The organism is Pseudomonas tremae (assembly GCF_001401155.1).
GTDB classification, from domain to species: Bacteria; Pseudomonadota; Gammaproteobacteria; order Pseudomonadales; family Pseudomonadaceae; genus Aquipseudomonas; species Aquipseudomonas tremae.
Window position 1 is genome coordinate 110457 of record NZ_LJRO01000458.1, and the last position, 57671, is coordinate 168127.

Genomic DNA, 57671 nt, shown 5'->3' on the forward strand with positions numbered 1-57671 from the left:
ATTCATCACTGACCGCCCATTCCAGATGATGGATCAGTGCAGGGTCCGCTTTTTCCCTGTCACCCGGCCATACCCATATGAAACCGTAGCGCTCGACGGCTGCAAAAGTCTTGTTACAAGGAAAACCCCGAACCCGCTGGCTTGGCATCGACACCGTCTTGCCATCGCTGCCCATCACCAGGCCGTGGTAACCACACACCAGTTGACCGTTCTCGACATACCCCAGCGAGAGCGGAGCGCCACGGTGCGGGCAGAAATCTTCGACGGCAACGATCTGCTGATTCTGATCGCGGTAGAACGCCATCTTCTCGTTGCATATCTGCCGGCCCAGCGGCTTGTCGGTGACTTCATCGGCAGTACAGGCGACATACCAGGCATTTTTTGGGTGCATGACGGTTCTCCACGGTTTGCTTATAGGTCTTATGGATCCACAGAATTGCGCACTTGTTTTCCTCAGGATCATTAATGCCACAGGACAGGCATTAATCCAATGATTAATTTAGTTAACTATTATTTAATGGATCCACAGAGCGCCTGTCAGACGGTTTTGTCGATCGTCAATGCCGCTCGCAGTAAAGGCGCCAACGCCTCCAGCAGGGTCTGGACAGAGCGCAGTGCCCGACAGTCGGGACGTGTCAGCAGCCACAGGTCGGTGCTGCAGCCCGCCAGCGGTTCGCTGAGGCGCTCCACACCCGTCAGGCCTCTGACTGTGAAATCCGTCAAGGCTGCTACTCCCAGCCCCGCAGTGACCAACTGGGATACGGCCGACATGCTACTACAGCGGTAGCGCGGTATCACCGCAGGGAATGCCTGTTTACGCCAGATCACTGAGGTGTGGTCCGGCATTGAATCGTCCGGGCTGATCCAGGGCACCGAGGCCGGGTTCTGCTCCTGTGCCTCACGGTAGTCAGGACGACCGCAAACGACGTATTCGGCACGTCCCAGGCAGCGCCCGATCAGATGCTCGGGTGGCGTGTTGGTCAGGCGAAGCGCAATGTCGGCATCCCGGCGACTGAGGTTGGCGAAGGCATTGGACGTCGCCAGCTCCAGGGTGAGTGCAGGGTACTGCGGCATGAACGTCGCAAGCGCTGGCAGCAGCAGACTGTGCAGTACGGCATCGGTACAGGTCAGGCGCACGGTGCCGCTGACCACGTGTTCGCCTTGCTGTAAGGCCACCCGAGCTGCGCTGAGAGCCATCTCGGCCTGCTCTGCCTGCTCGGCCATGGCCTGAGCGGTGTCGGTCGGAATGTAGCCTCGCCGATTCTTTTCAAAAAGGGCTGCACCGAGAGCCGTCTCGAGACGGCGGATTGAGCGAAATACCGTGGAGATATCAACGTGCAGGAGCTCTGCAGCGCGTGCCAGCGTACGGCCACGAACCAGCGCCAGCACCAGTGAAAGGTCTGCATGATTAATTTCATATTGCATGGCTGCAATGTTTCCTTGCCAGAATGCCCATGTCTGTTGCACAAGTGACTATCCTAGACTGCTTCCATATTTTCCGGATAGCTGTATCGGTGCTGTCTGCTCCCTGCTTTTGCCAAGGATTCAACCATGTCACGACTTCCTTTGATCGGTGTCACCGCTTGCCGCCAGCAGTTGGGCAAGTACTCGTCTCATACCGCAGGCGATAAATATGTCGAGGCTGCCGCTTTCGCGGGTATCCCGGTCATCCTCCCTGCGCTGGACGAGCCCACGGAGCCTGCACAACTTCTGGCTTCGCTCGACGGATTGCTGTTTACCGGATCACCTTCAAATGTCGAACCTCACCATTATCAGGGCGCTCCGAGCCTGGAAGGCACTGCACACGATGTGTTTCGGGATCGGATGACGTTGCCGCTGCTCAGGGCTGCCATTGCTCGAGGCGTACCAGTGTTGTGCATCTGCCGGGGTTTTCAGGAGTTGAACGTCGCCCTGGGTGGCAGCCTGCATCAGCGAGTGCAGGACTTGCCTGACTATCTTGATCACCGCGAGCCGCAGAGCGAGTTGCTGTCAGTCCAGTACGCACCGCAGCACCCGGTGCAGGTGCAGAAGGGCGGCCTGCTGGAGTCGCTCGGTCTGGCACCGGGGTTCGAGGTCAACAGTCTGCACAGTCAGGGCATTGACCATCTCGCATCGGACTTGCGCGCGGAAGCGCTGGCACCTGACGGGCTGGTAGAAGCGGTTTCACTGCCCGATGCGCCGGGTTTTGTACTCGGTGTGCAGTGGCACCCGGAATGGGAGTTCAGGGAAAACCCAGTATCGATGAGGCTGTTCACCGCGTTTCGCGAGGCCTGTCAGGCTTATGCCCGGCGTCGTGATGACGCGATCAGCGGCTGAGTGTTGCCGGCAAACGTGATTTAATATCCGGCTTTGCCGCCTCGCGAAATGGAAGATCCGTTGCGTCGGGGCTTTGCTTTATTCATCGGATATCTTTCGCATAAGGCCACTATGGATACGGGAGCACGACTCAAGCTGGTGCGTGAAAGCTACAAGCTGTCGCAACGCGAACTCGCCAGACGCAGTGGTGTGACCAATGCGACGATTTCCCTGATTGAGCAAAACCGCGTCAGCCCCTCGATCAGCTCATTGAAGAAGCTGCTCGAAGGGATCCCTATGACTCTGGCGGATTTCTTCACCTTTGATCAGCCTCCGGGGCAGGATCAGTATGTCTTCCGGGCAGGTGATCAGCCTGATCTGGGCCGTAACGGTGTGCGGCTGCTGCTCGTCGGCGCAACGTTGCCGAGCCGTCAGATGCGTTTTCTGCGCGAGCAGTACGCGCCCGGTGCAGACTCCGGCGAAGAGCCCATCGTGCATAGCGAAGGCGAGGAGTGCGGGCTGGTCACGCGAGGCACTGTGGAGCTGACCATCAATGGTCAGGTCAACATCCTCGGTCCTGGAGACGGCTATTACTTCCCGACCACGCTCCCGCATCGCTTCCGCAACATCGGTCAGGACGAAGCCGAGATCGTCAGCGCCAATACGCCCGCCAATTTCTAGGCGTTCATCTGCATCAGGGCGCAACTCAGCCTCGGTAACTATCGCTGCGCTGAGCCGGTCAACCGACTAGTCGACACGTCAGCCAACGGCCGGTTTTGGCGTTTCTTACCAGTCAAATGACCATAATATGATTTTTATCAGTTGTTCGAGAACCCTTTTGAAGGGCGACCAGTCCTAGCTGTAGAGAATATATCTCTCCTCTTATCAATAGCCTTGGAGTTTCTGGCGTGTCGGAAAATAAAGCCCGTGTCGACAATGATGCAACGGGAGACATCCAGCATCAGGGAAGGGATATTTTTTTCGCAGCGGTTGAAACAACCCGCATGCCCATGATCGTGACGGACCCCAACCGTCCCGACAATCCCATCATTTTTTCCAATCGTGCGTTTTTGGACATGACCGGTTATTCGGCCAGCGAGATCATTGGCACCAACTGCCGGTTTCTGCAGGGGCCGGATACAGATCGGGCGGTGGTGCAATCCATTCGCAATGCGATTCAGGATCGCGTCGATATTTCTACCGAGATCCTTAACTACCGCAAAGACGGTTCTACGTTCTGGAATGCGCTGTTCATTTCACCTGTCTACAACGACGCCGGTGACTTGATCTATTTCTTTGCATCGCAATTGGATATCAGCCGTCGCAAGGACGCGGAAGAAGCCTTGCGCCAAGCGCAGAAAATGGAAGCACTGGGGCAACTCACCGGCGGTATTGCCCATGACTTCAATAACCTGTTGCAAGTCATGGGCGGCTATATCGATCTGATCGGCACGGCGGCGGAAAAATCCGAAATTGATTTGCAGCGTGTTCGACGCAGCGTCCACCATGCCAAGTCTGCTGTTGAGCGTGCCAGCACATTGACCAAACAACTGCTGGCGTTTGCCCGTAAACAAAAGTTGCAAGGCCGGGTGTTGAACCTGAACGGACTGGTTTCCACCACCGATTCGCTTCTGGAGCGTACGTTCGGGCCGGAAGTGATAATCGAAACCGATCTTGAACCAACCCTCAAGAACTGTCGTATCGATCCGACCCAGGCGGAAGTAGCGCTGCTCAACATCTTTATCAACGCGCGGGATGCGTTGATTGGCAGGCCCAACCCCAAAGTGTTCATCGAGACACGCAATCTGGTGGTCGACGAGTTGGCAAACGTTTCCTATGACGGCCTGCTGCCGGGACGCTATGTCAGTATCGCTGTCACCGATAACGGTATTGGCATGCCTGCCAGTATTCGTGACAGGGTGATGGACCCGTTCTTTACTACCAAGGAGGAGGGCAAGGGCTCCGGGCTGGGCCTTTCGATGGTTTATGGGTTTGCCAAACAGTCGGGTGGTGCGGCGCGTATTTATACCGAAGAAGGCATTGGTACAACACTAAGGCTATATTTCCCGGTGGACGAAGCCGGGCTGACGAAAATCGAATCGCCCCAGACAACAGAGAAACGTCTTGGCAGCAGCGAACGTATTCTGATTGTGGAAGATCGTCCGGACGTAGCCGAATTGGCGAAGATGGTGCTGGACGACTACGGCTATGTTTCCGACATTGTCCTGAATGCGCGCGAAGCGTTGAAAAAGTTTGAATCCGGGTGCATGTATGAGTTGCTGTTTACTGACCTCATCATGCCAGGTGGCATGAACGGGGTTATGTTGGCACGTGAGGTCAAACGTCGTTACCCGAACGTGAAGGTGTTGTTGACGACCGGCTATGCCGAAAGCTCTATCGAGCGAACGGATATCGGAGGCTCGGAGTTTGAGGTGGTTTCCAAACCCTGCATGCCTCATGACCTGGCGAGAAAGATCAGGCAGGTACTGGACGGTCCAAACGGAATAGCCTGAACCCATGAACAGTGAGCCGGACAGGATGTGCGGCTCATTCGAACTCCTCCAGTCTTCGCCCACTGCACTTTTAATTCTGCTACCGGCTGCTGCTGATTCTCGCCGTGCCCGCGTGACGTCTTTATCTAATATGCTGCTTGCTTAACTGACAACAGACAACGGGCTGTCCATGCCCACTGTTTATAAACGCAATGCCGAGTGCGCAACTGCAAAGTATTGACACGTCTGAAACAGGGCTGAGACATCTCGCTTCCTCGGTAGACAGTATTTTTAACTGCGCAAAAAAAGGGATGAAAAGTTTTAAACTTCTGCCGTGCCGATCAGGTCATTAAATTGGAACGCAGGTATTTCTGTGTTTTCTGCCAATGACATAAAGGACTACGACTATGATTCGCGACGATCGCATCGCCCCAGGCGCCCCTGTGTATCAGGAAACTCACGCAATGGCCCCGCTGCTTAAACGTATATCCTGGAGTGCGATTCTGGCCGGTGTTGTATTGGCCATGGTTGTATCGCTTTTGCTGAACCTGTTGGGTACTGCTATTGGCTCCGCCAGTATTGATCCCATGCAGGAAGCCGATCCGCTTTCCGGCATCGGTACTGGAGCAGGTATCTGGGTGGTCGTCAGTTCGGTGATCTCGCTGTTCGTGGGTGGCTGGGCCGCAGGGCGTCTGGCTCAGCGTGAAGGGGCTTTCCACGGCCTGCTGGTGTGGGCATCGGTGTCTTTGATCACTGTGTATCTGGTCTCCAGCGCTGTGACGGGCGTGGTTCGTGGCGGCCTCAATCTCGCAGGCAGCGGTATGTCTGCTCTGGGCAGCGGCATTGCTCAGGTAGCGCCGGCACTGGGCAGCAAGATCCAGGACCAATTGCGTGAGCAAGGCATCGACTTCAATCTGGACGATATCCAGGGCGAGATCGAAACGGCAATGCGCCAGACAGGCAAGCCTGAATTGAACCCGGACAATGTCAAGCAAGAGGCTCAGGCCACTCAGCAGGATGCGCAGAACACTGCCAGACAGAGCGCCCAGAATCCTCAGCAGGCCGACGAGCAGTTGGGTGGTTTGATGGACCGTATCAAAGCCAAGGGTGATCAGGCATGGGATGCTGCCGATCGTCAGGCGCTGGTCAACCTGATCAAGGCGCGTGGTAACAAGACCGACGCTGAGGCGAATCAGATCGTCGATCAGGCCCAGGCCAGCTATCGTCAGGCCTATGCCAAGTATCAGGAGCTGAAAGCTCAGGCAGAACAGAAAGCGCGCGAAGCGGCTGAAGTGACAGCCAAGCGGGTTTCGCAAGGTGCCTGGATTTTGCTGATCACGCTGGTGATCTCGGGCCTGGTTGCTGCAGGCGCAGGCGTACTGGGTCGTCGCACTCAGCCACCTGCCAAGGTTGTTGCTGCGATCTGATGCCAGGGTATCGCTCGTAAACTGAATTAAAAGAATGGGGAGCATTATGGCTCCCCATTCTTTTTGCGATCATCGGAATGATGACGCCGATATGCCTCGCGATTAACAATTCCTCAACAATCGCCCGCTTATACTCCCGACAGCTTGATCTCCCTCCTGATCTGACCTTTTTAAATTCGGTACGCGCCTTGATCACTTCCCGTGTTCTCTCGTTGATGCTGTTGAGTGCTGCACTGTTCTTCTTCGCGCTGGGCAATCACCAACTGCAAAACTCTACGGAGCCTCGAGTAGCGGGCATCGCCATGGAAATGCAGCTGAGCGGTAATTGGGTGACACCGACACTGAACCGCCAGCCTTTTCTGGAAAAGCCGCCGCTGAGTGTGTGGCTGGATGCGACGGCTATCCGCCTGTTTGGTGCGACTCCTTGGTCGGTGAGGCTTGCGTCTGCATTTGCGGGGCTGTTGGGCGTTTTGCTGCTTTACACGATGTTGCGTCGTTTTGGCCGCCCAGCCCCTGTCGCCTGGATGGCGGCATTTATTCTTGCGACCCAGGCCAGTTTCTGGAGCAATGCTCGGCAAGTGGGCGAAGACGCCTTGCTGGCATTGGGCGTGAGCACGGCGCTGCTGGCTTTTTTCCACGTCAGCCATCACTCGCGTAACCACCGCCGGGCACTGGGCATGTGGTTGCTGTTCGCTGTGGGCGTTGCTGTGGCGACTATGAGTAAAGGCGTACTGGGGCTTGCCATGCCCGGCGTGGTGATTTTCGCCTGGCTGGTGTGTGAATCCGTGCAGCGAAGACGTGTCGTGCCTGCGCGTTGGCTATTGCCAGCAACATTCACTGCGCTGGCTCTGGTGCCACTGTTGGTATGGTTGTATTTCCTGTACGGACAGGGCGGGGTGCCGTTGTTGAAAGAGGTGCTTTGGACCAACAGTGTGGGTCGCTTCAGCGGCTCGTTCGAAGAAGCCGGTCATTACGAGCCTTTCTATTACTACCTGACCAAGCTCCCCGAAGCATTTTTGCCCTGGAATATTCTTGTGTATCTGGGCCTGTGGCACTTTCGCAAGCAACTTCTGGCCAACCGTTATCTGCTGTTTTTCAGCCTGTGGCTGGCGGCGCAATTCCTGCTGCTGACGCTGGCGTCCAGTAAACGCATGGTCTACCTGATGTCACTGGCACCTGCAGCTGCCGTGATCGCCGCTGAATATGCCTTTGTGTTGGGCGAGAGGTTACAGAGACGGTCTGCGAATTCGGCGTTTGCAGCGTTCATCGTGAGCAACCGCAAGGCCATGACGACAGCGTGCGTGGCGCTGATTGTGGCGGGTTATTTGAGTGCAGCTATCTGGCTGGCGCCTCGGGCGGATCGACATTTGTCGTTCCTGCCGCTGACCGACAAGGTCCATGCGCTGCAGGTTCAGGGACATCACGTCGCATTGTTTCAACCCAGCGAACGGCTGGCAGGCGCCAGTGTGTTCTACAGCCAGAGTCTGCTGGGCACGCTCACGACTGATGCTCAGCTGAGTGCCTTTCTGAAAAGTCCCGGCGACAATATCGCTGTTATGGAAAGCCTGTCACCTCCGCAGCCACCGCTGCGGATCGTGGACAGTGTCAAAGTCGGAGAGCGGATTTACTATTTTGTCAGTCAGGCCCCCGTGGCGGCAGGCGAATGACAAGTCGCTATACGACCTGGCTGCTGACCTGCGGGCTGTAAGGCACCCACTGCTTCTGCGGGATCGGCAGCTCGCACGATTCGCCACGGCCGATGGGGAAATAATGAAAGCCGTGCTTTGCCAGTCGGTCGGTGTCGTACAGATTACGCCCATCGAAAATGACCGGTGCGGCCAGTCGCTGCTGGATCAACTCGAAATCCGGAGCCTTGAACTGCTGCCATTCGGTGCAGATGATCAGTGCATCGGCATCGTTCAGTGTGGATTCTGGCGTGCCCATCAAGACCAAGTCCTTGCGATGGCCGTAAATACGCTGGGTTTCCTGCATGGCTTCAGGGTCGAATGCCCGAACGCTGGCGCCAGCTGCCCACAACGCTTCCATCAGTACCCGGCTGGGCGCGTCGCGCATGTCGTCGGTGTTGGGTTTGAACGCCAGGCCCCACAGTGCGAAGGTCTTGCCGCGCAGGTCGCCTTGATAAAAGGCGTTGACCCGCTCGAACAGTTTGCTTTTCTGTCGCTCATTGATGGCCTCGACCACCGACAGCAGGTCATTGTTGCAGTGGGCCTCTTTGGCACTGTGGATCAGCGCGCGAATATCTTTGCCGAAGCATGAACCACCATAACCGCAGCCGGGGTAGATGAAGTCGTAGCCAATGCGTGAGTCGGCGCCGATGCCCAGACGCACGGATTCGATATCAGCGCCCAGGTGTTCTGCCAGCTCGGCGATCTGATTGATGAAGCTGATCTTGGTTGCCAGCATGCAGTTGGCTGCGTACTTGGTCAGTTCGGCGCTGCGCAGGTCCATGAACATTATCCGGTCGTGGTTGCGGTTGAACGGAGCGTACAGCTCGCGCATGACTTTGCGCACCGCGTCATTTTCGCAACCGATGACGATCCGGTCCGGACGGCGGCAGTCATTGACCGCAGAGCCTTCCTTGAGGAATTCAGGGTTGGACACCACGTCGAATTGCAGCAGCCGGCCGGCCTGGCGCAGGGCCTTGTCGATATGGGTGCGCAACGCGTCGCCGCTGCCGACCGGTACTGTCGATTTCTCGACGATGATCAACGGTTCGCGCCGATGCCGCGCAATCGCGTCGCCCACCGCGAAAAAACCGCTCAGGTCAGCGGAGCCGTCGTCTCGTGAAGGTGTGCCGACCGCGATGAACAAAACCTCTGCATGTTCGACCGCCAGTTGCTCGTCGGTGGTGAAGTGCAGACGCTTATGATCCAGGTTTTCGCGGACTAGATTGGCCAGCCCAGGCTCGAAGATATGCACCTGGCCCTGACGTAACTGATCTATTTTGGCCTGATCGATGTCCATGCAGACCACATCGTGGCCAACTTCGGCCAGCACGGTTGCCTGTACAAGGCCGACATATCCGCTACCGAAAACGCTTATTTTCATGGGGAATATCCTGAGGTTGTGGGCTGGGGATGCGCCGGAGGTTGATGGTCAAGACACCTGCAACGATCAGCGTGACACCCACAGTTTTCGATACTGTGAATGCCTCATGGAAAAATGGCAGAACGGCGGCCAGGGTATAAACCAGTGCGTAGCTGATGCTCAGCAGCGAATAGGCGCGGCTCAGGGGCAAACCCCGAAGTGCCACAAGCCAGAAAAGCATGGAGAGTGCGTAGGCGATGATCGACGCGATAATCACGCCGACGGCATAGAGCTGGATATGTGTATAGGCTTGCAGGTCTGGCAAGTGCAGAAGTGATGGCAAGCGGCTCATGCCCCAGCGCATACCCAGTTGGGCGCTGCTGACCAGCGCCACACTGGCTATGGCGCACAATGTCGCGCCGTGGCGGGTCATGCCTGACTTCCCAGCAAGACCACGCCGCACACAATCAATGCGACGCCCAGCCAGTGCTGCAGGTCTACCGGCTCCTTGAAAACGTAGCGACCCACCAGGGTGATCAAGACGAAGTTGACGCCGAGCATGGGGTAGGCGACGCCGACCTCCATGCGCTGCAACACCATCAACCAGGTCAGCAGGCCGAGGCCCAGGCAGGTGATCGCCAGCCAGAGCCATCCTGATCGCAACGCAAGCAGCAGGCCGGGTAATACGCCGCGCCAGCTTTCTACCGCTTTCTTTTGCGCAATCTGGCCCAGACACGTCAGCAGGCAGGCGGTCATAAGCATCAGCGCAGTCATGACGCAGACTGCCCGTAGATGAGAATGATCAGGTTACCCTCGTCGTAGCGCGTGGCGCCCTCTGGCAGCGACTCAAGCTCACGCAGCTCTTCGTCGCTCTTGCCGCGCATGATGACGCCGACCTGACCTTCACGGCGGGCCTTGGTCATCCAGGCATCTATATCATGCAGATGGACCTCGCGGCCCTGTGCATCCGGATACCCAAGACCGTATTCGAGTTCGCCCCAGGTATTGAACAGCGTGATGTCCGGCCTACCCAGTCGCCACGACAGGGCCGATGCGGCGCCCAGGTCGTTGCTCAATAACGACGTGCTGGCGGCCAGCTCCGTTTGGTGCCTGGAGACGAACTGGTCAGGTGTCTTGTTGTACACCACATCATCGGGCAAGCCTGCTGGCAGCATGGCCACGAGCAACCAGCTACCGACCGCCGGCATGATCCAGAAAGTCTGCGGGCGAATGCTGTGGAGCGCATTGCTCAACGTCCAGCCGACGAGCACGACGATCGCCAACAGCAAGTGTGAAGGTTCGTTCTCATACACCGGTTGTTTCAGTTGCAGGTACAGCAGCACCACAAGGCCAATGACGCCTGACGCTGTATTGAAAAGCCCGTTGGTACGCAGCGCCGTGCTGCGGTCTTGCCTGAGGCGATCAACCAAGGTATCAGCCATCAACAAGGCCAGAGGCAGCAGGCAAGGCAGCAGATAAGTCGGCAATTTGCCCTTGCTCAAGCTCAGAAACACCAACGGCACCCACAACCACAGAGACAGGAAGGCGATATTAGTCTGCTGCCGTCGTTGCCACGCCTGTTTCAACGTTACGGGCAGCAACAAGCTCCACGGCAGGCAGGCGACGATCAGCAGCGGCAGGTAGAACCACCACGGCTCTGCGTGCTGTGCATTGTTCCCGACAAAGCGCCGGATGTGCTCGTGCCAGAAAAAGTAGCGCCAGTAGTCGGGTTCTTGCTGATGCACTGCCAAAACCCAAGGCAGGCTTATCGTGACAGCGATCAGCACCGCAACGGGACCGAACCTGAACAGCTCGGCAAGGCGCTTCTGCCACAGCATGTAAGGCACGACGACTATCACCGGCAGAGCCCAGGCCAGAAAGCCCTTGGTCATGAAGCCAATGCCGCATGCCACGCCGATCAGCGCCCAGGCCAGCAGACGTGATCGACCGGTACTGTGGGCGGCATACCAGAACGACACGAGCGTGAGGTTGGCCCAGAACGTGAATTGAGGATCAAGGTTGCTGTAGCCAGCCTGGCCCGCAATGAATCCGAAGCTCATGAACAGCAGCGCGCTGGCAAAGCTTTTACGCCGGTCGCTCCACATCCTGGCGGCCAGCAGATAGGCGAGGGCGACGCTGAGGCCGCTGCTCAGCGCCGAAGTGATCCGCACACCGAACAGGTTCTCACCGAAAACTGCCTGCCCGAGGGCCATCCACCAGTAACCCGCAACGGGTTTTTCGAAGTAGCGCAGGCCCATGAAGTGTGGGGCCACCCAGTTTCCGCTGTGCAGCATCTCCTGGCTGATCTGGGCGTAACGCGTTTCATCCGGAATCCACAGACCGTGGAAGCCCAGCGGCAGTAGGTACGCCAGCGCGAACAACAGTACAAGCAGCGAAATGTCGCGTGTTCTGCGATCAATCATTGCTGCACCCCTAACCAGCCATCACGGCCCGCGAGCGTCCCCCGTACCACCTGGCCGGCGGGCAGTTGCTCGATAGAGGCGGGCAGCAGCTCGCCTAAAGGGGTGAAGCGGATACCCTGGGCGTGCGCCTGCGCCAACAGCTGCCTGAAACCGTTGGCCATGACAATGCCTTCCACCTCAGCGTGAAGCGTATAGACGTTTAGCGCCGGCTCGGCAAAGCGTCGCAGAATGTAGTCGTTGAATGCATCGGCCTGCAGATGTGGGCCGACCACCTCATCGAACGTTGGCAGGTCCACAGGTATTTGCGGCGTGCCGAGGCTGCCGTCGGCCAACAACGGGCGAAACAGCGTGGTGCCGCGACAGTCACTGTTGTAGCGGAAGCCGAAAGGCTGTTTGGCTTGCACGATGCGTTGGTCGGCACGCCAGCCGGCGGCTGCGGAGCAGGTCACCGGGTGGCCCAGAATGTCGCTCAGGCAATCCACGCCACGGTGTATCTGCGCCGTCAGCTGCGTATCGTTCCAGAGCCCGGCATTGGCCTGCCAGCCGTGATGGTCCCAGGCATGCAGTCCGACTTCATGGCCTGCATCCAGAGCGCGGCGCATCAGCGGACCAAGGTCACGGCCGATCTGTTTGCCCGGCCAGGCAGTGCCTGCCAGCAGAATATCCCAGCCATACAGGCTTGCCGCCCGGGAACGAAGCATTTTCCAGAAGAACTGCGGCCGGACCAGACGCCAGAGATGGCGCCCCATGTTGTCAGGGCCGACGCTGAAAAAGAACGTCGCCTTTACCTGTGCTTCGTCGAGCAGGTCCAGCAGCCTGGGTACACCTTCTCGCGTGCCACGATAGGTGTCGACATCAATTCTCAGGCCTGCCTGCATCAGCGCTGATCCGCTTTTTCGATCATGGCTTCCCGAAGAAAGAAATCCAGGGTCTTGCCGATGGTTGTGCTCAGTTCGATGCCAGGCGTCCAGCCTATTAACTGCCGAGCGTTGGCGATGCTCGGTTTGCGATGGCTGACGTCCTGATAGCCCTTGCCATAGAAAGACTGGCTTTCGACATCGCGAAAGCCTGCGAACGGCGGAAAGTTGTCGCGCAGCGGGTGTGCTTCAAACTGTCGTAGCAGTTCTTCACCCAGTTGACGAATGCTGGCTTCGTTATCCGGGTTGCCGATATTGATAATCTGCCCGTTACAACGCCCGTCGCGGTTCTCGATAATTCGCGCCAGCGCTTCAATCCCGTCGGCGACATCGGTAAAGCAGCGTTTCTGGGCACCACCATCCACCAGCCGGATCGGCGTACCCTCCACCAGGTGCAAAATCAGTTGGGTAATGGCCCGAGAACTGCCGATGCGCGCCGAATCCAGTCGATCCAGACGGGGGCCCATCCAGTTGAAGGGCCTGAACAGCGTGAACTGCAGACCTTTCTGACCGTAAGCCCAGATAACGCGATCCAGCAGTTGTTTCGATACCGAATATATCCAGCGCTGTTTGTTGATCGGGCCGACGACAAGATTTGAAGTGTCCTCGTTGAAACTTTCATCCTGGCACATGCCATAGACTTCGGAGGTCGACGGGAAAATCACGCGCTTGTTGTACTTCACGCAATAGCGGACGATTTTAAGGTTCTCTTCGAAATCCAGTTCGAACACCCTTAGCGGGTTACGGGTGTATTCGATCGGTGTGGCGATGGCCACCAGAGGCAATACCACGTCGCACTTTTTGATGTGGTATTCGATCCATTCAGTGTGGATGCTGATATCACCTTCGATGAAGTGAAAGTTCGGTTGGATGCGCAGGCGTTCTATGGCGTCCGAACCGATGTCCATGCCGTAGATTTCATAACGGTCATCCTGCAGCAGGCGCTCTGACAGATGGTTCCCGATGAAGCCGTTGACGCCAAGGATCAACACGCGGGTGCGACGAACAGGGCGGCGTTTCTGCGTATCCAGTAGCTGTGATCCTTCTACCAGCCCGAACTCGCGAGCCAGCTGCGCGCCGCTGAGGTACAGGCCTGCGTCACCACGCTGGCCGGCAAGAATCGCCAGTGATCCCTCGCCGCATGCAATGCGCAAGGGATCATGACTGATGACCGTCCCCGGTGCTTCGCCGTCATTGCGCAGTTCCAGGTCGGCTGCCCATATGATCAGTTTGTTGTCGCCCACCGTGCAAAATGCGCCGGGATAGGGCTGCGTGACGGCGCGTATCAGGTCATACAGGCGCGCAGCCGGAAGCGACCAGTCGATCAGACCATCAGCCGGAGTGCGCTTGCCGAAACAAGTTGCCCGGGATTCATCCTGGGGGGTGCCGGACAGCCTGTCCTGTGCGAGCAACGGCAATGTTTCGGAAAGCAGGTCCGTTGCGGCTTCACGCAGCTTGCCATGCAGTGTCAGGGCTGTATCAGTGGCGCTGATAGGGACCCGCTGTTGTGCAAACACAGGGCCTGCGTCGGCACGCTTGACCATCTGGTGCAGGGTGACGCCGGTTTCTGTTTCGCCATTGACCAGTACCCAGTTTGCCGGCGCCCGCCCGCGGTAGCGGGGTAACAGCGAGCCGTGGAGATTGAAGGCTCCTTTTTTGGCGCAGGCCAGTAATGGCTCACCTAATAGCTGCCGGTAATAGAAGGAGAATATGAAGTCCGGCGCCAGTTTGGCGACACGCTCCACCCACAAGGGATGATTCGGGTCTTCAGGTGCATGCACGGTTATGCCGTGCCGTGCGCAAAGCCTGGCCACCGAGCCGAAGAACGTGTTTTCGTCGGGATCGTCGGCATGCGTATATACCGCAGCAATCTCATAACCCGCGTCCAGCAATGCTTGCAAACCGGCACAGCCAATATCGTGATAAGCAAAGACGACCGCTTTAGAGCTCATGGCGCAACCTTGTTAAGAAGGGGGGTGGCGGAAGAATCAACGTGTTCGGTCGCAGTTGCGGATGAACTGCGCACCACTTTTTCGATAAAGAAGCGCGGCCTTGCACGGACATCGCTGTACATCCGGCCCAGGTATTCACCCAGCAGGCCCATGCCGATGAATTGGCCGCCGGTAAATACAAACAACACCGCAAACAGTACGAAGGTGCCGCCGCCGGCCCACGTCGCGCCGAATATCAGACGCAGGACGATTAACAACACCGCGAACAACCCGCCGAGAAACGCCATGCTGAAACCGATGATGCTGAGCAGGCGAAGGGGCGTGGTGGTCATGCAGGTAATCAGGTCGAACATCAGGTTGACCAGCCGCATCGGGCTGTATTTGGAATCGCCGTGTTCACGTTCGGCGTGGTCAACCAGCACTTCGGTGGTGTGCCGCGCGAAACTGTTGGCCAGAATAGGGATAAAGGTGCTGCGCTCCCGGCAGGCCAGCATTGCGTCGACAATCGTGCGGCGGTACGCCCTCAGCATGCAGCCGTAATCGCTCATGGCAACGCCGGTCGAACGTTGTACCGCCAGGTTGATGAGCCTGGACGGCCAGCGCCGCCATGCTGAGTCCTGACGATTGTTGCGCACTGTGCCGACAACGTCGTAACCCTGTTCGGCTAGGTTGACCAGCCGGGGAATTTCCTCGGGAGGGTTCTGCAGATCGGCGTCGAGGGTGATCACCACGTCACCTTTGCAGTGTTCGAATCCCGCCATGATCGCCGCATGCTGGCCGTAGTTCCGGTTCAGTATCACCGCTACAAAAGGGCTGCCATCGCGCTCGGCGGCCTGCTGAAGGAGGTCCGCCGAGTCATCGCGGCTGCCATCGTCCACCAGCACGATTTCGAACGGGTGATTCAGCTGCCGACATGCTGACTCGGTCCGGCGCAGCAGTTCCGGCAGGCTTTGCCGCTCGTTGTAGACCGGGATGACGATCGACACGAATGTGATGGGATACGGTTTCACAGGCTGGATTCCACGGTCGATTCAATGGCCCTGACAACCCGATCGACATCGTCGAGCGTCATGTCGGGAAACAGGGGGATGGAACACAGCCTGGAAGAATTCCATTCGGTATCAGGCAGACGAACATCCGGGAAGCGCTGGCGGTAGTAGCTGTGCAGATGAGTGGCGATAAAGTGGATGCCGGTGCCAATGTTCCGGGCCTGCAAGGCTTGCATGAAGGCATCGCGATCAAGCCCGCAACATTCGGGATCGATACGCAGGATGAAAAGATGCCAGGCGTGCTGTTGCGCATATTCCGGCAAGCCCAGGGGAAGCACGGGGCTTGCCGCCAGGCGTTCCAGGTAATGACTGGCGAGCACTTGGCGCTTGGCATTGATGGCGTCCAGACGCTGCAACTGCACCAACGCAATACTGGCATTGATGTCTGCCAGGTTGTATTTGAAGCCCGGCTCGATCACCTCAGCCTGAGGTTTTCGACCCAGCGTCAGGCGGTCATAGGCGTCGACACCCAAGCCATGAAATTTGAGCTGACGCACATGATCCGCCAGCAGTGCATCGTCGGTCACGAACATCGCGCCTTCGGCACAGGTCATGTTCTTGATCGCATGAAAGGAAAAGATGGCAGTGCCTTGACGTCCGACAGGCCGACCTTTGTAAGCGGTGCCCACAGCATGTGCGGCATCTTCGATCACCGCTATGCCGTGCCGTTTGGCCAGCGTGTAAAGCGGGTCAAGGTCAAACGCTGCGCCTGCATAGTGGACAGGCACGATCGCTTTGGTGCGGGGGGTAATGGCCTTCTCGATCAGCGCAGCGCTGGTCATGAGCGTGTCCCGGTCTACATCCACAAAGACCGGTGTGGCCCCCAGCAGGCAGATCATGTTTGCTGTCGAAACCCACGTTTGCGACGGGGTAACCACCTCATCACCTGGCCCCACACCCAGCGCCAACAGCGCCACATGCATTGCCCCGGTGGCTGACGAAAGCGCGACAGCGTGCCGTGCGCCAACCCGTTCGGCGAATTGCTCTTCGAGCTTCTGACATTCCGGCCCCGTGGTAATCCATCCGGAACGCAGCACGCGCGTCATCGCAGCAATTTCTTCATCGCCCACGGACGGTCTCGAAAAGGCAAGAAAGGCCTGACGCATTTATTTCTTCCTCATGTACACGAGATGACAAGTAAATGAATATTTGCAGAGCATGGCGTGAATATAATGTGTTCGTTTTCGGCAGCCGCATATTGCCAACGTCGAGGCCATGAAAGTTAATGGCCGTGTTGTAAAAATAACGGTGAAACGGTGTTGGTTTTTTGCAGTGTCGCACTATTCAATATTTGTAGAGTAGGGCGGATTTTGTAGAGATGGCAATGCGGTACTGGCTCTGTGTAAAAATATTAATGTGCTGTTAATATTTAATATAACTACTGTGGCATGGACAGCTAAAGTTCAGGTTGCTCGTGCTAATTCTGATCAGTTGCAAGTTTAATAAAGTGGTGTTTGTAGAGAAGTCTGCAGCTGCCGCTGACAAGCGCTGAGGGCAGGGTCCCAGGTCGTTTGGTCGGCATAGTTTGCCGGGAGAGGCGCGTCAAACAGTGGTTTGTGCCAAGGCGACCCTGCGTTTAAATCTTTTTGTGTCGCGTCATGGTGGTGTAATAAACCCATGATGCGCATCGCATGAGCATCGCGTATCGTCCCCCCCGACTATCAACGGATAAAGACTATGCCAGCACCCTTGACGCTTGTAGAAACCTCTCCCGACCTTCCTGCGGACGCTGATGTCGTGGTGATCGGCGGCGGTATCATCGGAGCGTTTACTGCTTATTACCTCGCCAAACGAGGCATGAAGGTCGCTTTGGTCGAAAAAGGTCGTATCGGAGCTGAACAGTCGAGCCGTAACTGGGGCTGGTGCAGGCAGCAAAATCGGGACGCGCGCGAGCTTCCGATGGCGACCAAAAGCCTTGATCTGTGGGAGCAGTTCGCAGCGGATACGGGTGAGCAGACAGGATTCACGCGTTGCGGCCTGCTGTACCTCAGCAATAACGAGGCTGAGCTCGCCGGGTGGGCACGCTGGGGCGAGTTTGCCCGCACGGTTAACGTCGAGACTTACATGCTGAACGCACAGCAGGCGGCCGAACGCGCAAAAGTCACCAGCAAACAGTGGAAAGGAGGAGTGTTTTCACCCTCTGACGGCGTCGCCGACCCTTCACGTGCAGCCCCGGCAGTCGCTCGCGCCATCATGGCTCTGGGCAGTACCGTGCATCAGGGCTGCGCCGTCCGTGGGATCGAGACCGAAGCCGGTCGACTTTCTGCCGTCGTTACTGAAAAAGGTACTATTCGCACCCGCGTTGCAGTCCTGGCTGCTGGCGCGTGGGCCTCTTCGTTTTGCCGGCAATACGGCATTCGTTTCCCGCAGGCCACTATTCGTCAGACCGTGCTTTCGGTTTCTCCTCCAAGCCATGAAATACCCAGCGCGCTGCACACGGCCGGTGTTTCCATGACGCGCCGATTCGATGGGAGTTATACCTTGGCAATCAGCGGGAGAGGGCGTGTCGACCTCACTCCGCAGTTGCTGGGGTTCGCGATGAATTTCCTGCCCATGTTTCAACGCAGGTGGCGAAACCTGGCGCCAGGGGGGCTCGAAGGGTTGCGTGCTGGCCACGAAAGCTGGAAGCGCTGGCGCCTGGACGAGCCAACTCCTATGGAGAAGATGCGCATTCTCGATCCCAAGCCGGATGCTACTGCTGTGGAATTGACCTACAAGCGTGCGGTGGAGCTGATTCCGTTACTGAAACAGTCTGCGGTCACAGCGGCCTGGGCAGGTTACGTGGACAGCACGCCGGATGGCGTGCCGGGCATTGGCGAGATGACCAGCCTGCCTGGCCTGGTGCTGGCTGCAGGGTTCAGCGGGCATGGCTTTGGTATCGGGCCAGGCGCGGGCCATTTGATCGCCGACATCGTCAGCGGCGTCAAACCCATCGTCGACCCAACCCCGTACCATCCTGATCGCTTCAAAGCGTCGGCCTGGGGCAAGGTTGCGGATTTCTGACATTCGCTTTGGCAGGGCACTTGCAGTGTGCCCTGACCACAGTCAGGCCTGCTGAATGACGTTAACGCCTTCTCTCGAAATTCGCCCGTAAAAGCTTCGAACTCAAGTCCTCCCAGTGCTCGACAAAGGCTGCTCGAGCCGTCTCGAAATCCCGGCTGCGCAAGCACTCTATCAAGTGCTCATGGTCAGCGACGATATCCTTCGGGTCTTCATAGCAGGGTTGTTGAAGCACCAGAAGCAATTCGATCTCGCTCTCCAGCATGGCGTAGCTTCGTTGTAATCGAGGGCTGCCACTGGCACGGATAATTGCCCGGTGAAAGTCCCCATCGGCGGTGACGATATCTGAGCGAGGTGAGTCGGCCGGGGCGTTACGCAGCTTTTCCACCGCGCTGAGTGCGTCCTCTGGAATCACCCCGTTTAAAATAATCATGCGCACCGCTTCAGTTTCCAGCACGCCTCGCAACCTGGCGATATCCACAATTTCGTTCGGACCAAATTCGGGGATGCAGAACCCGCGATTAGGTACCTTCAGCAAAAGTCCGAATGAAACAAGCAATTGAGCGGCGCTTCGGAACGTGTTGCGTGCGACTTCGTATTCCTCTGCCATTTTAAAATCCCGCAGAAACTCTCCGGGTTCGAAATCACCGTTCAGGATTCTGGCTTTGAGCTTACTCGCCAGCACCTCGACGGCTGATAGGCCCGCTGCGCGAGATTCGATGTTGCTGCTGAGAAAAGTCATTTTATACATGGCCGGATCGAGGCTGCGTTGAGAGGCGATTCTAATCCGTGTGGGTCATATTCCGCCAGAGAACTCGTAAGGCATGATATTTATTGTCCTACAATTCAAATTATGCGCTTAAATTATTTTCTCTTTAAAAACAATAAATTATCCGTTTTCCTTCTGATTTTGAAGGGGATTTCAAAAGTTGAGGAGTTATTTTTCTTTCAAAAAAATAAATTGTAGCACAATATCTAATGCATCAGATGCGAGCGGCAAGTGACCAAAAGGTCTGGAGTTCAGCGATGCCCGAGATGACCGAGATGCGAAAAGATGAGATGAGCTGTGGACTTGCTGCCTTGCAGGGTGATCTGGCCGCGCCTTTCACCCCGGTTTCCCTTGAGGAGGGCAGGCGGGTTCTGTTGGACCAGTTCGGGGTGGATGCTGAATTGGTGCGCTTTGCGACGGAGAAAGACGATACCTTTCGGTGCGACAGCGTGTGCGGCAAAACTTACGTTCTTAAAGTCGCCAACCCTCAGGAAGCGCCGGTTGAGCTTTCTCTGCAAATTGAAGTCATGCGGCACATCGGGCATACAGCACCAGCGCTGCCAATCCCCAGGGTTTATCAGTCACTGGAAGGCGATTACCTGACGCCCATTTCGACTTCCAGTGGCGACCCCAGGCAGGTACGACTGATGAGTTTCCTGCCAGGAGTGCCCTTGGATAAAACCACTGTTAACGCAGACGGTCGCGAACGTATTGGCGAGTTGCTCGCGCGCCTCAGGCTGGCTACCGCCAACTTTTCCCACCCGGGCGAGTCTCGCAAAGTATGTTGGGATGTTCAGAACCTGAGTACTCTGGAGCCCTTGATAAGCTTCGTGTCAGAGCCCGCGCATCGACAATTGCTGAAAAAGGCTTTTGATCGATTTTTCCAGGTTGAAAGTTTGATTGCCGGTTGTCGCCAACAGGTGCTGCACAACGACTTCAATACCTCGAACATTGTGGTGGATGCGCGCAATCCGCAATGCATCAGCGGCATTATCGATTTCGGTGACACCGTAAAAACAGCCATTGCCATTGATGTATCCACGGCAATGATGAACCAGTTAGGCGTGGTTGGATCAGGCAACGACGTCGATATCTTCGCTCCGGCAAAAGATGTATTGAGGGGGTATTTGCGCGTTGCTGACCTGACCGCCGACGAGCTTTCCCTTATCCCGCATCTCGCCATGGCACGCTTGCTGACTCGCGCGTTGATAACCACCTGGCGATCGCAGATGTTTCCGCAAAACAGTGCATACATCTTGAGGAATGCGGCCCCGGGATGGTCTCAGCTCGACTGGATAGTCAGTCGATCACCTTCACACATGTCAGAGCTTCTGATGTCCTTCGCCGATTGATTCATCTTTGTGAGTGGAGATTTAAATGAACACTTCAAAAATCGAGGCTGTCCGTGGTGATATGCCTAACGGCTTTAACCCTGCCAATGCCGATCGACTGGATGCCTCGGCGCGCGAGCATATTCAGCGCCGCATCAACCTTCTTGGCCCAGGCTACAGATTGTTTTATAACGAGCCGGTCGGTGTCGTCCGCGGCAAAGGTGCATATCTCTACGACAAGGACGGCAACGAGTACCTGGATGCCTACAATAATGTGGTGTCGGTGGGCCATTGTCATGATCGCGTGGTGGCCGCGATAACCGAGCAAATGACTACGTTGTGCAGCCATACCCGTTACATGCAGGAAGGGATTCTTGACTATACCGAACAACTGCGTGCCACCGCGGATGGCGATATGGCGGCTGACGGGCAGATGATGTTCACCTGCAGCGGTTCGGAGGCCAATGACCTGGCCATCCGTATCGCACGTCATCACACAGGTAATACCGGCGTTATCGTTACTGCCGAGGCCTACCACGGCAATTCGGCAACCGTGGCCGCTTTTTCTCCCTCGCTGGGCGCCAATGCCAAGCTTGATCCCTATGTTCGTCGCGTGCCCGCTCCGGACTCTTACCGCATTCCGCGTGAGTCACTGGGGCGCTATATGGCAGACCAGGTCGCTGCACAGATTCAGGATATTCAGCGTCACGGCGGCGGTGTCGCTGCATTCATTGCTGACTGTCTGTTTTCGTCCGATGGACTGTTCTGCGATCCGGTGGACGTGTTCAAGCCTATAGCCGAAGTGGTGCGCAAAGCCGGCGGCTTGTTTATCGCCGATGAGGTTCAGTCAGGATTTGGTCGCAGCGGCACGCATTTCTGGGGGCATCAGCGTCATGGGGTAGCACCGGACATTATCACCATGGGCAAACCGATGGGTAACGGCTATCCCGTTGCCGGCTTGATGGTGCGCCCGGAAGTGGTTGCGAGCTTCGGGCGTGACATGCGTTATTTCAATACCTTTGGTGGCAACAGCGTTGCGATTGCTGCAGCCCAGGCAACCCTGAATGTGATTCAGGAAGAGCAGCTCATGCTCAATGCCACGCGCGTCGGCGGGCTTGTAATGGCAGGCCTTAAAGACTTGGCCAAGCGTTATGAGCAAGTTGGTGATGTGCGTGGCACCGGCATGTACTTTGCCGTTGAGCTAGTCACTGACAGGGCGATGAAAACCCCTGACATGAAAACTGCGCTACGAATAGTTAACCACTTGCGTGAACAGCGCGTGCTTATTTCCGCAACAGGACCGGATGCGAGCATTCTGAAAATTCGTCCACCCTTGATCTGGACTGAGAGGGAAGTAGGGCGGTTGCTTGACGCACTGGAAAGTGCTTTTGCTGCGCTATAAAAACAACGCTTGCCTTGGGCTGTGAAGTCTACCAGGGCCTGCCTCACCGAGTACTTGCTTGACCCTTTGTGAACCATATACTGATCAGGACTACAATCATGAGCTTTCTTCGCCCCAAGTACATTACCTTCGACTGCTATGGCACATTGACCAACTTCAAGACTGCCGCTTTGACGCGCGAGTTCTTCGCGGACAGGGTTCCTGCCGAGCGCATGGATCAGTTCATCAAGGATTTCTCGGCGTACCGTCTGGATCAGGTAATGGGCGATTGGAGACCGTATGACGAGATACTCAAGACAGCATTGGCGCGTACCTGCAAACGCTGGGGTATTGAATACCGAGAAGAAGGCCAGCTGTACTACGACGCAGTACCCACTTGGGGCCCGCACCCTGATGTACCTGCTGGGCTGGCAAAAATTGCCGACAAGATACCCTTGGTAATTTTCTCCAACGCCATGGACGAGCAGATCATGTCAAACGTCGAGAAGCTCGGCGCGCCGTTTCACAAAGTGTTCACCGCTCAGCAGGCGCAGGCCTACAAGCCTCGTCTGGCGGCCTTCGAGTTCATGCTCGATAATCTGGGCTGCGGCCCGGAAGATGTTCTGCACGTATCCTCAAGCTTCCGTTACGATCTGATGTCAGCCCACGACATGAACATCAAGCACAAAGCATTTGTTGCCCGAGGACATGAACAGCCGGCGAATGCTGCGTTTGGTTATCATCAGATTCCCGATATCGGCGGGCTGCCCGGTCTGGTTGGGCTTTAGCTCTATTGTTGCAGTTTGTCGTTCGAATTGCCCTTGAAACGAGTAGGAGGGCGATAGCCCAGGAAGGCTATCCGTTTAACTCAACTAAATGACGGTTTAGTTGAGTTGGATATTGTCGCGTGCATTCCATTCAATGCCGGGCGAGGGTGAGCGTGCAGCCTTTCCTGAAGTAATCAACAACCGTCTGGACCTGAGGCCCATACCTGCATACTTTTAGCGCTGCCACCACCATTGTGTATTGGTATGCGTTAAACAGTATCAGACACAGCAATCTTCGTCCTGCAGGTCGAGTCGTCAGCCACACACCTCATGTCGCCGCCAACGATGAGCCTTGTTCGCCAGGCAGTCAATACTATGGAAATACTGCTAGATATGGAAATACTGCCAGATAGTGCCGTTGATGCGAGCTTGTGGTAGATGCAAGCTGGTGAATGGGATAAATCCGGCTGGACCGACGGTGACCAAAATGGGTACGCCAGTATTGAGCATACACAGCGTTTCAGATGTAGAACTGCGTAATTCCACCCAATGCTTAGCTATGGCCCTCGAAGGCATGGATACCCGCATCAATGTAATTCTACGAGCAGATCTTGTCCTCGAAATGGAATTGGATTTGGTAACAACAGCTCAGTCCGATTCCATTGCCATGTTGATTGCGTGGTCAGGACCTGTGACACACATGGACAGGACAGGAGGCATCGCGAGTGTTGAACGTGGTTCGTGTGGAGAAGAGGTTTCGTCTGCGCAGATCTGACGGGTACTGCGGTTTGTGACGCAATACCATATTACGCATAATGTATATTATGTTAAATTGTGTTTGTTTGCTTACACCTCTTGATCTTGTCCAATGTCACTAACCTCCGTTCACGTTTGCACAAAACCCCGTTTCTCGAAAAATCAGCTATTTGAAAGCTCATCCTCATCCCCTGTCTCATGTTCGCTTCTCGCTGCCGTTTCACTAATCGCCGGTTAGCATCGCGTGTCACGATCAGACTGGCCGTACCTCAATCTCTCTGCTACACGTATAGGTACCACCCAAAGATTCTAGGTTGCTGGTTCCACTATGACGCGGCCGTTCATCCCATTTCCGATTTTCCCATCGTACGACCATTGGCAGCCCAACCAAGTAAAACGGTTCCCGGTCAACGCTCACGTCTCAGCTCGCCTGAACGAAGTTGACGACTCCTGCCTTCCGTTCATGAGCGCCTGGTACGCCGATCGGTACTTGAACTGGATTGCTCATAGTTGGAGTCCACAGACGCCACACCTTCAGTACTACAAGACCATCAACGGTCTGGAAAAGATGCTCAACTGGAGTTTCGCAAACAACCTCTCGTTGCTGGACTGGACGGACGCCGACTTCAAAGACTATGTGGCCTTTGTCCAAACCCCTGACAGTGGCTGGGCCAGTCCTAGCATTCAGCCGCGGTTCTTGGTTAGCTCCGGCAAGGACTACCGCGATTACCCGATAAATCCTGAGTGGAAACTGTTCCATACCGCTCGCACCGCGAACTCGAGCGACGCCATAGATAAGAATGTTTGGAAGCGTGAGATCAGGAGCGTCACGCAGTTCATGGATTTCTACTTGAAGGACGTCTCTGCCACTAGGCCAAACGTAGCCGCTGCCAAGCTGGACTGGCTGTCCTTTAAGGAACCACAGGCTCGAGGCTCCATTTCGGATGCAGTGATGAAGTGGATTTTGAAGACGCTACCGAACCTGCTTAGTCCCCATAACTCACACCTGATCGAAATGTACCTCACGATCGCCAGGTATACGGTCAGACCGATGTGGCAAGTGCTTGGTACGGCTTCTAGCCCTGGGCGTATCGACCAGTTCATGCGTAACGAGCGTGGCGACTGGCTGGAAAGCCATCCCAAGAATGGCTCAATGGTTCCCTTGCCACGGGCATTTTCCCGGACTTTCGACCGATACCTGGTTTACCTGAATATTGATTCTAGCCAGCCGTTGCCAGCGGTGAGCCTGTTTCCGAGGGAGGATTCGCTGGGTGTGCACGATCTCAAAGGTCTATGGCTCATCACGTGCTCGATCAGGCACAACCTCGCGGATATGGCGTTGGCGTCGGATAATCCGGATATTGTCGAGGCTGCTGGTGAGATCAGGCGTTTGACGACAGCCCTTGTCTCGAATCGGCCTGCCTCCGAAACCTAGGCTGGGCGAGGATTTTGGGTGCCCTTTCCTAATGCCGCCTGCTGGGATTGAGGGCGTGGCTCTCCGAGCTCGGCTGTCGTAAACCAAGCCGCCCGCTAAGCGAGCGCCTCGGCCCTGCGGGCGTCCATCCTCACGCCTGCGCGCTCCGCTTGCTTGGACGCGCAGGGTGCTGGATCAACTGGGGGACTTCTAAAGGGGGCGCGGATACATCACTACCCTCCTCCTATGCCTTGATTCCAGCTCAGCAATGCAAGTCACTCAGGCGGAGTAATTGGCTTCCGCCTTCCATGCACCGACGGGTTGGCTATGAAGCTTCCAGAAATGCTCCGCGACCGCGTCAGCCTCCTTAGAATCCGGTGCAACGTTCGCGGCAACAGTCACCGTACCGATGTGGACGCCTTGAGCTTTTGCCGATTCAAACAAGCCTAACACCAGTGCTCGGATGCCGGCCTTACCGATGCTCAACGACAGAAAGTCAGGACTTGGGTACAGCGCGAAACCGCCACCTGTATGAAGAATGGTGCCTGCAGTTCGCTTGGCCATTGCAGGCAAGATTGCTTGAGTCGCCGCCAGCGCGCCGCCGATGTTCACTGCAAGGTCTGGCACGAAGGTATCGGTTGGCTGTGCTGCGATGTCTGACTTGCGTAGGTTAGCAGCGTTGTAATGCAGAACATCGATAGGGCCGTAATGCTTTTCAACCTCGGCAACTAGTTTCGCCACTGCGGCAGTATTGCTAGCGTCTACGACTAATGCTTCAGCATCAAACCCTTCGGCCTTCAGGCCATCGGCTAACGCTTGGACGCGGCCTTCATTGCGGGCGGATAGGATCACCCGAAAGCCTTCTTGTGCGAAACGTCGTGCTGTTGCGATACCCATTCCTGGGCCGGTGCCGATACTCAGAAAAATGCTCATAGATGTGGGCGCTCGTGATGAATGATGGCTCGAGTGTAATCCTGCATAATTGAAGGATAATCAGCCACGGTTGCATTTCACACATGCATAGTCTGCACGAATTACTGACCCGTTTTAACCTTGAGGACTTGGTGACCTTCGTGGCGGTCGCCGAACATTCATCGTTCAGCGATGCTGCAAACGCCATAGGTCGAGACCCCACCATCGTGTCGCGACGTGTGACCCGTCTGGAAAAAAACCTTGGCGTGCGATTGCTTTCGCGTACGACTCGCAAAGTCGCATTGACTGAGGCTGGGTCACAATACTACCGACGTGTGCGTGGGGTGCTGGACGAATTGGATAATGCCGGCACCGAGGCCAGCAACCTGGCGACAACTCCACAAGGGCTGCTTCGGGTGTCTCTGCCCATTACATTCGGCAGGCAGTGGATAGCCCCCCTACTCCCTGCGTTTCTTTCCCAACACCCACAGATCCGAATCGATGCGGTCTTCAGTGACCGTTACGTGGATTTGGTGGCGGAGGGCTTTGATGTGGCAATCAGAGTCGGGCCACAGCGTGACAGTACGCTCACCGCTAAATACATCGCCCCTTTCAAAAGCGCGCTCTTCGCGTCGCCTGGCTACCTTGCAAATCACGGTATCCCGCAAACCCCGTCTGACCTCGGTGACCACTCCTGCCTAGGCTTCACAAGCCATAAGAGCTGGCCAGAGTGGGTACTGACAAAAGATGGGGAGCGTGCAGCCTTGAAGCCGTCCGGGCCGCTTATCACTGATAACTCTGAGGCGCTGTTGTTCGCGGCTACTCAGGGGCTTGGAATCATCATGAGCCCTGACTGGTTAGCCGGGCCGGACGTCAAGGCGGGTAACCTGGTCGAAGTTTTACCAGGATGGGAGGGATCGGGTACCGGAGGGGTATACGCGATCATGCCGCCGGGCCGGCTTGTGCCGACCAAAACGCGCATCTTTGTGGACGAGGTCAACACCAAGATCCGGGCTGCCTGGGCCTACTAGGGACGACCGGCGAAAGCCCATCAAGGGAGTATGGAGTGTTGCAATCAGATCATTGATCTCGGCGTTCTGGGCTCGTCTTCACGAAGAAAAATCCCGAACCAAGATCATGATTCATTTTTTCCAGCTCTATCATAGGGCGAGAGTTTGACCTTGATGTGGCTCTCACCCCGTATCACCACAAGATAGTCCGGGGCTGAGGGATCGAACTCAACCTGCACACACTCGCCTCTAAGTGGTATAAGTGCACTGGAATAATACAGCCTGTTTTTGAACATTACTCCTTGCGCACGAACCCTGACCATCCGGCTTTCTCTGTGAGTACACATTGAATTCGTCCTATTGATGTCGCTGCGCGAAAAAACGAATCTAGCGCGCCATAGGGCTCACCCCGTTACGCCCACACGTTTTGAGGTAGCGCGTTATCTCGTCTCATGGTAGCGCTTTATCTGTAAAGTAATTAACAGACTAAGATCTTCCAACGTGTACACCGCGCTTGGCATATGTCGGCCAGGACTTGGTGGGATCATGGGTGCATATTCGTTGAGCCGGCGGAACATTCGTTCAGCAATGCCGCCTACATATCTCTTAGATTTGCTCAGCGATTTGTACGAAATGCCCAAATTACCCACGAGTTCCTGAATCCGGGCGCTATCGAACTTGTGATCTGCTTCGAGCACATATCGGTTCGGATTCCCATGCCGGATCATATCCAAAGATTTTGAAGTTCCAGCCTCGATGAAGGCTTCTTTTATAGCTTTTTCCATTACTTCGCTACAGTCATCAGAAACAGATATTGCGCTTGCGAGTACAGCGTTGCTATTGAGATCAAAAATTACGGCCACAATCGGGCGCTTCTGCGACCAATCTTTTGTGTCCACTACAAAAACGTCAGGCTTGAATGTCGTGAGGAGTGCCACTTGCTTCGAGGTACTCTGGAAGTCTGATTGGAAGCCCTCGAATACCAAGCCTGCCCGCCCTGCTTTCCTGTACGTCAGAACGCCTTTAACTGCGCAAGGGGGGTGATCATGTCGAATCCAGTTGCCATTGCCACAGATCGTCCAGCGAGCGCGATCAGACCATAGGGTTTCCTCCGATTCAGGGTCGATCGTTTGATCAAGCTCAGGAAATCCATCGCTCGTCCATTCAGCCCCACCCTCATCCACAAGGCGTTGCAGAATGACTTCCCTGGCATGACGTGCATAGAAATCCTGTACGCCCCGAAACACGCTTATCCTCGAGCCCTCGGTCAGTCCTGCCTTACAATCAAAAGGCACGGATGCCGAACTATCTTCCCGTAAGCCCGATCTGCGCCACTCATGCTCAATGCCAGCCAAGCATGCCGTCAAATGGGGTTCGGCAGCACCCAGACACTGAACTGCTCGGGCGGCACCCAAATGCAGATTCAATACAAGCACCTGAGCATCCTTCAGATGGAGTGAGGTGTCTGTACTTCCCTCCTCCCTCAGCGACTCAAAAGACTTGTGGCCTAAGCAGCCAGCGACGACTTCCAGCAATTTGGGGTGCGAAACACTTACACCTTGTAGCGCCAAGAGCGTGGCTGCGTAATCGGTTGCATCATTGATTAATTCAGTCATGTTGTCTCCGTGCTTAATCTCAGGATCGCCTACGCCCCCTATTTAACTCCGCTAAAGCTAAAGACTATACGAGGGGGTATGGTGTTTCGCTGCTGTGTTAAGTTTGAGGAGGAACGGAGGCAGGTTCAGGTCGGGATTGTTTTTGTTGTTTGGTTTGGATTTAGGAAGCATTACCCTGAGCTGTATAATGCAGCCGGTGATGCGGTCGACAATGTAGGTCAGGTGTGGCTGAACTATTAAGGGATTCTCAGTGTAGATTACCTCGACAGCAGAATCATGTGACCCATCTTGCTTATCCATGTATGTCTCCCTCTTGCACTGGGTTTGATATAGCGTAGTGATGTATGGCTTTAGTAAGGTAAGTCATGAGCGTAGATCTAGGTTCTCATCTGTCAAGGGCGGATTCTGATGGGCGCAACAACTCAGCGGATACCAATGGCCAGCCGCCACTGGTTCTATCAATGATCGGCGCAGCCATCTTCAACTCCGAACCGGATAAAATTTTATAAGTACACTTGGCATACTATTATCGCACTTCTACAAAAGACGTCGGACAATCAGCTAGTTACGATTTTGTTGTTCGATACTGATTAAAGTACACTAAGTATACTAATCAAAGAGAAAAGCTACACGGACTCCGACCTCCCCCGACGCAGCAATCCACACCAGTTACCTCTCTGAAGCACATGAGATTTGCCCGATGCTTTCCACCAAGCGCCCTCGCTGAACGTCAAAAAAGCGTATGCGAACGCTCCGACGGCGTGGGCCGACGTCAAGGGGGTAGAGATCACGTTCCTCTGCTCGGGCCGCAATGCAATGAATCCCTGAATTGATGATGAACCCTTACACTTTGCCCGATGGTAGGATATGGCACACTGCCAGCGGAGCTGGTCGGGACAATAATGAAGTGAAGGGATGTCGGTATGATCAGAAGGTTCCGGCTGGATCAAAAGTCTCATTATGAGAGGCTGGTGATTGCTCAGCGCCTGTCGGAAATGCTCACGAAGTTCCTGGATGGCCAGCTAGCTCCGCTGGCTATTGGTGCCGAGCAAGGCAGCATCGAGGAATGGGACGATGTGGTCATCTACCACAAAAAAGATGTGCTGGAGCATTTACAGGTCAAACGCCAGGCCAGTGATTTCTGTACGAAAGACCCTGACAAGGCGAAATTCCTAGCAAAACAAGCGAAGAACGGATCATCCAAAGGACAGGTGCAGCCGATACCAGGCCCTAACCCGCCTCCTTCGAATGTGCCTTTCAAAGCAAAAAAACCACCGCAGGTAAACTCTGTTCTCGATTCAGCATTCGCGAGCCTTGCGAAGCATTCCGGCAAAGGGACTTTCGATACCTTGCCCGAACGTCAGTTTCAGTTGACGCTGGTAGGCGCCTCTCTGAAGGTGAAAGCCGACCTGACCGTCGACCATGTCGATGCGCTGTGCAAGCTGTGTCGCAAGGAAGGGCTGGATCTAACTGAGCTGGCCAACAGCACTGACGGGCCGACACAAAGGGCATATACGTGGCTCACCACCTGGTGTGGCTTTCAGGATTGGGCCCAGATCAGAGACACACTTCGCCGAGTCACCATAGTGTGCGTGGGTAATGACGCCTATCTTGAACAGCGCTGCGTCGCAGCACTAGCCAGGCATTTCACCGACCCACTGCGCGCCCTTCACCAACTGGTGATGTACATCACTTGGGAGACATCCCACGTTTCAACGCTTGGATGTCATGCAGTCCTGCGGGCGCTTCGGGCGGAGCTTCGCCCTGACATCGAAACATGGGCTCAGTATGAGCTGGCCGATACTGTCCTACCTGCCGGGCAATCTTGGTCATTAGCAGGCACCCACGACCTTGGTGCCTTGGTACCCAGGTCTGCCCAGGGCGTTGTTGAGCATATATGGAGCAACGCGCCGGGAATCCGAAAGCTGCGGATATATGCTCAATACAAGGCCCCCATCGGAGCAAATCTGACTCTCCCTGCAGCGTTGTTGCGAATGGCTTTGCATCTGCCCGCTGGTACTCACGGTTTGATGCGGGACGAGCCGGTATGGCGAGGCAGCGTTGGCCATGAGGTCGGGCACACGCTGGGTGTCGGTGAGAGCGATCTGAATCACCTTGCGTGGGTAGGTAACAGCGAGCGGCTCGCATGCTCGACCGATCATGTATTCACATCACGAAGCGATATCCACTCCGAGGCACAAGCACTCGCTGACGCCATGGACGGACTGGTTTGGGAGCGTGTCAGCCAAGGCGTCTTTGAGAAGATCACGCTCATTTCCGATCCGGCCCTCGCCGACGCGATGGAAGCGATGTGGATCGAATGGTTGGCAGGCTTTGCTGCAAATCCAGGTAGCCGTCGAGAATTTCTGGAACAACTTCTGTACCCAGAAACTGAAGGGAAGAATGCTAAACACGCGCTGCGGCTTGGCCCTCGCACCCATGACTTGCTGGTGGCTGCAATTCAGACACTTCTGCTCGTTGCAGTAGGAGTCGGCGGCACTGGTAACGAGTGGGGTTACTTTCCACAGTGCGGCAAGGTATTGAGCATCGCCCTTCAATACTGGTCTGGCCCGGCCGGCCCCGCTCCTGAGGTTCGAGAGCTATCTGAGGGCCCTTTGATCGACGTCATTGGCCCATCACCCGCCCCGGTCGTCATCCTGGCCGGAGTTAGCTCCTCCCCCACAGAATTGTTGAATATCGGTATGGCTGACGACGCAGAGACCGCCACCAGCATGGCGGCCGAGCGGCGGCCGCACCTTCTCGTCACTCGTTCTGGTTTGCGTCAACACCTGCGCAACGGAACGCTGATAACCGTGCGGCAACACTTCAACAATCAATTGAAAGATCGCCTGCTCGCCCGCGAGTCAGCCATCAAGACGAATGTGAAAGGATTCTGACATGCTAACAATCGACGAGGTGGTCGCTGCCATCTTGAGCCGTGCCGAAGACCGCTACGAGGTCTATTTTCCTAGCGCGGCAGAAGTGGCCGCGCCTTGGACTGACATCAACTCAATTGCGATACAGCTCAAACGGGTCAATCGGGAAGGTGCCGGGTGGCGAACTGTTTTGATCACCGCGTTCTCTTACGACGTGGCCAAAGTCCAGGGGGCTTTTCGGTGGGCGGCGGATGTTCGGGACAACCTGGCGGAACCGCAAACAGCTGACCTGTATATGTTCATGCTGATCGAGGGCGTCACGTCCGAAGATGCCGCACGCCTGGAAACCGATGACCGCTTTTGCCGGAAGGTGGTGGTCAGAGAGGGAGAAATTGCGGGCTCCTTCCTCGACCGTAGTTTTCTGGCGACCCTATCCCCCTCTGGTAGCTTGGAAAGCATTAGCGACCCACTGCTAGCGTCCATGGGCACGTTAGGCCTAACACATTCATGGGTGCTACCTCACCTCGAAGCGTGGCGGGAGTTGTTGCTGTCGGGGCAATCGGGGACTGATGTTGCGGATGCCTTGAAGGCTGTTGCGTTCGGCGAAGAGGACTCACAATGAAACAGTTGAAGTCCATCACCCTTTCCAACATCCGCAGGTTTAGCGCTGACACAACGATTGAGCTTAGCCAAGGCGCAACAATCTTGCTGGCCCCCAACGGCACCGGAAAGACGGCATTTTTCGAAGCCATTGAGCTCGGCCTCACTGGGAAGATCCTACGTCTGGGCGATAATCTTTTGCCCATCATCCGGGACACCCAGAGCACGGCTCGCGTGCGCCTCGATTTCGGTGATGTGCAAGCCGCTGTGGAGGTGAACAGTATTGGCGACGTTGAAAGAACGGGCGATCTAAGCCCGCTGTTTCCGGACACCAATCCTGACGACATCCCGTTTCTGCTAAGGCTCACTCACCTGCTGGATCAGCGTGAAGGAGAATGGCTGGTACAAGCAGACCCAAAGGTCGCGGGCTCCCAGTTGGCTCGCTTGCCAATCGGCAAGGATGGCACGCAGGTCAGCTCTGCCCTAGGCAGTATTCGCCGCGCGCTCACTGACAAATTGAAACAAGCCAAGAGCTCACTTGAAGTTCTTGAAACAGAGTTTAATGAATGGCAAAGCCTCGCCCTGGAGCGAGATCTTGCAGCTTCTCAGTCTCAAGGCGCACTGCGCAGCAGAGAAAACATTGCTGAATCCATTTCAGATATTGCGCGCCAGGCGAAGAGCTACGATCAACTGCCCGCAGGTCTACTGGTGCCTCCGCTGGGTCAAGATGGTTTGGAAACGGTGCATGACGCGCTGGAGCAATTGGTACAAACCAAGCTGGATCGCCTTCGCGATCAGATCACGGCTTTAACTGAAGTTGACGGGCTCATCGGTCGGTTCGTTTCTGAGCAAGCACGTTCAGAGCAACTGGGTAGTGATCTGGTTGTGGCAAAGCAGGTACTTGCACAGCGAGTACAAGATCGTGCGGCAGTTGCTACTCGCCATGAGCAGTTTCAGCAGGAGTTGGTCACTGCACAAGATGAGCGTGATGCCATTGTTCAACAGCTCAACCGGCACATGAATGAGATCAACGCTAAAGAAACCGTAGAGCAGCGCAAACAGGCACTGGAGACCGCCGACAAGACTCTGGCCACCGCAGAAACTCTGGCCTCCACACTGCGCACCGAGCATGAAGGCAATCAACAGCTCGGCGTCCAGCATGACCTGATCAATAGGCAACGCGCTGCGTTGCTGCAGATAGATGCAGACCTCTTGGCTGCCCGTGAGCTTGTTGTGCGGTGGGAGCAAGCGATTGAGCACGTGGCGCAGGTCGCGGGTGCCATCAGTGATCAGGAGGTAAAGGAGGATCGCCTTCAAGAACAACTCCGCACCGCCGTTTCATCAAGAACAGCCGCTGAAACTGAGGAGCTGGCAGCAAGGAGTCAGCACGAGACTTTGACGTCGGCCGCCGACTCTATCCGGCAAGCCGTTGCGTCCATCGCCGCTCATTTGCCTGCCGATCGTGGCGACTGCCCGCTTTGTGGCGAAGAGCACGGGGCGGAAATTCTTCATAAGCGTGTTGCCAAGGCTTTGGAAGCAATTGATCCCAATGTCGTGGATGCGGAACGACGGGTCAAGAAATCCGCTGATGCGCTCCGCGAATGTACCGACGCGGTTGCTCTCGCCGAGGCCGAGCTGAAAGCTTGTAAAGGCACGATCATTGAGCTGGAACACCAGCAAGCGGGTCTGCTGGCAGACATTGATGATCTCAAATCCAGCGTTTTGCTCGGCGGAGACACGGTACCGCTTGCCAAGGAGTCGATCAGGCTTCGGGAAGATGCAAATGCATCTGCCAAGCTCCAGCTCGACGAGAAACAGAGCAATCTTGCGCCTGCGCTCGAAGCTCAAGTCATTGATAGGGCGAAAGATGCTTACGATTCAGCTGCGCGAGCATTGGAAACGGCCCGGCAGGAGCGGTCAGAGGCCAGTAGCAGGCTTGGGCAAGCAACTGCTGCTTTAGCGGCAATCACTTCGGACGCGCCCCCCGCCCAAACGCTGGAAGAGTTGTCACTGGCGCAAAACCAAAACGCCAACCAAATTGTTGATCTCAGCGCCAAGGTGGCGGCCGAAAAGTTATCGCTGGATCGGCATCAAGCACAACTCAGTGACATGACAAGCAGCGTATCCGGGCTAGAAACTCAGCTCTCAGATACCCAAGCTCGCCTCGCTACCGTCCGAGCAGCCTGGCGCCAACTATCGCTTGCAGGTGATCCCAATGCAGAGGTTGCGAGCGGTCATGAGGCCCAGCTGCAATCATCCGCCGCCGAGCTGGATCGTCACTCAGAAACGCTGCAAACGATCAAAATAGAGATCGGTGCATGGAGCAAGCTGGAACAGACGCGCCTAACTCAAGGGCTTTTGGATCGTCGACGCGGCGAGCTTTCAGAAGATGCGTTTACTGCGGATCTACGTCAGCGAGTGGAACATAGGCAGTTGGAGCACAAGCGGCTGTCGCAGCTATCTGATGCCATGGACACACTCAACCAGCACCTCTCGACCGAAATCGCTAATGTTCAAAAACACGTGCTTGCCGTCGTACCGCGGTGGCAGGCGCTTTTGAAACGAGTGGTTAGGGAGCAAAGGTTTACGGGGACGAACCTCGATTTCCGCAGCCTCTACAGAAAAGAGCGAGCTGAAGTGTCGGTGCAGGTTAATGGCGAACAGTTTCCGGTGCCCGTGATAGCGAGCGAAGCTCAGCTGACTGATTTACAGCTGACTTTCCTGCTATCGATGGCGTTGGATCATCAGTGGTCTTCCTGGCGCGGGCTGCTTCTAGACGACCCGACCCAGCACCATGATCTGGTGCATGCTGCATCGGTATTCGATGTGCTTCGTGATTACATCGTGGATCATGGTTTTCAGGTGGTGATTGCAACGCACGACGCTCTACAGGCGCGTTACTTTATGCGAAAGCTGCAGAACGACGGTATCGAAGCGCGTATATGGTCACTCGCCCCTACGCCTGATGGGGTTACAGCGTTAGAAACCCCTTGGCCCGCGGCGAACCATTTCACGGTTATCGACCAGCCAAACCCAAGCTCCGAGAATGAGTAGTTCTTGGTGACGTAGCTGATCTGATCGTGCCAGGTTTTTGACCTGGCGCGATCGGATACTGCGTGCGCTGGCGGAAACATTCAGTTCGGCGTGAAAATACCAGGGGTGCACTCTCAACTCAGCAGCGTTCTTAGGAGCTTGCGCTCGCTAGCCCCGCCCTGCCACATCACCCGCTTTAAAACTTGCACTGCTTTTTGCTCCATCGGCATCATGGAATAAAACAACAATAAAGAGAAAGCCCCATGTCCCAGCCGATGGTCACACTTCTAATATTCTCAAACCCAACGCCGGATTCTGGTCGTGCTGTGCAATTGGATCAGAAGCAGGACAGCCAGATGCTATCAGTTTTCCAGGCTGTAGGAATTTCCTATCAGGTGCTGGATGCGATGATCGAGCGTGATAATCGGCTCACCGATTTCGCTATAGAGTACTTTGTGAAAAACTTGATTGCGGATGGATGGGAGAAATACATCGCGACTCAACTGGTAATGGAAAAATGCTGGCAGCGCCGCATGCACGGGATTTGGTACAGAATGACTGCCGAAGAAAAGACGTCTGCTGTTGCGATTGACTACGAAATCTACCAGAACTATTGGCCTAATCTAGATTTTATGGAGCCAAGTTTTGGCGCTGACATATAGCGCAGGCATCGTGATACCAGATTCTAGTATGACTTCCCACTGACGCATCACAGTTCGATGCATTCGGGACTGAGAGGCAGCATTTCAATGCTTGTGTTGCCTATTGCTCCATAGGCAATCTGTAGAACCAATAACAATAATAAGGATCGCACTTCATGTCTCAGATAATATCCACCGCTCGCAAAACTAAATCACCCCAAGGGGACAGTGAGGTCGCCAGCCCCATCGAAAAAAGGGAAAGTAGGCTTCTCAGTAAATTTCAGTCGCTTGGCTATCTCTTGTCCTGGGTAGATGACATGGCCAAGGATGAGTCTGACATCGGAGGATCAATCACTGCCCTGTTTTCCTTCGATGCTGAGGTCGCTGCATTAGGTTTTGACCGGTACGACCCGGTGCACATATTGACGGCTCCCAGCTGGAAGATACGTATGTACGCAGCCTGGTGTGTGCTGGGTGGCGTAGAACGCACCATTGCTGCGCAACTCGATTACACGGAGGTTCACAACTACTGGCCTAATGCTGATTTCTGTGACCCTGCGTGGGATGAGGAAGTGAGGCAGTGGGCGGCCACCGTCACGAGCTACGATGAGCCTTCTGAATTCAAAATCGGTGAGATAGCCGGATACCCTCCCCGACCGAAACTGATATTCAAGATCTGAGGAAGACCAGCGGCGGCTGATTCAGCCGCAACCGGCTACGGTTAGCAGCCCCCAGGCGCGACAGGCAATCCATCGTCCAGACTGCTACATGTTTGGAGCATGGTTCTCGGCGCTGTTCGCCTTCCCATTTTTTTGGCTCGTCAATACAGGTACTACGTGGGGTGTGATGGTTGCCATGACACTTGGCATCGGTGTCGGGGTGGCTGCCATGCTCGGGGCGCGAGGAGCGTTTTTCTCCGAAGTGTTTCCTTCCAAGGTGCGCTTTAGCGGGCTGGCTTTGGGACGAGAAATCAGTGCTGTTCTGGCCGGCGGACTTGCTCCACTGACTGCAGTGAGTCTATCAACGAGGGCGGGCGGAGCATCGTGGTTTGTATCTTGTCTTGCGATTGGTATGAGTCTGTTAACCTTCATCGCCGTCTATTGGGCTCCGGAAACAAGCAAGCGCGCCCTGGGAGAATTCCGATCCGCTGCTGACGAGGCACCAGTGGAAAACATCCACACGGCCCGCCGTGAAGTGCCCTCAGGTACTACGGCTCAAAACTAAGCTTGGATAGAGCCCTATGAGACATTGCGATTCCAGCCTCTAAGCACGTAGCTGGAATCGCTACCGCCACTACCTGTCTTGTAAGTGAGTTACGGGGGCGGGGCTAAACTGCCTTGATAGGGTGTACGCGCCCTACCCCTAGCCGGTTTCCGACTTGGTAACTGATGGTCGTCAGGAAAGTTTAATTGGTGTCCTAAGGTCTTCAAAAAATGGTTTCTTGAACTGCACTTCTGCTAGCGCGCTGACCAATCCACCCTTGGCGGGTTTGGCAGGTTCAACAAACCAATAGCAATGTTGTTTGGCGCGTGTGATGGCCACATAGGCCAAGCGCAATGTCTCTTGACCCTGGGCCGTATCGTAGGGCTCAGGATCACCTGGGTTACCCAGATTAGCTTGCTCATATGCCATGTTCCGATGAGGCGATGTGGACATCTGAGCACAGTCCCCGACGAGGAATACTGCATCCGCCTCCAAGCCCTTGGAGCCATGGTAGGTCAGCAGCTTGATGCTGCTCGCGCGCTTAAGTTTCTTCGCCCTTGCCAGAATCGACTTGAGCTTGATACGAACCTCCTTTTTGGTGTCATTTTTGCGGTACAACACCAGTACGGTCTGTCCCCTGTCGAAATGCTGCTCAACGAAGTCTGCAAGCACACTGTCATCTCGATCCAGAACTTGGACAGGAAAAGCAAGATCCTTGACCTTGGGATGTGCTGCAATTCCGTGCTTGTCTTTGTTGGTGGTGATCTTTTGCACCAGGCTTTCGGCAGCGTCGATCACCATTTGCTGGGAGCGGTAGTTTTCCTTCATGAGCACGTGAGTCGTGCTTGGTGATGGGAAGTAGGACTCGAATTCGTCAAAGAATTTTGGCGAGCTACCCCTCCAGCCATAGATGCTCTGCCAATCATCCCCTACCGCCATAAGGGATGAAGGGTAAACCGCGCTATCGGTGGTAACGCTGAGCCCCCTCACCCGTGCTTCACGGAACACCGCGCGCAGCCATGAGATGGTATTGGCGCCACAGTCCTGAAACTCGTCTACCAGAAGGTGCAGCATGGGCATGAAAACATCGTCGGGGAGCTGCTCGAGGTTGGCCGCCCCTCGCTCACCAAACATTTCAAACATTTTGTTGAAGGTGAAAATTGGTGGCGACTGGTTGGCCAAGTAATCATTAAAGGCCGGCCAGAAAATGGCGAGCGCATGGAAGAAAAGTGCATCTTTATCGTTGGGCGCGAAGCTCATATTTTGTACGGCTTCGGTCACGTCGAGCCCGAGGTTTTCCAGGAATGAAGCGGCCGAATGGAACGCTACCATCACCGGAGCCTCACCTAGCTCACCCTTGATCTCATACTCAAATTTCGGAGACTTTCTGACGTACCCTCGAAGCACATCAAGCGTCGCAAGTCCTTCAGCGTAGTTATCCAAAAACAAGATGCCCTTGTCGCAATAGATCTGAAACAAGGTTTTTTTCATAGTCGTAGCCCCCGTCAGCTTCATCGAGGGCATGGATTGCAAACACAGCTTTCGATCGTTGCTACCCACTCCAAGAATGACGTAGGCCTTGAGCTCCTCACAGTAGCCGTTGGCGAAGAACGGCAATCCCTTCAACGTGACGGGAAAAGGGCCGGCTTCGATCCCTTCTATCGGCCAGGCGCCTTCTGCACGCCATAGGCGCTCCACAGCGTCGGTCAGCTCTTCATCACGTTTGGAACAATCAAGTATGCGGCCGATGCGCCTTCTCGCCTCGGTGGAGTTAGCACTCAAGGGCAGTAGCTTAGCTGACGAGCGTACCAGTTCGGCTATGAGGCCCTGAAATGTCTCGTTGGTCTCATATACGTGTTGATACGCCGCATTCATCAGGTCTAGCTGTTCATTGGTGAGACGGATATCAAGTGCGTTTTCGACGTCTTCGCCCTCTTCGTCTTCGGCGTCGTTGAGCGAGAAAAACTCGAACGCTTTAACTTTCGCATGGGGTTGGCTCCAGCGTATGAAGTCGAGGATCCGAGAGTGGAACGTTCGCACGATTCGGCCTGTGACCTCCTCCGTCAGAGTGACGCCCCAAAGCGCGAAGACTTCAGCCAACTTGTGCCTGAAGTCTTTCCGGGATTCGCGGGTGAAGGTGACTACTGCGATTTTCTCTTTGGGAATGCCCAGGTACTTATGCAATACCAGAAGACGCAGCACCATCGTGGTGGATTTTCCACTGCCAGCCCCGGCCACGATGCAGGTTGAGGGATCCTTGGAGAAGATCATTTCCCACTGATCATCCGTAGGTTCCTGTCCCTTCAGGTGCTCGGCGACCTTATCTCTGACCTCCTGTTCAACCTCAGAGGTGATGCGGAATCGCCATTTCGCGAAGAGGTTGTAATCAACCTGGGGGCCTAGAGCTTGTACAGCGCGGCCTGGACGCAGCTCGATGATGCGCTTTCCAGCTTCAATACCTTCGGCCAACCCTAACTGGTGGCCCACTAGCGCGCCGGCTTCTTGCCCTTGCCCGAGGCCGCTCTCAAGGCCGAGGGAATAACCGGCATGCTTGCCTTTCTTCCACCCATCCTCGTAGCCACGCCGGGAACCATGCTGCCACGAGTCCTTGTCATGGGCACGCTGAGAGCGAAGGACAGCAGATGCCAATGCCGACAAAATGCGGGCTCCAATTCCCTTCGGTAACAATATGTCACCCGCCCGTTCCTCTTCCCGTCCTTGTTCTGCAGATCCCACACTACGCCCCTTCACATGATCGATATTCCGGCGAAGACCGAGGCGACCATTGTTGGCCACAACCGCTCTAAACCGGTGGTTGAGGGGATGGTAATCGCGGAAACAAAATTTTACGAACGTGGAGTCCTCGATCTGCTGAACAAAGTAGGTTTCGGTTAGAGTATCGGCCCTTTCCCTCTGCATTGGCTCACGGATCCGTCAAATGCTCGGCATCGAACTCAACAACAGCGCCCAAGCAACCTACAACCCGCTCACTCAGACCATCATGCTTAGAAGAGCCGAAGAGCCTGATCTGGTGAAACTTGTTAATGCGGTCTATAACCCCGATTGGAATGCGGGGTTGCTGCTGGTCGACGGCGCCGAGAACGTGCTTGCTCCTTTGGTGCACGAGATGCGGCATTGGGTGGACATGAACTGTTCCATCAGGGGCCTGACGACACTCCAGGACATCTTCCAGCTGATGGCCGACCCCAGCGACACGAACGTAGCCGTCAAGCCCCTAAAGCGGGATTTAGCGCTGAGTCATTTCATCGAGCGGTACGAGCATGCTGATCCTGCTGCGCGGTATCCCTGGCAAGTTGACTTCAGCCTGAGCCAACCGAACGTCCACGAACCGATCGAGCACATCTCGCTGTGTTTCTTCGCTAACAATGACCTTGACCGTCGGCGCGTACTCTTTAAATCACCTGTTTATCTGGGCAGCATGCTCGAGACCTGTGCGATTTATCAGGAGCAGCGAGACGTCTTTCCGCTTTTTCTCCAGCCGAACTTGCCCAGGGACGCTCGGGAGAATGCGGAGGCCGCGGCGATGAGGCTTCTCCAGGATCCGACAGCACCCGAGTACCATTCTATCAGTCACGCGATTTCGATCGCGGCAAGACAGCACGAGGGGGCTCACGGTGTATCACTCGCTGCGGGACTCTGCACGCTGCTGTTGAACATGCCTCCTGAGATGCTGAAGGAGAGCTGCCGTCGGGTGGAAGCCCGCATGAAAAACCGCAGGTACGGCGATGGGGCAGTGTCGGCTGGTCGCCAGATGCGAGCAATGAGTGCCGTAAGCCCTGAAGCTGCTCTGATTCACAATGCGGTAACCGAGCTTTCCCGGCGTTCCAACAATTCGGGGCCGCTTCCTTATAGTGATGACCTGATATTCGACCTGGTGCCTTACTGGAAAAAGCGCCAAGCAGAGTTCTTCGAGCGTAGCCATCTGCACTTTGTGGCTAAGATCAATGCCATGCAAGGGCCGGACTATTTCCATGCGGCCATCCCCGCATTGATTGAGAACAACAAATGGATCATGGAGCAAGAAACCTTGCGATTGACACTCAATAGACTCCCTAAGCGCCCGCCGATATTTTTTGGTGACGGTTTCGTGCTGCAGGGGGCTCCAGAGTTCTGCGGGGTGGAGCCGCACTACCTGGAGGCAGATATATCCTTGGCTGTTTCGGCGCTCAAAATACGTGCACTTTCACCGGTGCCAGCATAGAACCGGCCTGAGCCGTAGGTTGGCAGCATGCATCAGCTATGAGGGCCTGCGATGCAGTTCTCGATCATCAGGATCTTTGAAAGGGAGTTCCCCGGGCATGACCGCGAAAAACACTGGCATGCACCAACCGCTCTGCGTTAATGGGTGGGCATATCATCCCAATCGCCGCCTCGGCCGTGGCGGCAATGGTGATGTTTACCGGGCGGAAAAGGATGGCGTTCAGGGTGCGTTAAAACTGCTCAAGCCGGGATCCCGTGGTACACGTACAGATCGCTTCCGCGACGAAATCGAGGCGCTCAAAAAATGCTCCGATAGGTGGGCAGTGACCGCATAGATTAGTCTCGGATGAGATGTTTCGTGCCCTCCCCTTAACCGTGAAGCGATCAATGGAGATCGGCTCCGATCATCGGTTCAGTAAATTCGAAGGGCCGCGGCAGATGGCATCATTTCGAAATGGACTCTACTGAGACGAGCTCCAGATATTTGTATTTTTTCTTCTTCGCCGCGGCCTTGGCCTCTTGCTCAGCGACCAGCTTGCTGAGGCTATTTGAGTCGTGCACAAACACATCAATATCGCCCTCGTACACCTTGGACACGTGTAAGGTCACCCGCAGCTTCGACGTATGGTAACCACTCGCTTTCTTCGCTAGAGGCGTCGGGTTTGCAGCTGGCTGGGGTCTGGGTACCGCAGGCGTTGACGATGGCGCGGGAGGTGTCACGGGATCCGTAGTGGCTCCGAAGAGTGCTTTACGCATTTCCTCTTCACTTAATTCAATTGCCATAGATCTACCTTCGGGCGGTCAGAAGTGCACAGTTGTGCCGGTATAATGGGTTTGCCTATTGAGCTGCAGGCATGCCGGCGAGGCTATCCGCATGGTTTCGAGAGAGCAGCATATTCAGACGTCCTGCGACGACCAATTGATAAATCCGTTCGTGCGCCCGCTGGAGCTGATGGTTTTTATTGAGCGACCGTGGCGCAGTGCTAGGTACAGTTGTCATGACTGTCTCCCTGGTTGCTTTGAATGAGTTCCTTTTGGAGCCGGGGTACCCTGGAGCTCTGAGGCCGGGTGCTCAATCTGAGGAGATGACTCTTTATCCAGCTTGGGCTGGGCGTCCGCGCGTTGCTCAAGTTGAATTTTTAGATCCTCTACAAGCTTAGCCAAGTCTGCCTCACGAGCGGCAGCCTGCGCCGCAGAGGTGCGGAGGGCTTTGAGCTCATCGTTCAACTCACTGGCGGTGCTTTTTTGAAGCTCCATGATCGCCCCTGCCCTAGCTTCCGCTAGCACAAGCGCATGTACCTGGGCAGTAAGGGCCTGTATCTGATCGCCCTGGGAATTCAAGGTCTTCAACTGTTGGCGTGACTCTCCCAGTAGACGCTCATTGTCGCGGTTGAGACGTGTGGACTCATCCTGTTTGACCGCTAGCGATTCCCGCAGCTTTCGCTGCTCGACCTGCGATTCATGAAGCTGGGATTCATGCCTACGTTGATCCTGTTCGCGCTGTTCCTTCACCGACTCCCGGTAGTGTTCAAGCGCCCCGCGCGCGTGAACGTGCTTTTCCTCAAGGGATTGGATCTGTTTATTCCTATCACTTACCTGGGCATCCAGATCACTACAGCGTTGGCTTAGGCCGGCATTACGTGTCAGCTCTGCCTGGAGAGAAGACTGCGTGGTTTGGAGGTCAGCAGTTTGAGCTTCAATGGCCGCTTGCTGGGCCTCTAACTGCCTCCGTGCAGAGGTCAGTTCTGACTGTAGATTGGCGATTTGAGACTCGAGCGCTACGCGCTGTAAATCGAAGGCTGATCGAGCCTTTTCGATCGACTCATTACCCTCCTCCATCAACCGATCCAGAAGGCTTGCGACCATCGCGGAAAGCTCTTCCCCCAAGCTGTCTCGCGAGGATGGCGGGCGTGGATCAAAGGATTCGATCTCTTTTAGGTACCGGGCAATAGTAGTTTTCGAGCCCGTATTACCCAGCTCGACACGCACGGCGTCAATGCTTGGGTACGTGCCTTTGGCCAGCAAGGCTTGCCTCGCTTTTTGTACTAAAGCTTTGTTTACACCGCCGCGGGCCATTAGACCTCCTACGATTTCGTGTCGTGATACATGTCATGTAATTACGTGTCACGTTATCATCAAAATCACGAGTTTGTAATGAGGTTTCTAGAAAGCCATAATAGAAGTTTATGGCTTCTTGATGATTCACTAGAGCTCCAAGTAGCACCGGAGCCCTGTAATCACGGGCGAGCGCAAGATTTCGAGGTTGGGTATGGCGAATAAGGCTGATCGGTATCTAACCGCGGGTACCCGCGAAAACACGCGAAAAAGCTATCGCATTGCGATCGAGCACTTCGAGGTGACCTGGGGCGGTTACCTGCCTACGACCGGCGAGGGAGTCGTGCGCTACCTAGCCGAGTACGCCGACAAGCATGCGATCAGCACGTTAAAGCAGCGTCTGGCAGCGTTGGCGCAGTGGCATATCACCCAAGGATTCCCTGATCCCACCAAGACGCCGCACGTTCGGCAGATGATCAAGGGCATCCGAGTCGTTCATCCTGCACAGGTGAAGCAAGCCGCTCCCCTTCTCCTGAGACACCTAGGGCAGGCTGTTAATTGGTTAGAGGCTGAAGCCGCTGCAGCGCTGGAACGAGGTGATTACAAGACCGTGCTTCGCCACAAGCGCTCGCTCGCATTGGTGCTGATTGGGTTCTGGCGGGGATTCCGCGGAGATGAGTTGGCCCGACTAACCGTGGAGAACACCCAAGCCAATAGTGGTGAAGGGATTACCTTCTTCTTGCCATATACCAAAGGCGACCGTCAGTACGAAGGCACAATCTTCCAAACGCCAGCGCTGACAATGCTTTGCCCCGTTGACGCCTACATCAACTGGATCACAGTTGCCGGACTCGCAAAAGGGCCCGTGTTTAGACGCCTGGATCGCTGGGGAAATTTGTCGGATAGACCCATCCAATCGCATAGTCTGATTCCGATGCTACGCCGAATCTTCAAGGAAGCTGGCCTACCTGAAGCGCTTTACAGCGCTCATTCGATGCGGCGGGGCTTTGCTACCTGGGCGTCGTCCAATGGATGGGACATAAAAGGTCTGATGAGCTATGTAGGTTGGAAAGACATGAAGTCAGCTCTGCGATACGTAGACTCAAATGTATCTTTCGGGGGGCTGGCAGTACGAGCAGACACGCTCGGAATTGATAAAACGTGATATGTGCGCTGCCTCAGTCAGGTGTGGATATGAACCACGCCCCTGCTTAGCGGATCATCCTGCTTTGCCTGCAAACACAGTTCGACGCTGAGGACATCCACTGATGGACAAGCATGGAGGCTCGAAAATGCCAGAATCAGTCGTGCCGACGAAGGTGCCTCGTCGATTGCTATTTGCCATCCCCCCCCTCAAAATGACTGAGCTTGAGCGTTCAAGGACGACGAAGCCCAAAAATGTGAAGGGTTTAGGGTTAGCTTTACTGCGCAACTGGTACCACGCAGAACTCAACGATGACACGCCTCGAGGCATTTCCTCGGCCGTCCTTGAGGTCTAACCCTCTCCGATCTCTCCGTCTATCCCTGGGCACAATGCCGTAAACGCTGCAACACCACTTTACGCCAAGTTCATGTGTGAAAAGATTCGTGGTCTTTAGCCGCTAGCGATCATCACATTCACCCGGCAAGGTTCAGGAATACAGTCCTGGCGCGGTTGCATATGCAGCGCAGCCGCAGATCATCTACCTCGTTGCTAACACCAGAGGTCGGTGTGCAGCCGCAGCCAGGAGGGCTCTTTGCAGGCTATAGGGACATCGCATGCCAACTGATCAGCACACTCAAAGCCTGTTCCTTCTCCAGGACGAATCGGCATCGACCGATGAGTCGGACGTCGCAACACCAGGCGAACCTGACGAGCGTCTGCCTGAAGCGCTCTACAGGCTGCTAAACATCCACCTTGTCGACTCATTATCCAAAGGCCGCGTCCAGACAATGGCCGTCGATGGTGGCGTGGCATTGACTGGACGCAATGGCCAAGGGAAAACATCGTTGCTTGCCCTGGCACTGATGTTTTCTGGCGTCGAGCCAACGGACGTGGTGTCCAAGGGCAAGGACTCCTTCATCGACTACTATCTACCTAATCAGACCTCATACATCGTCTATGAGTATGAAGTACCGGATGGTAGTCGTCGCCTCGTCGTAGCCTACAGCAACAGCACGGCAGATCGGGTGCGCTATCGATTCGTCAAAAGCGAGTTCCGACGAGACATGTTCGTGTCGGATGACAATCAGTTCATCTTGAACAGAGATTTTCGCAGGAGACTTGCCGAACTCAGGATTTCATGTGCTGACCGGCAAATTGATACCTACCTTGATTACCGCTGCATCATCCAGGGTTGGCAGCCTCACCATGCTGATAGCAATCAGCGTCGATACCTAGCCGGCATGTCTGCAGAGTATGGATTCACTTCATACAATCGCCCCCTGCGGCATCTGGAAAAGCTCACGAAAGGCATGTTCTCTCGTCAGGCCAACTTTGATGACCTCCAGCAGGTCGTAGCGGATTGGGTTTTCGAGGGAAAGCCCTCGGTAGGTATCCACACCGATCGGACACGTGTGGAAAACTGGCCCCGAGATTACAACGCTTATCGGCAGATCATGACGATCGAGCATGAAGTGGTTGGCGCTGTGACTGTGCGTGAAGCTCTTAACGCTGCCCATGAGCGAGTTCGAGAACTCAAGGAGAAATTCCTGATCTTGCGTGATCACCTTGAGTTCAGTCAGGCGGCCAAGGACAACGAGCGGACGAGTCTTGAGAAATTCCTTAGTGAACGTAAAAACGAGCACGAGGCCGCTGCTGGAGACCTGATTCGCCAGATTGCCGAGGCGCACCACCAAGTGGGACAGTGCGAAAAAGACCTTCACCGTATTGAGCGTGAGCGTCAGGCATTTGCTGATGCCCAGGTCGAGGACAAAAGAAGCCGTGCTGCCCAACGGGAGTTGCTCATCGACGAGGCCCGGCGCATCGATGAGCAGTACAGGCTTGCTCTAGGTGCAGCATCTGATATCCAGACCCAGTATGACGCGGCGATTAACGAGGAAGCTCGTCGGCACCAGATTTACCATGCGGCCGCTCTCACCAAGATTACCGAGCTCAACAGTGCACACCGGGTAGAACTCGATGCAGCTGCCGAGTGCGCGGATAAAGATAGACGTCTTTACGATTCGTCCTGCGAAGCTGAACGTAACCGCATCCAGGAACAAATTGATGTTTTGAGGGGCCAGGTTGGCCGGGATGAGGAGCGGGTTAACAATCCCCCAACAGATCCGTTGCTGATCAATGCTATAGAACTGAAGCAGGACTCCCTGCAGCAGGCTGCAGCGGTGCTCCGAGTCGCGGAAAAAACCGTCAGCGCCAAAGACCAGGCTGTCGACAGGCTCCAGGCTGAATCCGCAACGCTAGACCTCCAGATTCAGCTACATACTAAAGGCCTGTCGACCCAGTCTGAGAAAATTCAAGGAATCCAGCGCTCTCACGCTCCCGATCCGGACAGTTTGCTGCACTTCCTCAGATCCACGCGCTCCGACTGGGGTGTGCACATTGCCAAGGTGATCAATCCCGAACTGCTTCACCGAACCGATTTGCACCCGCAGACAGTGGACACTAGTCAAAGCTTGTATGGGATCACACTCGAGCTAGATTTTGTCGCTCCAGTTGATGAAGCGGACGATACGTTGCTCCAAGAAATGCTAGCTGAAGCCGTCGCTGAGCGAGAGGCGTTGCAGATTCAGCTGGATTTGGCCGTCGCTCAGCAGAAAGCGTTGCGCGAGGCGATAAAGGCTGCAGTTACCGAGTTGACTCTTGCGCGTGCAGCCTTGGGTCGCGCCCAAAACGATCATGCTGCCCTAGATACGGAAATTCGTGACGTCCGCAAGGAGCTCCAGCGCAAGCGGGATACTGCAGTCTCGGATGCTGTGACTGCTCTCAGCGCAAGACGAGCGCAGCTTGAGTCTGCAATAGGCGTGCAAAGGGAATTCAATGATCGCCATCAGCAAAGACATATTGAATTGGCTAGCTTGGCTACCGCTAAGCGTGAGGCGATCGACAAACGCTTCGGGCTTTCTGCCGGGCAGATTAACACCGCGATCGCTGACCACGAAACCTCTACGCAAAACGCGATCAAGACCCTGAGAAAACAGCAAGATGCTGCTTTGTCCGAACGAGGGGCAGATGTCGAGATTTTGAACGCGCTGAAAAATCACAGCCAGCAGCTCAGAGATGATCTGGAAGAAATTAATGGTTGGACTGACCTCCTTAATCAGTGGCACCACTGGCTGACTGTCGTCGAGCCAGAAATTCCGGCAATTCAGGAGAAACTAGATCAGCAGCAGGCTTTACATGAGCAATTGACACTCCAGCTCAGTGCGGTTGAGGAGACATGGACTCGCACAAAGCGGGAGGTCGAGAGGCAGATCAGCGAATGCAATACTGCTGCCTCTATCTTCTACAAGGACTTCTTAGCCGTAGAGTCCACGTTGAGGGATCAGCTACAGGAATACACGCCGACCGACCGTCATGAAAAGTATGATGTGGCTTGGCAAGCGACCGCGCTGCGCACAGCGCTAGGGGCCTGTTTCCAGGAACTGCATGACGCGGACGGTGCCTTGCGAGCGAAGATCAAGGGAATGCGCGGGGCATTCTCTGCCATTGCACTCTCTCCGCCCGCCACCTATTTCAGCGACCGTTTGAGCAACCTCAAAGACGAGCTGCCGCGTGAAATCACTCCTAGCGACGTGCTTGGCGTCGTGGAAGATTGGTTCACCCACCAGCACGAGCAAAGCCGTCGGCTGCTGATCGCGGATGCTCGTACGATTTTTGGAGAGATCCAGGGGCTGCACCGAGAGCTTAAAAAGTTTTGCGATCGACTGGCACGCTTCAATACGGCGATGCAGAGTCATCTTTCCCGCAGCTCGAAGGTGTTCGACAGCCTGACTGACCTGCAGATATCAATCGTCTCAGCTGTCGAAGATTTGAATTACTGGTCAATCATCAAGAAAATCACCGACGACCGTGATCAGTGGATCAAGGATGGCGATCTTCCAGACGAATACGCTGTCGACCACCTGCGTGCCCTCCTGAACCTGTGGGACATCAAGAACGGTATCAATGCCAATTTCAAATCACTGGTCAGCATCCGCGGTGCTGTCAGGGAGAACGGAAACCTGAGGCAGTTCCGCAACCGTGCCGAACTGGAAAATATCTCATCCAATGGCTTGAGCTACTTGGTGATGATCATCCTGTTTCTTGGGTTCATCTCTAAGGTTCGAGGAAACGCTCCGGTGCAACTGACTTGGTGCGTAGATGAGCTCAGGGCGATCGACGCGCAAAACGTTGTGTCGCTGTGCAACTACCTTGGGGAAAATCACATCACGCTATGTACCGCATTCCCTGACCCAGACGCAGAAACGCTCATACTGTTTGCCAACAAATACAAACTCGATTCAGAACGCCGGCTGGTGCATTGCGAGCTAGTCATCGAGGGTGATCCTGAACTGGATGAACCTCTGGAAATCGAAGTGGAGGACGTCTAATGAGCCCTTTCGCCCGCATTGTGACCGACCTTCTCAAGGGCGGGTTCATCTGCCAGGTAACTGACTATGAAGGCTATCAATTCCTCAGCAGCCCGCAAGCGTCAGGTAGCCGTACTAACCAGGATGACGTTGATGACTACCTGCGCCGTATCAACATCCGACTGACGCAGACCCGCAGTGGCAGCGCCTTCTTCGCTGCAGCATCAGAGATTGACAGCGAAGGCAAAAAGATTGCGAGAAGGCGCTTTGGGGAGCTTAAGAACAGTCTCCGGCCAATGGTTTCCTTCTTGGAAATGGTAATGCGGCTGGAAGGTGATGACGACGCAGTATCTCCTGGCCAAAAGCTCGACCTCAATCGCACCATGGCCAAAATTGCAGCGAACGCCGGCATCGGTGAGCAGTTGAGGCAAATCGCATCAGATACCAATATCTCGACCCGCGATGGTTCAGACAGAGAGCGCCTAAACAAGATCGTGAAGAGATTTCGCGATGATGGCTACCTGCAGTTGGTTAACCCGGAATCAGAGATCTACGTGTTCACCGGTCGGATTGAGTGGTTGATGGAGGCTATCGAGTATCTGATGCTCCACGACCAGATCTCAGACGATGACAAGGAATTCGATAAGAGAACGGCCTCATGAGCACCCTGGTAGATGCAGTGGTCGGTCATTTGGAACTCTTGCACTCTCAGCGCAAGCTGATCGCACAGATGTACGTAAGTGGTCACGTTGTACGGGACGAACAAAATGCTAAAGCGCTGAGCCAGCTTCAGCAGATCCGTGCCGTCCGTTTGAACGAAACGCTCAAAGACTCCTATAGACTTTCTCCTACCGTGAGCCGGCTGCTCAACGAGGCGAGTTACCGATCTCGAAACTATGGGGTTTCTGCAGATTTTGGGAAACAGCTAAGTCGGCTGGATAAGCTACTGGAGGACTTTTCCGAAGCATATTTCGACGGTCGTGGGGAGGACGTCATGCTATTGCAGGACGAGATCGACCTCACGCTCTTCGAAATTTCCGAAGAGATGAAAGACTTCCTACTCCACGTCCGAACTGCAGCCGAAAACAATTTTGGCAACGTACGCACTTATCGGGAGAAAGAAAAACAGAATTTGCATTACCTAGAACAGCTCGAGCGGATAGTCGAGGCATTGTCGCAATTCGATGACGCTGCCTTGCTCGAAAGCCTTGGTTCAAGTGAGCGCGAAGCTTTGGAAGCCCTGTATCAAGGCTATATTCTGGACAGATTGTCGAGCTGGCGATCCACGACGGCGGATATTACCCGAGTGTTGAAGCTGTATCTTCATAAGCTACGGGTGGTAGAGCCTCGAGCAAGGAGATTGCGAGCTTTGCAAATGTACCTGCTCCGACATCCTGAGTATGAGGTACGTGATCCTTATGAGTATCCGGAAATCCCGGATTGGGCCTATCAGTACGAGCCGATGAAGCTACGATTGGATCTCGACTTCGGCAGGCAAGAAATCAGAGACAGCCTGGCCGATGTGGCTAAAAACATCGACCGCTCAGTGGCTGTACCCACCAAAGAACGACGACCAGGAACGCCCGTCACGGAAGCGCCACCCAAGGCTGCATTGATCAAAGGCTCTCCCCTGGTGGTCGTGAGCCAACGCCTGCTCAACGAAGCCGCCCACAGCCCCGCCCCAATGTCTGCTGCTCGATATTTCGCGCTCGCTCCTGAGACCCAAGTGCTGGATCAGGAATCTTGCATGATGTGCTTTCTAGCCTTGCTTGATAAGCAGGTGAAGGCAAATGCGCAAATCGTACGACGCTTACAAATCGAGCTCGTCTCCATCAACGACGACGATAGGCTCAGTGGAAACGTCATTATTGCGGATGTCACCGTATGCAAGCGTTAGGAAGTCTGAAAAAACTGCTGGCTATCTACCAGTCGGAAAAAGAGCTTTTCAAGCGTTCCCGTCAGTTGGACGGTTTGTGCGACGAGTACGGAATCGGTCAAGCAGTAGGAGCCATGTGGCAATTCACCCTGGCCGACAAGCTACAAATCGCAGTGATCATTCAGAGCAACTGGAACGTCGACCCCATGATGTCACTCGACGGGTGGGACGACCTTTCTCGCAACGAGGCGGTTCAGTTGGGTGGTGATGAGAAATTCACCAAAAAACGGCTAAGAGGTCAGCGGGTTGCCATTAAGTCCCTACCTGATCGACCTCTGATGCTTGGGAGCGCGCCTTACACCCTTCCGCCAGGGATCAATCTGGATGTCGATCGCCAGTGGGTTGTGGAGCGCTGCCAGCATGATGCAGTACTGCTGATTGAAAATTGGGAGAACTTTGAACTGACCGATCGGACACCGATACTGAAATCAGTACCGGGCAATCCGCTTGTGGTTTTCCGCGGGGCGCCGGGCGGTTACAAGGTCGACAGTGCTTACCGCTTGCTTGATGATTTGGGCCTGCCAGTGATTGCGTTTACCGACTACGACCCTGAAGGGCTTGCGATCGCAGCCACGCTGCCATATTTCAGTCGGTACCTCGCTCCAGGAGCGCGATGCTTGGAGAAACTATGCAGTAAGCTGAGCACCCAGCGCAGATACCGCGAGCAGATCGTTCAAAAGCGCTCGATGCTTGAGGCGCTCCATGATCCCGAGCTGGTGCGCGTATTCGAGATCATTAAAGCTGCGGGCAAAGCGTTACCTCAGGAAAGGCTGATCGGATTGGTGAATTGGCAAGATTAGGCCTCAAGATCACCGTCGTCGCAGAAAGCCTTTCGAACATCACCCCTTTACATGTCTACGTGCTGGACATGGCGCCTCCTCAGTGCGGTGCCACGGAGGCCATGCAGACAGTTTCAAACATAGATCCCTGACTGACTCATTGAGATGACAGAACATTCCGATTCAGCCTTTTCAGAAAAGCTGAAAAGCAAAAAAACTGGAGGAGGTTCAGCCTTTGGTGGCGGTGCCAATTTTCAATCCTCGCTGACAGCCATTGTCGCGAGCCATATTTTGCATGGCAGCCCTTTGGGCTGGCTTGATGGTGTCTGCATTGATATTCCCTCTGCTGTTTGGGCTGAGAGCGAGGGAGCCGGTGACGATCTGCGGATTGAGCTTACAGACGGCAGCGCAATCGAGGTGCAAGCCAAAAAAGGTCTGAAACACCGTGACAAGCTCTGGTCAGCACTCATGGATCTGGCACAAGCCATTCATGACGGGTCACTCGCCTACGGTATCTTGGCGGTAGCCTCAGATACCAGCGCCGTCATTAGAGAAGACCTCGCAAACGATATCGAGCGAATGGGGCAAGGCCGCGCAGATAGGCTGACTGCTATTGGGAACGAATTTCACAACCTCCTGCTAACCAATAATCTATCAGTGGAGATTGTGTGCCGATCCCTGCAGATCCGTGTCATCGATACTCTTATCTCAAAAAACGGGGACATCAGTGCCGCAAAAAATGTCCTCCGATTAATTTGTGTGGATGAAACTGATGCTTGCGCAGCGTTCGATATCCTAGGCTACCGGGCATTAAGATTGATTGAGAATCGCGGGCGATGGACGCTGCGAGATCTGGTGCAATTGCTTCGAACAAGAGGCATCAAGCTACGCAACGATGGCAGCCCTGCCGCTTTGCTTGACCGTTATGGCCAGTGGGTCAGTAATACCCACAATGACTATGCAATCATCGGCGCCGGGCCCCGCATCCCAATCGAATACCTGCTCCCCATGAAGCTTGAGCATCGAGAGTTTGAGCTGGCGGAAACAGCAGACGCATTATCCGCTTTGCAGCGTTACCAAAAAATCCATGAGCGAGAGCATAGAGGTGACACCTTTGATTCCCTGTGGACTGCACGCTTTAGAAGGAAGGCGGTAGTCGTTGCAGGGCCAGGTTTAGGCAAGTCAACTATGCTACGGGCACTCGCTTACCAGTACTCTGTGGATGGCTTTATGGTTTTGAGCGCGCCTCTCAAATCGATCGTTGCGGGTATCCACGCGGGTAAAACTTTTACCGAATCGCTAGTCAACACGTCCTTTGATGGCTCTGGGATACCGGTTGGAGATGCTATCAACGACAGACGTTATAATTGGGTCATCCTGCTGGATGCATTGGATGAGTGCGGTAAGGATCACCGTCTAATTGCTGAGCATATTCGACGCTTCGCATCGGGCTATCCCGCGACAAGGATCGTGGTTACCACAAGACCAATCGGATATGCCACTAACGCTCTAAAAGACTGGGCTCATTACACGCTCCTGCCTCCTAAAGCTGAGGACGGAGCTGAAAATGTGGAAAAACTGCTCAAGCTTATCGCGCCGCAGGATCTCCCGAGTGCCGCTCTTCACCTGCCCACTAGCTATGGACGGCGAAACTCAGCAAGCAACGGCTTTGCTATCAGTCCACAGCTATTAGGAATGTCTGCAGTACTCATTCTGCGCAAGCGTGCACTGCCCACCTCGCGAGTGAAGCTTTACCGGGAGCTCATTAGGCTTTTTGAGGGCGCTGAGAATCAGCCTCGAGCATCGGATGGTGGAGAGCTAATCGATATCGCAATCCAAGTCCTTGACTTGACCGGATGGCACTTGATTCAGAACCCGCTGCTGCCGCTGGATCAGCTAATTGCGGAGGTAGCTGCGGATTTGGCGCAGCTACTTGAGAGATCACTGTTGCTGTCCAAGGGCTTCGTCAGGGAAGCGTTGAGCCATTGGGAACGCATGGGATTGGTGGAAACTTTCTTCCATAGCGACATCCGAATGATCGCGTTCATCCACAAGTCGTTCTGCGAATTTGTGGCGGGACGCCATTTAAATCAACAAACACTGCAGATTATTGATCAAGCAGCTGATCGCCAGGATATGCATGAGGTCGTCAATTTTGGTTTAGGTCTGGGCCTGGCTGATAAGCTAATTGATATATGTCTTGCCCGACACGCCGAAGGCGATGCCAGCCAATTAAATCGCGCCCTTGCGTTGCTCAGCAAGCCAGAAGTTGTAGTGGCTGAGCACCGAATAAGCAGGCTCATAGCCTTGTCATTCAAAGCGATGGATGATGATGACACGCACATATTTACAATAGGTGTAGCTCTCTCAGACATCGTAGGCCAGCCGGCTGATTTGGTGATCCCTGAAGCATCCAAGCGCCTCTATGTATCGAGCCCGGCAGTCAGGCTAGTGGCATGGGCGTTATTCTCTCGATCAATGAACGATAGTGTCCAGGGTGCTACCTTACTTCAGGAACTATCACTTACCGTGCCTGCGCCCATCTCTGGACGGCTTTTACAAAAACCGGAGCAAGAGACACACGACCTGGAGCTACTGCGGCGTCTAGCGTCAAATTGTCTGAAGGCTTGTCCAGACTCCGAGGCGCGAGATTTTGCGTTGACACTGCCGGATCAGGTGTTTAGCAACCTTGGGTTTATCATCTACATCAACGAACATTTGGAATCGCGTCAAATCGCGCCAGTACCCACCGCCTGGGATCGATCAGGCTCATCAACCAATTCGGTGTCGCTACCGCTCATAGATCCAGGCTTTCGCGATGTCGGGATGAGCGCAACCCTCGCAGTCGCAAAGGCGTTCATACCGGATGATCATCGTTTCGAAATTATCTCAGAGGGGCGGCATTCACTCCCCCAGTTGGCGGGATTCCTGAGGGCATCTGGGTTCATGAATAGCCCTGCAAGCGACGTATACAGCTGGGGTACGCCCTATGAGGCAGCATCTGCTAAGAGCACGCTGAGATATATTGCTTCGCTTCTTCCGCTGGATCACGCTTCACTTCAGCAAGAGTGCAGCAAGCTCCTTAACCTTTATCTGGGAGGCGTAAGCTCGATCTCTGACGTCCTGCCGGATGTGGATATTCAAGAGCTCACTCCAGTTGATAGCGCAAGGCCTCCGTATGATTTGGTTTTGGTCAAGCAAGCCCTCCTGCATCCATCAGAGTGGCTATGTAGGCTAGCCGCAAGGATTTGTTCGTCATTCCCCGTGACGAAGTCAGAGCTTGAAATACTGCTCCCCGCCTCGAGTGGGGCTTCACTCAGCGCTGTGCTGCGCCTAGTGGCCGTTCACCATCCAAACCAGTTGACCGACATGGCTCGGCGACGGCTGACTGGTGAATCAACGGGTGACTTGAGTGCCGCCTTTCATGTCTTGCGATCCTCAAATATGCAACCTTGCCCTGAAGTGATTGAGATCGCGCTGAGCCTTCTTTGCTCAGAATGTAAAAACACAAGCGCGTCAGCGGCCGAACTGTTGAGTTGCTGGCTGAATCAGGCCGTTGTGATTGATACAGATAAGGTCGACAAGGCCATCGAGCACTGGGGCGGCTCCCAAACAGCCAAGCCTCTTTGGCGTCTCCACACCCCGCTTCACTCAATTATCGAATTGTCGGATAAAATTCGTGCTACCAACATGGCCGCCGAGAAATAGGGGGCGTCCTCCCAGGTGGTCACCGCATCGGCGGCGGGTCAATTCATTGCTAGATGGTTTGAGCGTCAAAATTACTGAGGAATGTATGGGGGATATTGGTACTGGCGGTGAGCTTCACTTTATGTCGTTCTGCACAGATGGCGGGGTCACAGCGAACAAAAGCCAGACCGATAGGCATGGGTGGGATGTACTGATCGAGCTCGAGCAAGATGCAGCGTATTTCAGCCAGTCGACACTTCATGAGCCAATCATCACCGGCACCGTGCAGGTCAAGTCAACTCGATCTAAGAAGCTGACGGTTGACGTCACTTTGTCCAACCTCAGGAAAATGGCGACGAACCCGTTGCCTGCTTTCTATGTCCTTGTCGACTACTCGAGTGGCCCACTACCTCATAGAGCGTTTATCCGCCATGTTGACGAGATGCTCATTGGGCAGATCTTAGAACGGGTCAATGTGCACATCGTTGAGGGTAACGGCAATGTTCTGCATAGAAAGAAACTGCGGATCGATTTTGACCTAGGCCTGGAGATCAGTCTGGTAGAGCCGGCTTCATTCAAATCGGCTCTCGTCAAATTTGTAGGTCGTTCGCCTTCACGGTACACCGAGCGCAAGCTGCGATTTCTGCAAACCGTCGGCTACGACAGTCATAGCCAGACGATGACTTTTGAGCTTACAGACCTCGAGTATTTGGTTGCCCTGGCCGATGCGACGATGGGCATGGGAGGGATCGTCGAACTTGCGAAATTAAACTTCCATCCCAAACGCTTTGGCCTGGCAGACCCGTTGCACCTGCATAAGGGTTTGACGGGGACTCTGGAGGTGCACCCATCCGGGCCCGCGGCTGAGGGGTCAGTGACGTTCCGCGACGGTTCCAGTGGGGTGCGTGCCGAGATGCCAGCATCCTTATACGTCAGTGCAATGCACAATTCGCTTCCCCCGCATTTAAGGAGGATTCGCGTCGACGGAGGAAACTTCGAGCTGCTCATGAGCGAAGATGGATCGAACAGCAATTTTAAAGTGACGATTGATGATGACACACCCGTCGAGCTTGAACAGCTCTGCGCCCTCTTCCAGATCATTTGCATGCTTCATGACCCAAAGGCAGTTTCAGTTGAGCTGAAATTCAACGGAAAGCTCGCGGTAATGCCCCTAACAGCCGCGACGAGCCTCAGAGATTATAGCGTGCCACTGCGTCTTGCAGAAACCTTGCTTGAGCTGAAGGCACTCTTCAGAGATCGAGGAAGCCTGTGTGTTTCTCCGACTGACCTCGTAACACATCTCCAAGCAATCGGGGGCACTGCATCTTTTTTGCGCGGTGATATAGATGCTACCGTGACACTGAGTCTTTCAGGGGTCTTCGAGCCGTTCGAGGCCGTGTGTTTGGTTCCACTGAGCCTCGTCATCGGAGGTAAAGCATACGTAGCTGTTGTCGCCGTTACGGGAGCGATGACCCCGACACGCGAGGGTAAATTTGCCTTGCGCTCCAAAATGGTGGAGTCGCTGTACAAGACAGTAATCCGTGAGGACGATTTGGATGAAGAGCGCATCCTGGCCGAGATAGAGCCTGTGCTCGACAGGTACACCAACAATCTGCCTGTTCTTAACCTCGTCCCCGCGATGCTCCGCTTTGGTTCATAGTCGATCATATTCTAGATTCCGAAGCTTCACGCGCCGGCATCATCACCTGGAGAAAATTACTTGAGCAGTGTGGCGTTGTTGGAGTGGAGTTACCTTCCGACCAACCTGATCGGCAGCGCGCAAAAATTCGAAGCGCTAGGCGCCTCATTCGTTATCCAGAATGGGAGTGCGCGGGCTCAGATGGATGAGTCTACCTTTCGGTTGGCGCCAGATATGAAGCAGAAGCTGCTGGCCGTGATAAAAGCACGAGTAGCACCTTTCGAGCATTTGGCATCAGCGTCTCTTGATTTTAGAGATCGGCCTGCACTGACGATTACTCATGATGATGGACGACCGACCGAAATTCATTTGGAAGCCCATGCGGGGATACGTATAGCCGACTATTTGCATTTCCAAGTCATCGACAAAAATGGGGTCGTGACCTTTGACTCAGAGCTTGACCAGCTCGCAAGTGCAGAGGCAAACGCCGAGCTCCTTGCAAGGCATGCAACGGATGATGTCCTCTCTCGCCTACTTCTTAGCCTTGCTCAGTCCCGAAAAGATCGAGACAACGAGTTCACGCACCTCTATGAAATTCTGGAAGCCCTAGCCACCCGGTTTGGGAGCAACCACAACATTTGCGGGGCGCTTGGCATTAACCTACCCCACGTCAGGGATTTCCATCGGATCTGCAACACCCCGTCAACCGTAAGCAGGCATCGCGGATTAGCGAAATCCCCTTTGGCGGAGCCTGATCCAGCACAATATTCATTCGCTCGATCCTTTGCTTGGGAACTGGTTATGGCCTATGGGAGTTGGCTTGAGGGCCCGAGGTAAGCTGGTCTCACAAGATATGGGCTCAAATTGTTTTTTAGCAAGGTATTCCTCGCCCACAGCGTTTTGCTTTGTATTGAATCAGGGAAGTGTCTAA

45 protein-coding genes (1 of these 45 only partly in view) are annotated in these 57671 nt (G+C 54.9%); 28 read left to right on the forward strand and 17 right to left on the reverse strand.

The genetic code is table 11. From position 1 onward, the window contains the following. Both ALO43_RS24790 and ALO43_RS24795 read right to left on the reverse strand, forming a co-directional pair. A protein-coding gene (locus ALO43_RS24790; protein ID WP_024670787.1) for an aromatic ring-hydroxylating dioxygenase subunit alpha crosses the window boundary here: on the reverse strand, positions 1 to 391 show its 5' portion. The gene continues 674 nt to the left of window position 1, outside the view; only the first 391 of its 1065 coding nucleotides appear in the window; the start codon lies at positions 389 to 391; the stop codon falls past the left edge of the window. Between the two features lie 146 nt (positions 392 to 537). Next, positions 538 to 1425 (reverse strand): LysR family transcriptional regulator, encoded by an 888-nt coding sequence (locus ALO43_RS24795; protein ID WP_054998245.1) that lies wholly within the window; start codon positions 1423 to 1425, stop codon positions 538 to 540. A gap of 126 nt (positions 1426 to 1551) precedes the next feature. Here ALO43_RS24795 and ALO43_RS24800 point away from each other — a divergent pair, with 126 nt between their 5' ends. The 5 genes from ALO43_RS24800 (at position 1552) to ALO43_RS24820 (ending at position 7881) form a co-directional block, all read left to right on the forward strand. Continuing rightward, positions 1552 to 2316 (forward strand): gamma-glutamyl-gamma-aminobutyrate hydrolase family protein, encoded by a 765-nt coding sequence (locus ALO43_RS24800; RefSeq protein WP_024690655.1) that lies wholly within the window; start codon positions 1552 to 1554, stop codon positions 2314 to 2316. A 111-nt stretch (positions 2317 to 2427) separates the two neighbouring features. Continuing rightward, a complete protein-coding gene (locus ALO43_RS24805) occupies positions 2428 to 2976 on the forward strand; it encodes a cupin domain-containing protein (protein WP_005886806.1) in 549 nt (182 codons plus the stop codon). A gap of 227 nt (positions 2977 to 3203) precedes the next feature. Further along, complete coding sequence (locus ALO43_RS24810; protein WP_005886808.1) at positions 3204 to 4808, forward strand: hybrid sensor histidine kinase/response regulator; 1605 nt, start codon at positions 3204 to 3206, stop codon at positions 4806 to 4808. Between the two features lie 386 nt (positions 4809 to 5194). Beyond that, on the forward strand, positions 5195 to 6214 hold the full coding sequence (locus tag ALO43_RS24815; protein ID WP_005886810.1) for a hypothetical protein: 1020 nt from the start codon (positions 5195 to 5197) through the stop codon (positions 6212 to 6214). A gap of 191 nt (positions 6215 to 6405) precedes the next feature. Further along, positions 6406 to 7881 (forward strand): ArnT family glycosyltransferase, encoded by a 1476-nt coding sequence (locus ALO43_RS24820; RefSeq protein WP_054998356.1) that lies wholly within the window; start codon positions 6406 to 6408, stop codon positions 7879 to 7881. A gap of 7 nt (positions 7882 to 7888) precedes the next feature. On the opposite strand, the gene ALO43_RS24825 is transcribed toward ALO43_RS24820, so the two are convergent. From ALO43_RS24825 to arnB, 8 genes are read right to left on the reverse strand one after another with little or no spacing between them, the layout of a single operon-like run. Beyond that, on the reverse strand, positions 7889 to 9283 hold the full coding sequence (locus tag ALO43_RS24825) for a UDP-glucose dehydrogenase family protein (protein ID WP_005886813.1): 1395 nt from the start codon (positions 9281 to 9283) through the stop codon (positions 7889 to 7891). Further along, a complete protein-coding gene (arnF, locus tag ALO43_RS24830) occupies positions 9261 to 9695 on the reverse strand; it encodes a 4-amino-4-deoxy-L-arabinose-phosphoundecaprenol flippase subunit ArnF (protein WP_005886815.1) in 435 nt (144 codons plus the stop codon). The genes ALO43_RS24825 and arnF overlap by 23 nt, the downstream gene beginning before the upstream one ends. Further along, positions 9692 to 10036, reverse strand: a complete 345-nt coding sequence (arnE, locus tag ALO43_RS24835; RefSeq protein WP_054998246.1) for a 4-amino-4-deoxy-L-arabinose-phosphoundecaprenol flippase subunit ArnE — start codon at positions 10034 to 10036, stop codon at positions 9692 to 9694. The genes arnF and arnE overlap by 4 nt, the downstream gene beginning before the upstream one ends. Then, positions 10033 to 11685 carry a lipid IV(A) 4-amino-4-deoxy-L-arabinosyltransferase gene (gene arnT / locus ALO43_RS24840; protein WP_054998247.1) on the reverse strand — a complete coding sequence of 551 codons (1653 nt, stop codon included), beginning with the start codon at positions 11683 to 11685 and terminating at the stop codon, positions 10033 to 10035. The genes arnE and arnT overlap by 4 nt, the downstream gene beginning before the upstream one ends. Then, on the reverse strand, positions 11682 to 12563 hold the full coding sequence (gene arnD, locus ALO43_RS24845; RefSeq protein WP_024670779.1) for a 4-deoxy-4-formamido-L-arabinose-phosphoundecaprenol deformylase: 882 nt from the start codon (positions 12561 to 12563) through the stop codon (positions 11682 to 11684). The genes arnT and arnD overlap by 4 nt, the downstream gene beginning before the upstream one ends. Next, positions 12563 to 14554, reverse strand: a complete 1992-nt coding sequence (arnA, locus tag ALO43_RS24850) for a bifunctional UDP-4-amino-4-deoxy-L-arabinose formyltransferase/UDP-glucuronic acid oxidase ArnA (RefSeq protein ID WP_054998248.1) — start codon at positions 14552 to 14554, stop codon at positions 12563 to 12565. The genes arnD and arnA overlap by 1 nt, the downstream gene beginning before the upstream one ends. Further along, positions 14551 to 15564 carry an undecaprenyl-phosphate 4-deoxy-4-formamido-L-arabinose transferase gene (arnC, locus tag ALO43_RS24855; protein ID WP_024690651.1) on the reverse strand — a complete coding sequence of 338 codons (1014 nt, stop codon included), beginning with the start codon at positions 15562 to 15564 and terminating at the stop codon, positions 14551 to 14553. The genes arnA and arnC overlap by 4 nt, the downstream gene beginning before the upstream one ends. Further along, entirely contained in the window at positions 15561 to 16709 is a 1149-nt protein-coding gene (gene arnB, locus ALO43_RS24860; RefSeq protein WP_054998249.1) for a UDP-4-amino-4-deoxy-L-arabinose aminotransferase, read from the reverse strand. Before arnB ends, arnC begins: the two co-directional genes overlap by 4 nt. A 571-nt stretch (positions 16710 to 17280) precedes the next feature. Here arnB and ALO43_RS24865 point away from each other — a divergent pair. Next, positions 17281 to 18606: an NAD(P)/FAD-dependent oxidoreductase gene (locus ALO43_RS24865; protein ID WP_005886829.1), complete on the forward strand. Its 1326-nt coding sequence runs from the start codon at positions 17281 to 17283 to the stop codon at positions 18604 to 18606. Between the two features lie 61 nt (positions 18607 to 18667). On the opposite strand, the gene ALO43_RS24870 is transcribed toward ALO43_RS24865, so the two are convergent. Continuing rightward, complete coding sequence (locus tag ALO43_RS24870) at positions 18668 to 19345, reverse strand: GntR family transcriptional regulator (RefSeq protein WP_024670776.1); 678 nt, start codon at positions 19343 to 19345, stop codon at positions 18668 to 18670. A 284-nt stretch (positions 19346 to 19629) separates the two neighbouring features. On the opposite strand from ALO43_RS24870, the gene ALO43_RS24875 reads away from it, so the two are divergent. From ALO43_RS24875 to ALO43_RS24895, 5 genes are all read left to right on the forward strand, one after another. After that, positions 19630 to 20724, forward strand: a complete 1095-nt coding sequence (locus ALO43_RS24875) for a phosphotransferase (protein ID WP_230855673.1) — start codon at positions 19630 to 19632, stop codon at positions 20722 to 20724. Between the two features lie 25 nt (positions 20725 to 20749). Further along, positions 20750 to 22105 (forward strand): aspartate aminotransferase family protein, encoded by a 1356-nt coding sequence (locus ALO43_RS24880; protein WP_024670774.1) that lies wholly within the window; start codon positions 20750 to 20752, stop codon positions 22103 to 22105. A 98-nt stretch (positions 22106 to 22203) separates the two neighbouring features. Continuing rightward, entirely contained in the window at positions 22204 to 22872 is a 669-nt protein-coding gene (locus ALO43_RS24885; RefSeq protein ID WP_005886837.1) for a haloacid dehalogenase type II, read from the forward strand. A gap of 466 nt (positions 22873 to 23338) precedes the next feature. Further along, positions 23339 to 23626, forward strand: coding sequence for a hypothetical protein (locus ALO43_RS24890; protein ID WP_144114442.1), 288 nt, complete (start codon positions 23339 to 23341; stop codon positions 23624 to 23626). A gap of 309 nt (positions 23627 to 23935) precedes the next feature. Beyond that, complete coding sequence (locus tag ALO43_RS24895; protein WP_054998250.1) at positions 23936 to 25042, forward strand: hypothetical protein; 1107 nt, start codon at positions 23936 to 23938, stop codon at positions 25040 to 25042. A gap of 258 nt (positions 25043 to 25300) precedes the next feature. Here the strand turns inward: ALO43_RS24895 and ALO43_RS24900 are convergent, their stop codons facing one another. Next, positions 25301 to 25954 (reverse strand): SDR family oxidoreductase, encoded by a 654-nt coding sequence (locus ALO43_RS24900; RefSeq protein WP_054998251.1) that lies wholly within the window; start codon positions 25952 to 25954, stop codon positions 25301 to 25303. Between the two features lie 83 nt (positions 25955 to 26037). Here ALO43_RS24900 and ALO43_RS24905 point away from each other — a divergent pair, with 83 nt between their 5' ends. Then, entirely contained in the window at positions 26038 to 26964 is a 927-nt protein-coding gene (locus ALO43_RS24905; RefSeq protein WP_054998252.1) for a LysR family transcriptional regulator, read from the forward strand. A 104-nt stretch (positions 26965 to 27068) separates the two neighbouring features. Here the strand turns inward: ALO43_RS24905 and ALO43_RS32255 are convergent, their stop codons facing one another. Beyond that, positions 27069 to 27290 (reverse strand): Mu transposase C-terminal domain-containing protein, encoded by a 222-nt coding sequence (locus tag ALO43_RS32255; RefSeq protein ID WP_083492245.1) that lies wholly within the window; start codon positions 27288 to 27290, stop codon positions 27069 to 27071. A gap of 93 nt (positions 27291 to 27383) precedes the next feature. Further along, entirely contained in the window at positions 27384 to 28559 is a 1176-nt protein-coding gene (locus ALO43_RS24910; RefSeq protein ID WP_054998253.1) for a hypothetical protein, read from the reverse strand. 923 nt (positions 28560 to 29482) lie between these two features. Between ALO43_RS24910 and ALO43_RS24920 the strand changes: the two genes are divergently transcribed. The 6 genes from ALO43_RS24920 to ALO43_RS24945 all read left to right on the forward strand — a co-directional run bounded on the left by ALO43_RS24920 (position 29483) and on the right by ALO43_RS24945 (position 36933). Continuing rightward, positions 29483 to 31456, forward strand: a complete 1974-nt coding sequence (locus ALO43_RS24920; protein ID WP_054998255.1) for an ABC-three component system protein — start codon at positions 29483 to 29485, stop codon at positions 31454 to 31456. 1 nt (position 31457) lies between these two features. Then, positions 31458 to 32057 carry an ABC-three component system middle component 1 gene (locus ALO43_RS24925; protein ID WP_054998256.1) on the forward strand — a complete coding sequence of 200 codons (600 nt, stop codon included), beginning with the start codon at positions 31458 to 31460 and terminating at the stop codon, positions 32055 to 32057. Continuing rightward, entirely contained in the window at positions 32054 to 35089 is a 3036-nt protein-coding gene (locus tag ALO43_RS24930; RefSeq protein WP_054998257.1) for an AAA family ATPase, read from the forward strand. Before ALO43_RS24925 ends, ALO43_RS24930 begins: the two co-directional genes overlap by 4 nt. Positions 35090 to 35331: 242 nt before the next feature. Further along, the gene (locus ALO43_RS24935; protein ID WP_054998258.1) at positions 35332 to 35730 is read left to right on the forward strand and encodes a hypothetical protein; all 399 of its coding nucleotides are present in this window, start codon (positions 35332 to 35334) and stop codon (positions 35728 to 35730) included. Positions 35731 to 35885: 155 nt separating this feature from the next. Next, positions 35886 to 36389 (forward strand): hypothetical protein, encoded by a 504-nt coding sequence (locus ALO43_RS24940; RefSeq protein ID WP_054998259.1) that lies wholly within the window; start codon positions 35886 to 35888, stop codon positions 36387 to 36389. An 88-nt stretch (positions 36390 to 36477) separates the two neighbouring features. After that, the gene (locus ALO43_RS24945) at positions 36478 to 36933 is read left to right on the forward strand and encodes an MFS transporter (RefSeq protein WP_054998260.1); all 456 of its coding nucleotides are present in this window, start codon (positions 36478 to 36480) and stop codon (positions 36931 to 36933) included. Positions 36934 to 37104: 171 nt separating this feature from the next. Here the strand turns inward: ALO43_RS24945 and ALO43_RS24950 are convergent, their stop codons facing one another. Then, the gene (locus tag ALO43_RS24950) at positions 37105 to 39708 is read right to left on the reverse strand and encodes a UvrD-helicase domain-containing protein (protein WP_162235627.1); all 2604 of its coding nucleotides are present in this window, start codon (positions 39706 to 39708) and stop codon (positions 37105 to 37107) included. Positions 39709 to 39850: 142 nt separating this feature from the next. Here ALO43_RS24950 and ALO43_RS24955 point away from each other — a divergent pair, with 142 nt between their 5' ends. Together ALO43_RS24955 and ALO43_RS30490 are read left to right on the forward strand one after the other, a co-directional pair. Continuing rightward, positions 39851 to 41134, forward strand: a complete 1284-nt coding sequence (locus ALO43_RS24955) for a hypothetical protein (protein ID WP_054998262.1) — start codon at positions 39851 to 39853, stop codon at positions 41132 to 41134. A gap of 97 nt (positions 41135 to 41231) precedes the next feature. Further along, positions 41232 to 41468, forward strand: coding sequence for a hypothetical protein (locus ALO43_RS30490; protein WP_147461995.1), 237 nt, complete (start codon positions 41232 to 41234; stop codon positions 41466 to 41468). 109 nt (positions 41469 to 41577) lie between these two features. Here the strand turns inward: ALO43_RS30490 and ALO43_RS24960 are convergent, their stop codons facing one another. Further along, positions 41578 to 41916 (reverse strand): hypothetical protein, encoded by a 339-nt coding sequence (locus tag ALO43_RS24960; RefSeq protein ID WP_054998263.1) that lies wholly within the window; start codon positions 41914 to 41916, stop codon positions 41578 to 41580. 213 nt (positions 41917 to 42129) lie between these two features. Next, positions 42130 to 43209 (reverse strand): DNA-binding protein, encoded by a 1080-nt coding sequence (locus ALO43_RS24965; protein WP_054998264.1) that lies wholly within the window; start codon positions 43207 to 43209, stop codon positions 42130 to 42132. A gap of 193 nt (positions 43210 to 43402) precedes the next feature. Here ALO43_RS24965 and ALO43_RS24970 point away from each other — a divergent pair, with 193 nt between their 5' ends. The 8 genes from ALO43_RS24970 (at position 43403) to ALO43_RS25010 (ending at position 57577) form a co-directional block, all read left to right on the forward strand. Beyond that, a complete protein-coding gene (locus ALO43_RS24970; protein ID WP_054998265.1) occupies positions 43403 to 44353 on the forward strand; it encodes a tyrosine-type recombinase/integrase in 951 nt (316 codons plus the stop codon). A gap of 593 nt (positions 44354 to 44946) precedes the next feature. After that, positions 44947 to 48720, forward strand: coding sequence for an ATP-binding protein (locus tag ALO43_RS24980; protein ID WP_054998267.1), 3774 nt, complete (start codon positions 44947 to 44949; stop codon positions 48718 to 48720). Next, positions 48720 to 49361, forward strand: a complete 642-nt coding sequence (locus ALO43_RS24985) for a condensin complex protein MksE (RefSeq protein WP_054998268.1) — start codon at positions 48720 to 48722, stop codon at positions 49359 to 49361. The genes ALO43_RS24980 and ALO43_RS24985 overlap by 1 nt, the downstream gene beginning before the upstream one ends. Then, positions 49358 to 50596 (forward strand): hypothetical protein, encoded by a 1239-nt coding sequence (locus tag ALO43_RS24990; protein ID WP_054998269.1) that lies wholly within the window; start codon positions 49358 to 49360, stop codon positions 50594 to 50596. Before ALO43_RS24985 ends, ALO43_RS24990 begins: the two co-directional genes overlap by 4 nt. Beyond that, positions 50584 to 51435 carry a DUF7281 domain-containing protein gene (locus tag ALO43_RS24995; protein ID WP_054998270.1) on the forward strand — a complete coding sequence of 284 codons (852 nt, stop codon included), beginning with the start codon at positions 50584 to 50586 and terminating at the stop codon, positions 51433 to 51435. Before ALO43_RS24990 ends, ALO43_RS24995 begins: the two co-directional genes overlap by 13 nt. 144 nt (positions 51436 to 51579) lie before the next feature. Next, complete coding sequence (locus ALO43_RS25000; RefSeq protein WP_054998271.1) at positions 51580 to 55122, forward strand: NACHT domain-containing protein; 3543 nt, start codon at positions 51580 to 51582, stop codon at positions 55120 to 55122. Between the two features lie 85 nt (positions 55123 to 55207). Continuing rightward, positions 55208 to 56761: a hypothetical protein gene (locus ALO43_RS25005; RefSeq protein WP_054998272.1), complete on the forward strand. Its 1554-nt coding sequence runs from the start codon at positions 55208 to 55210 to the stop codon at positions 56759 to 56761. 60 nt (positions 56762 to 56821) lie between these two features. Next, positions 56822 to 57577, forward strand: a complete 756-nt coding sequence (locus ALO43_RS25010) for a hypothetical protein (protein WP_054998273.1) — start codon at positions 56822 to 56824, stop codon at positions 57575 to 57577. The last annotated feature ends 94 nt before the right edge of the window (positions 57578 to 57671 follow it).

Excerpts from the sequence above, each read along its gene's own strand:
- ALO43_RS24795 (WP_054998245.1), bottom strand. The coding sequence starts at position 1,425 with ATGCAATATGAAATTAATCATGCAGACCTTTCACTGGTGCTGGCGCTG.
- ALO43_RS24800 (WP_024690655.1), top strand. The coding sequence starts at position 1,552 with ATGTCACGACTTCCTTTGATCGGTGTCACCGCTTGCCGCCAGCAGTTG.
- ALO43_RS24805 (WP_005886806.1), top strand. The coding sequence starts at position 2,428 with ATGGATACGGGAGCACGACTCAAGCTGGTGCGTGAAAGCTACAAGCTG.
- ALO43_RS24815 (WP_005886810.1), top strand. The coding sequence starts at position 5,195 with ATGATTCGCGACGATCGCATCGCCCCAGGCGCCCCTGTGTATCAGGAA.
- ALO43_RS24825 (WP_005886813.1), bottom strand. The coding sequence starts at position 9,283 with ATGAAAATAAGCGTTTTCGGTAGCGGATATGTCGGCCTTGTACAGGCA.
- arnF (WP_005886815.1), bottom strand. The coding sequence starts at position 9,695 with ATGACCCGCCACGGCGCGACATTGTGCGCCATAGCCAGTGTGGCGCTG.
- arnE (WP_054998246.1), bottom strand. The coding sequence starts at position 10,036 with ATGACTGCGCTGATGCTTATGACCGCCTGCCTGCTGACGTGTCTGGGC.
- arnT (WP_054998247.1), bottom strand. The coding sequence starts at position 11,685 with ATGATTGATCGCAGAACACGCGACATTTCGCTGCTTGTACTGTTGTTC.
- arnD (WP_024670779.1), bottom strand. The coding sequence starts at position 12,563 with ATGCAGGCAGGCCTGAGAATTGATGTCGACACCTATCGTGGCACGCGA.
- arnA (WP_054998248.1), bottom strand. The coding sequence starts at position 14,554 with ATGAGCTCTAAAGCGGTCGTCTTTGCTTATCACGATATTGGCTGTGCC.
- arnB (WP_054998249.1), bottom strand. The coding sequence starts at position 16,709 with ATGCGTCAGGCCTTTCTTGCCTTTTCGAGACCGTCCGTGGGCGATGAA.
- ALO43_RS24865 (WP_005886829.1), top strand. The coding sequence starts at position 17,281 with ATGCCAGCACCCTTGACGCTTGTAGAAACCTCTCCCGACCTTCCTGCG.
- ALO43_RS24870 (WP_024670776.1), bottom strand. The coding sequence starts at position 19,345 with ATGACTTTTCTCAGCAGCAACATCGAATCTCGCGCAGCGGGCCTATCA.
- ALO43_RS24875 (WP_230855673.1), top strand. The coding sequence starts at position 19,630 with ATGCCCGAGATGACCGAGATGCGAAAAGATGAGATGAGCTGTGGACTT.
- ALO43_RS24880 (WP_024670774.1), top strand. The coding sequence starts at position 20,750 with ATGAACACTTCAAAAATCGAGGCTGTCCGTGGTGATATGCCTAACGGC.
- ALO43_RS24885 (WP_005886837.1), top strand. The coding sequence starts at position 22,204 with ATGAGCTTTCTTCGCCCCAAGTACATTACCTTCGACTGCTATGGCACA.
- ALO43_RS24890 (WP_144114442.1), top strand. The coding sequence starts at position 23,339 with ATGGGTACGCCAGTATTGAGCATACACAGCGTTTCAGATGTAGAACTG.
- ALO43_RS24895 (WP_054998250.1), top strand. The coding sequence starts at position 23,936 with ATGACGCGGCCGTTCATCCCATTTCCGATTTTCCCATCGTACGACCAT.
- ALO43_RS24900 (WP_054998251.1), bottom strand. The coding sequence starts at position 25,954 with ATGAGCATTTTTCTGAGTATCGGCACCGGCCCAGGAATGGGTATCGCA.
- ALO43_RS24905 (WP_054998252.1), top strand. The coding sequence starts at position 26,038 with ATGCATAGTCTGCACGAATTACTGACCCGTTTTAACCTTGAGGACTTG.
- ALO43_RS32255 (WP_083492245.1), bottom strand. The coding sequence starts at position 27,290 with ATGTGTACTCACAGAGAAAGCCGGATGGTCAGGGTTCGTGCGCAAGGA.
- ALO43_RS24910 (WP_054998253.1), bottom strand. The coding sequence starts at position 28,559 with ATGACTGAATTAATCAATGATGCAACCGATTACGCAGCCACGCTCTTG.
- ALO43_RS24920 (WP_054998255.1), top strand. The coding sequence starts at position 29,483 with ATGATCAGAAGGTTCCGGCTGGATCAAAAGTCTCATTATGAGAGGCTG.
- ALO43_RS24925 (WP_054998256.1), top strand. The coding sequence starts at position 31,458 with ATGCTAACAATCGACGAGGTGGTCGCTGCCATCTTGAGCCGTGCCGAA.
- ALO43_RS24930 (WP_054998257.1), top strand. The coding sequence starts at position 32,054 with ATGAAACAGTTGAAGTCCATCACCCTTTCCAACATCCGCAGGTTTAGC.
- ALO43_RS24935 (WP_054998258.1), top strand. The coding sequence starts at position 35,332 with ATGTCCCAGCCGATGGTCACACTTCTAATATTCTCAAACCCAACGCCG.
- ALO43_RS24940 (WP_054998259.1), top strand. The coding sequence starts at position 35,886 with ATGTCTCAGATAATATCCACCGCTCGCAAAACTAAATCACCCCAAGGG.
- ALO43_RS24945 (WP_054998260.1), top strand. The coding sequence starts at position 36,478 with ATGTTTGGAGCATGGTTCTCGGCGCTGTTCGCCTTCCCATTTTTTTGG.
- ALO43_RS24955 (WP_054998262.1), top strand. The coding sequence starts at position 39,851 with ATGCTCGGCATCGAACTCAACAACAGCGCCCAAGCAACCTACAACCCG.
- ALO43_RS30490 (WP_147461995.1), top strand. The coding sequence starts at position 41,232 with ATGACCGCGAAAAACACTGGCATGCACCAACCGCTCTGCGTTAATGGG.
- ALO43_RS24960 (WP_054998263.1), bottom strand. The coding sequence starts at position 41,916 with ATGGCAATTGAATTAAGTGAAGAGGAAATGCGTAAAGCACTCTTCGGA.
- ALO43_RS24965 (WP_054998264.1), bottom strand. The coding sequence starts at position 43,209 with ATGGCCCGCGGCGGTGTAAACAAAGCTTTAGTACAAAAAGCGAGGCAA.
- ALO43_RS24970 (WP_054998265.1), top strand. The coding sequence starts at position 43,403 with ATGGCGAATAAGGCTGATCGGTATCTAACCGCGGGTACCCGCGAAAAC.
- ALO43_RS24980 (WP_054998267.1), top strand. The coding sequence starts at position 44,947 with ATGCCAACTGATCAGCACACTCAAAGCCTGTTCCTTCTCCAGGACGAA.
- ALO43_RS24985 (WP_054998268.1), top strand. The coding sequence starts at position 48,720 with ATGAGCCCTTTCGCCCGCATTGTGACCGACCTTCTCAAGGGCGGGTTC.
- ALO43_RS24990 (WP_054998269.1), top strand. The coding sequence starts at position 49,358 with ATGAGCACCCTGGTAGATGCAGTGGTCGGTCATTTGGAACTCTTGCAC.
- ALO43_RS24995 (WP_054998270.1), top strand. The coding sequence starts at position 50,584 with ATGCAAGCGTTAGGAAGTCTGAAAAAACTGCTGGCTATCTACCAGTCG.
- ALO43_RS25000 (WP_054998271.1), top strand. The coding sequence starts at position 51,580 with ATGACAGAACATTCCGATTCAGCCTTTTCAGAAAAGCTGAAAAGCAAA.
- ALO43_RS25005 (WP_054998272.1), top strand. The coding sequence starts at position 55,208 with ATGGGGGATATTGGTACTGGCGGTGAGCTTCACTTTATGTCGTTCTGC.